We start from the raw sequence: 44,206 nt of genomic DNA, 5'->3' as shown, positions 1-44,206 counted from the left end.
CTCTCTGCCAGCTCTCTGCCAGCTCTCTGCCAGCTCTCTGCCAGCTCTCTGCCAGCTCTCTGCCAGCTCTCTGCCAGCTCTCTGCCAGCTCTCTGCCAGCTCTCTGCCAGCTCTCTGCCAGCTTGAGCAGCTTGAGGGTTTCCAGGTTTTCAGGACATGGCAGGGCCGCTTTTCGCGGCCTAGAAGTCGTCCGGGAAATGGAGCCGCAGGAAGGCGATGCAGGCCTCGTGCCCGCGCTTGCGCATTTCCGCCATCGTCCCGCCGCCCAGCGTGCTTTCGATCCACAGGCCCGAGATTAGGGCGTTCAGCGACATGGCCACCTGTGCCGCGTCGACCTTCAGGCCCCGGTCATCTGCCAACTGCTTCAGGTCTTCTTCCACCATTTGGTTGAAGTGGTCGCGCAGCACGGCACAGCGGTCGCGATAGGATGGCACGCGCACCGCTTCGGCCCAGAAGGCCAGCCACAGAGCGATCAGTGTGCGCCCCCCCGCTTTGCCGCTGAAATCGACGTCGATCATGCTGCGCACCCGGTCGGCCGGGCCGGCCGCTGTCAGGCGCAGTTGGTCCAGATAGGTCTCGTATTCCGCGGCCGCATGATCCAGCGCAGCGAAAATGATCCCTTCCTTCGACTGGAAGTGGAACGACACCACGCCGAAGGAACAGTTCGCCTCGCGCGCGATGGAATTCACCGTGACCCCGGTCAGCCCCTTTTCCGCGATAACCTTGACCGCCGCCTCCAGCAGCGACCGGCGGCGTTCGATCACCTGATCCTCGCGCCGGGCCGGCTTGCGGGCGGTCTTCTGCTGGGTGTCCGGGCCGGTAATCGAAGGATCCTTTCGGGCGCAAGTGCGGGGCGGAGTGTGTGAAAGACGGGACCCGCTGTCAACGAGGATCGAGGGAGAATTTGATTGATCGAACAATCAGAATTCTGCTACCCAGGGAACAGGACAGGCCATCTGACCCGAAGGGCGCCGCGTGAAGGGTGCGCGCCCGGGTCCGCGTGGCCGGAAAGCCGACCACAGACGGAGACGAGTGAGATGGTGGAAAAAGCAGCCACAAGCGTCCGGGACGCGATGCGGGATCACGTGGTGGTGCCCTCGCAGGACATGACGAACCTGGGGCGGACCGCGCAGCCGGTGCTGACCCACGCCGAAGGAATCTACGTCCACACCGAGGACGGGCGGAAGCTGATCGATGGACCCGCGGGCATGTGGTGCGCGCAGGTGGGTTACGGGCGCAAGGAAATTGCCGAGGCGATGGCCGAACAGGCGATGACGCTTCCTTACGTGTCGCCCTGGTACTGGGCCGCGAGCCCCGCGGCGCGGCTGGCGCAGAAGATTGCCGGCATGACGCCCGGCGACCTGAACCGGATCTTCTTCACCACCGGCGGGTCGACTGCCGTGGACACGGCGGTGCGGTTCACGGAATTCTTCAACAATGTGCTGGGCCGGCCGGAAAAGAAGAAGATCATCGCCCGGATCGACGGCTATCATGGGTCCACGTCGCTGTCGGCGGCGCTGACGGGGCGGCGGGACAACTGGTCGAACTTCGATGTGGCGACGGACCGGGTGTCGTTCCTGTCCAGTCCCAATCCGCGCCATGCCGGGAACCGGACCCAAGCCGAGTTCCTGGACGATCTGGTGAAGGAATTCGAGGACCGGATCGCGACGCTGGGCGCCGATACCATCGCGGCTTTCATCGCCGAACCGATCCTGGCCTCGGGCGGGGTGATCATCCCGCCGGAAGGCTATCACGCGCGGTTCAAGGCGATCTGCGAGAAGCACGACATCCTCTATATCTCGGACGAGGTGGTGACGGGCTTCGGCCGCTGCGGGGAATGGTTTGCGTCGGAAAAGGTCTTTGGCGTGGTGCCGGACATCATCACCTTCGCGAAGGGCGTGACATCCGGCTATGTCCCCTTGGGCGGCGTTGCGATTTCCGAGGCGGTTCTGGCGCGGGTTTCGGGCGAGAACGCCAAGGACAGCTGGTTCAACAACGGCTACACCTATTCGAACCAGCCGGTGGCCTGCGCCGCGGCACTGGCGAATATCGACATCATGGAGCGCGAAGGCATCGTCGACCACGCGCGCGAGATGGCGGGGCATTTCGCCGCCGGCCTGCAATCGCTGGCGGACCTGCCGGGGGTGGCCGACGTGCGGTCCGTCGGTCTGGTAGGCTGTGTCCAGTGCCAGCTGAACGCCGACCGGGTCGATGCCACGGCCGAGGACAAGGCCTTTGCCCGGCTGGTCGACGAGCGCTGTTTCCAGCTGGGCCTGATCGTGCGGCCGATGGGGACCCTCTGCGTGATTTCCCCGCCGCTGGTGATCACGAAAGAGCAGATTGACGAGATCGTGGCGATCCTGCGTCAGGCGATCACCGATGCCGGAGCGAAATACGGCCTGAGCAGGGTGGCCGAACCGGTCGAGGGCTAGAGGCCCTTTGGCCCGCCCCCGACGACAGGGGCGGGCCGAAATTCAGCTGCGGAACACGCGATAGATCGCGGGGATCACCAGCACGGTCAGCAGCGTCGAACTCAAGAGCCCGAACAGAAGCGAGATCGCGAGACCCTGGAAAATCGGGTCGGCCAGGATCACGACGGCACCGATCATGGCTGCGACGGCGGTCAGCAGGATCGGCTTGAACCGGATCGACCCGGCCTCGATCAGGATGTCGGTCATGGACCGGCCATCGGCATCCGCATGGCGGATAAAGTCCACCAGCAGGATCGAGTTGCGGACGATGATCCCTGCCAAGGCGATGAAGCCGATCATCGAGGGGGCAGAGAAGGGGGCCGAGAACAGCCAGTGCCCGATCATGATCCCAAGGAAGGTCAGCGGCACCGGTGTCAGGATCACCAGCGGCAGGCGGAACGATCCGAACTGCGCCACCACCAGGATGTAGATCCCCAGCAGCGCCACCGCGAAGGCCGCGCCCATGTCGCGGAAGGTGACCACCGTCACCTCCCATTCGCCGTCCCACAGGAGCGAGACGTCGCGCTCGTCCTCGGGTTGGCCCATCATGCGGATTTCGGGCCCGCCGTCGGGCCAGTCCATTGCGTCGATCTGGTCGGCCACGGCCAGCATACCGTAAAGCGGCGCCTCGTAATCGCCGGCCAGTTCGGCCATCACCATTTCGACCGCGTGGCCATTGTGGCGGAAGATCGGGAAGGAAGACGTCTCCTCCAGGATTTCCACCACGTCGCCCAGCTCCACGACTCCCCGGGCGCCGGGCAGCACATTGGCGGGGATCGGCGTCGACAGGAACCGTTCGTCGACGACCCGGTCGGACTTGTCCCGTTCCACCACGATCGGGATCGGATAGCGCCCGTCGCCGCGGTGGGAATAGCCCACGGTCCGGCCCCGGTTCAGGATGTCCAGCGTGGCGAAGACGTCCGATTCCTGCACGCCGTGGAATTCCAGCTGGTCCGAGGAGATGGTGGCCCGCAGCCGCCGCGCCTCTGTCCCGAAGCCGTTGTCCACATCGACGACGTAAGGCACGGCCTCGAACGCCTGCTGGATCTTCTCCGCCGCTTCCCGCCGGGTGGCGGCGTCGGGTCCATAGACCTCGGCCAGCAGTGTCGCGATCACGGGCGGCCCGGGGGGCGGTTCGACGGTCTTCAGGCTGGTGCCGTCGGGGCGTGGCAGGTCGGCCAGGCGCTGGCGGATCTCCAGCGCGATCTCGTGGCTGGTCCGGTCCCGCTCGCCCTTGGGCGACAGGTTCACCTGCACGTCGCCAAGGTTCGGTTCTGCCCGCAGGTAATAGTGGCGCACCAGCCCGTTGAAGTTGAAGGGCGCGGCATCGCCGGCATGTGTCTGGACCGACATCACCTCCGGAATGTCCAGCACCAGGCGGGCCACGTCCTGCGCCAGGGCATCTGTGTCCTCGGTCGAGGCGCCTTCGGGCAGGTCGATCACGACCGCCAGTTCCGACTTGTTGTCGAAGGGCAGGAGTTTCACCGTCACGTCGCGGGTATAGAGCATCCCCAGCGAGCCGAAGGACAGGACCACCGTGACGACCAGAAACAGCAGGCTGGTCCCCTTGCTGGACAGGATCGGCCGGGCGACAGCGGCGTAGACGCGGCCCAGGGCACCGCCCGCGGCGCCGTGTGCATCATGGTGGACCGGGGCGCGGCCGGCGACCTTGGCCATCATCCAGGGCGTGATGATCACGGCCACGAAGAAGGAAAACAGCATCGCGGCAGAGGCGATGGCGGGAATGGGGCTCATGTAGGGCCCCATCAGCCCGGATACGAAAAGCATCGGCAGCAGCGCCGCGACCACGGTCAGGGTGGCGACGATGGTGGGGTTGCCGACCTCTGCCACAGCGCGGATCGCCTTGGCGACGCGGGACGCATCGTCGGGCATGGCCCAGTGGCGGGCGATGTTTTCGATCACCACGATGGCGTCGTCGACCAGGATCCCGATGGAGAAGATCAGCGCGAAGAGCGACACCCGGTTCAGCGTGTAGCCCATGATCCACGCGGCAAAGAGCGTCAGCAGGATCGTCACCGGGATGACCACCGCAACGACGATGCTTTCCCGCCAGCCGATGGCCAAGAGCACCAGCCCGACGATGGACAGGGTCGCAAGGCCCAGGTGGAACAGCAGTTCGTTGGCCTTTTCGTCCGCGGTTTCGCCATAGTCGCGGGTGACCACGACCTGCACCGCCTCGGGTATCAGTTGGCCTTCCAGTGCGTGGGTCCGGTGCAGGACCTGTTCGGCCACCGTCACCGCGTTGGCACCTGCGCGTTTGGCAATGGCCAGCGTCACGGCCGGACGGCGGTCGATGCCGTCGTCCCCGCGTTCCAGGTGCGAGACGATGTTGTCTGCCGTGTTGGGAACATAGGATATCCCGGCCACGTCGCGGACATAGACCGGGCGGCCGTCGCGGGTGGTCAGAAGCAGGTTGCCGATTTCGTCAGGGGTGCCCAGCGTCTGGCCGGCGACAAGCGCGATTTCTTGTCCCCCGTCGCGGACCAGACCGGTGGAAAACGCCTTGTTCGCACCTTCGACCTTGCCCGCCAGTTGCTGCAGCGTCACGCCGTAAAGCGCCAGCTTTTCGGGGTCGGGTGCGATGCGGATCGCGTCCTGCGCCTCGCCCACGATATAGGTCAGGCCGACATCGTCGATCTTGGACAGTTCGACCTGCAATTCGCGGGCGATCCGGGTCAGGTCGCCGGCGCTGATGTCGCCGGCTTCGGGTTTCGGCGTCAGCGTCAGGGCCACGATGGCCACGTCGTCGATGCCGCGGCCCACGATCAGGGGTTCGGCGATCCCTACCGGGATCCGGTCCATGTTGGCGCGGACCTTGTCGTGGACCCGCAGGATGGCCAGGTCGGCCTCTGTCCCCACAAGGAAGCGGGCGGTGACCATGGCATAGTCGTCGCGGGTCTGCGAATAGACATGTTCGACCCCGTTGATGCCCTTGACGATGGTCTCCATCGGTTCGGTCACCAGCTTCACCGCGTCCTCGGCCCGAAGGCCCGGCGCCTGGATGTGGATGTCGACCAGCGGGACCGAGATCTGGGGCTCTTCCTCGCGCGGAAGGCTGATCAGGGCGACAAGGCCCATGGCCAGGGCGGCCAGGATCATCAGCGGGGTCAGTGCCGATGTGATGAAGGTGCGGGTCAGCCGGCCTGCGATGCCAAGGCTTTGGTCTGCGGGATCACTCATGACGGCCTGCCAGGACCATGCCGGCTGTCAGACCGGTCAGAACCTCGACCATGGCGGTGCCGTCGATATCATGGGACTGGCCCAGCACGACGACGCGGTCCACCGGTGCGCCGTCCGCACCTTGGACGGTCACGAAGTCGAGCCCCATCCGCGTTTCGACCGCCGCCGCCGGGATCACCAGCGCCTGCGTCTGCCCGACAGGCAGGCGCACGGGCACGCGGGCGTCGACGAAATCGGTGGGCAGGCCGTCGACCTCGACATCCGCGATCACGCGGCCGCTTTCGATCTGCGGATAGATCTTGACCAGTTTGCCCGACCGTTCACCTTCCGCCTCGACCAGCCGGATCTCTCCGCCTTCGGTCAGGGCTGCGGCGTGTCGTTCCGGGATCGCCAGCCGCAGGAAGAAGCCGCCGCCGCCGATCTGGGCGATCTGTTCGCCCTGCAGCACGACCGACCCGGTGGTCACGGGCACCGACAGGACCGTGCCCGCGATGGGCGCGATCACGGCGCCTTCGGCCTGGCGCTGGATCAGCACGTCGCGGTCCGCCACGGTGGCGTCGCGGCGGCCCTGCAGGACACGCAGTTCGGTCCGCAACTGGTCCAGCGCCTGGGTCGTGGTCACGCCGCGCTGCAACAGGTTTTCGCCCCGCGCCAGTTCGGTTTCCGCGTTCTCCAGCTGCGAGTCCAGCGCCCTCAGCTGTGCGTCGACAGCGTGCAGTTGCAGGTCCAGCTTCTCGTCGGTGACATGGGCGATCTGCTGACCCGCCGTCACGCGCGAGCCTTCGGTGACCGTCACCTCGTCCAGCGTGCCGCCGATCCGGGCGCGGGCCGGATACAGGTCGCGCGTCTCGATCTGGCCGAAGACCGATTTCCAGACGGTCAGCGGCACGGATTGCACTGTTTCCTGCGCCAGGGCGGGGGACAGGAAAAGCCCGGTGCCCCACAGCGTGGCGACGAAGGCAAGGCGAAGGGTCGACGGTTTCACGGGCACTGTCCTCATGGCATCGTCCAGACGGTCGGGTGCCGTCTTGGTGGGCGGGTTGCCCTTTCATATACAATTATGTGAATGTATGTGAAGGGGCAAACCGGATTCTACCCTGCATGGTGCGGCGAAGAAGTCCGCATTGCCAGTGGTTGAGGGTCGCAGGGCGTCAAATACGGCCCAGTCGGTTTTCGTCGTCGATAACCGATAGCGCTCCGTCCCAGCGCCAAAGCACCAGGTTCAGGTTCCGGCCGGTCGTGCCATGGGCAAAGCTGCGGACCAACAGGCCGGCATAGCCTTCGGCGATCAGGGCCGTGGCCAGGCCCTGGGTCGGCACCGGGCGCCCGTCCAGCATCGCGGATCGCCATCCGGGATCGGCGAGTGTCGCGGGCGTCAGCCCCCGCGCCGCCAGCGCCCGGAAGTCACGGCTGTCGAAGAGGGGGCCCAGGTCGGCCCGGTAGGACACCAGCACCGTGGGCTGCAGGTCGCCGACCTGGTTGGCCTCCCGCAAGGCGGTCGCGGGATCCAGCGCAGTATAAAGCGTTTCGATACCCTTCGGATTGAACCGCCCGCCATAGCGCGCGGCCCCTGCGCCCGACAGGGGCGTCCGGGCATAGACCGGGTTCAGCGCGCGATAAAGGGGGCCGCGATAGTGCCCGTCGGCCAGCGGCATCAGGCGTAGACGCCGGCATCCAACGCGTCGATATAGTCCAGCACCTGCTGCGCCTTGCCGTCCTGGACCAGCGTCATCGCCGTGCGCCCGTCGAAGCCTGCCAGCGGTTCCGACCGGAACCAGGCATAGGCCATCAGGTCGGATCCGAAGCGCGGCTGGACCTTGTTCAGCACCTCGACCAGTTCCCGCAGGCGCCGCTGGGTCTTGTCCGAGCGGATCCGTGCCCTGCGCTGCACGGCGTCCTTGCCAAGGCCCACCGTCATCGCGACCTCTTCGGAGGAGGTGCGCAGAACGGCCGCGATCTTGCGCGGCTCGAAAAGTCCGTCTTCGGCGAATTGTGCAATGGGCATGCGTGTGCTCCGGTGATGCTGACGTAACATGGCGTCAATCTGGCCGGAATTCAAGGGTGGCAGGGCCCGCAAGGGCCGCTCACACACGGGTCACAAAGGGATCACACGGCGATCAGACAGCGATGTCCGTGCCTTGAAGCTTGGCGATTTCGGCGAACATCGGCTCTCCCGCTTCCAGGATTTCCTTGCGGATGGCCTGCTCGGCCGCGTCGGCATCGCCCCGGGCCACGGCATCGATGATCACGTGATGTTCGTCGCCCCGGGTCCTGCCATTGCCCGACCGGTAATAGGCCGCGATCAGCGGGCCCATCTGCAGCCACAGCCGTTGCAGGGTGGCACGCAGCAGCTCCATCCCGCCGATCTCGGCCAGCGAGAAATGGAACTGCTGGTTCAGCAGCACCGCGCGGGACCAGTCGTCGGCGTCGATGGCGCGGTGCATCTCGTGATCGATCTGCCGCATCCGGGTCACGTCGGCGGGCCCGGCCCGCAGCGCGCATTCCCGCGCCGCCAGTCCTTCCAGCCTGACCCGCATCGCCCGGATTTCCTCGTATCGGGAAACCGACAGGATCGGCACCCGCACGTCGCGGGGCGAACGTTGTTCCAGCGCACCGTCCTGGATCAACCGCAGAAGCGCGTCGCGCACCGGGGTTACGCTGGTTCCCAGCGAGTCCGCCAGGTCGCGAATCGTCAGCCGGTGGTCCGGCGGAAACCGTCCCTGGATCAGCGCCTCGGACAGCCGGGCATAGACGCCGTCGCCCAGATTTTCGCGTTTCATGGTCCCAAGACCGAACTTCTCGCCCATCGGTCGAGGTGCCTCGTTGACAACAAATGACATGATGCATCATGCAACATACATCTCATTTGGAAAGGCGCGAATTTGCGACGCGCCGGACCGGCAGGAAGGAAACCCGATGAACGTCATCCCGAACTCGATCGAAGGCCGCGACGCGCGCTTTCACATGCACCCCTACACCAACGCCCGCGACCTGCAGGAAAAAGGCGCCCTGATCATGGAGCGGGGCGACGGGATCCACGTCTACGACGGGACCGGCAAGGAATACATCGAGGCGATGGCTGGCCTGTGGTGCACCGCTCTGGGCTTTTCCGAACAGCGTCTGGTCGACGCGGCCATCAAGCAGATGCAGCAGCTGCCCTACTACCACACCTTCTCGGGTCGCGGTCACGGACCGGCGGGCGAGCTGGCGGAAAAGCTGGTGGGCATGGCGCCGGTGCCGATGTCCAAGGCTTTCTTCACCAACTCGGGGTCGGAAGCAAACGACACCATCGTCAAGATGCTGTGGTATCGCGCGAACGCGATGGGCCAGCCGGAACGCAAGAAGATCATCAGCCGCCTGCGCGGCTATCACGGGATCACCACGGTTGCGGCCAGCATGACCGGCCTGCCGATGAACCACAATTCCTTCAGCCTGCCGCTGCCGGGCTTCCTGCACACCGGCAGCCCGCACTACTGGCGCGATTGCCAGGAGGGCGAGACCGAGGAGGCCTTTGTCGCCCGCCGCGCGGCCGAGCTGGAAGAGATGATCCTGGCCGAAGGCCCGGAAACCATCGCGGCCTTCATCGGCGAGCCGGTGCTGGGTGCCGGCGGTGTCGTCGTGCCGCCCAAGGGCTATTGGCAGGCGATCCAGGCCGTTCTGGACAAGTACGAGATCCTGCTGATCGCGGACGAGGTCATCTGCGGCTTCGGCCGGACCGGCAAGATGTTCGGCACCGAAACCTTCGGCATGCGCCCCGACATCATGACGCTGTCGAAGCAGATCACCTCGGCCTACCAGCCGTTCTCCGCCATCCTGATCAATGACCGCGTGTTCGAGCCGATCGCCGACGAATCCAACCGTCTGGGCGCCTTCGGGCATGGTTTCACCGGCGGCGGTCATCCGGTCGGCGCGGCCGTGGCGCTGGAAAACCTGCGCATCATCGAGGAAGAGGGCCTGGTCGAGCACGCGGCCAAGGTCGGTGCCTACATGCAGGCGGGCCTGGCCAAGCTGACCTCGCACCCGCTGGTCGGCGAACATCGCGGTGTGGGCCTGATCGCAGGCCTGGAACTGGTCACCGACAAGGCGGCCAAGAAGGCACTGGACAAGCCCGGCGCCCTGGGTGCCGCGGCCTCGACCAACCTGCTGGAACTGGGCGTCGTGTCCCGGGCAATGGGCGACACGCTGGGCTTCTGCCCGCCGCTGATCATCACCGAGGCACAGGTCGACACGCTGCTGGGCCGCGTGGCCACCGCGCTGGACCAGACGCAGAAGCAACTGGGCCTGTAGGCCCCGTCCGGAAAATGGCCGTGCCGCGGGTGTTCCGCGGCCGGCCGGACCGGCGGCACCTCAGGCGCCGCTGGTCGCGTTGACCCGGGCGATCAGCTTTTCGCCGGTTTCCTTCCGTTCGGAATAGCGATCCGTCAGATGCTCGCGGATGTCGCGGGTCAGCAGGGTGAACTTCACCAGCTCCTCCATCACGTCGACGATCCGGTCATAGAAGGACGAGGGTTTCATCCGTCCGTCCTCGTCGAACTGCTGGAAGGCCTTCGGGATGGAAGACTGGTTCGGGATCGTCAGGCAGCGCATCCAGCGGCCCAGAAGGCGCAGCTGGTTCACCGCGTTGAAGGATTGCGATCCGCCGCAGACCTGCATTACCGCCAGCGTCTTGCCTTGGGTCGGCCGCACTGCGCCCAGCGACAGCGGGATCCAGTCGATCTGCGCCTTCATGATGCCGGTCATCGACCCGTGCCGTTCCGGCGTCGACCAGACCATCCCGTCGCACCATCGCACCAGGTCACGCAGGTCCGCCACCTTGGGGTGATCGGCGGTCGCATCGTCGGGCAGGGGTAGGCCCGACGGGTTGAAGATCCGCGTCTCGGCCCCCAGCCGCTGCAGGATCCGCGCGGCCTCTTCCGCGGCGAAGCGCGAAAAGCTGCGTTCGCGGAGCGAGCCGTAAAGCAGAAGGATCTTAGGCGGATCGGTGCGCCGTTCGGCGGGGAACAGGGCCGACAGGTCCGGCTGGCGGAAATGGTCGTCGTCCAGGGCGGGCATCGTGGGCAGGTCGGTCACTCGCAGCATTCCTTGTTGTCGTTCATCAGGTCGGCCAGCAGCGGCGCGCAGAGTTCGGCGCGCCCGCCACAGCATTTTTCCAGCAGGAAGGACAGCATGCCCTGCATCCCTTCCATGTCGGCGAAGTAGCGGACCGTCCGGCCTTCGCGGACGTTCCGGACCAGCCCCGCATGCAGCAGCACCGACAGGTTGGCGGACATCGTGTTTTGGCGGACCCCCAGCGCCTCGGCGATCTCTCCCGCGGGCAGGCCTTCGGGCCCGGCGGCGACCAGCAGGCGGAAGACGTCGATCCGGGTGTCCTGCGCCAGCGCGGACAGAGCCGATATGGTCTGTAATTTATCCATAGTTCTTGATCTATTGATTTATTGGCCCGTGTCAATCCGGTCCGGCGTTTTCCGCTGGACGCTGCCACGCCACCCGGTCCAATGTTTTCGAACGCATGTTAGATAAATGGACGGAACCCCAATGGACGCGGTGGACCAGGAAACCTTCGAACAGATTCGCGATGCGGTCAGGCGCTTCACCCAGGAACGCCTGATCCCGGCCGAGCGCGAGGTCGAGGAGACGGACACCGTGCCCGACGCCATCGTGGCCGAAATGAAGGAACTGGGCCTGTTCGGCCTGTCGGTGCCGCAGGACTACGGCGGCATGGGCCTGACCCTGTCCCAGGAATTCGAGGTCATTGCCGAGGTCGGCCAGGCCGCGCTGGCCTTCCGGTCGGTCTTCGGCACCAATGTCGGCATCGGCAGCCAGGGCATCGTCATCGACGGGACCGAGGCGCAGAAGGCGGAATGGCTGCCCGGACTGGCTTCGGGAGAGGTGGTTGCGTCTTTCGCCCTGACCGAACCGGATGCGGGTTCGGATGCGGGCGGCCTGCGGACCAGGGCTGTCCGCGACGGAGATGACTTCGTCATCAACGGGTCCAAGCGGTACATCACCAATGCCAACCGGGCGACGATCCTGTCGCTGATGGCGCGGACGGATCCGGACGCGAAGGGGCCGCGCGGGATTTCCGCCTTCATCGTGCCGACCGAGACGCCCGGCATCACTATCGGCAAGCACGACCACAAGATGGGCCAGCGCGGCACCCGCACCTGCGACATCACCTTCGAAGACGTGCGCATCCCCGCCGCCAACATGATCGGCGGCGAGGCCATGCTGAACCAGGGCTTCAAGACTGCGATGAAGGTGCTGGACCGTGGCCGGATCCACATGGCGGCCCTGGGCGTGGGCCAGTCCCGGCGGCTGATCAACGAGGCGGTGGGCTATGCCCTGGAACGCAAGCAGTTCGGTCAACCGATTGCCGACTTCCAGTTGATGCAGGCGCTTCTGGCGGACAGCCAGGCGGAACTCTATGCCTCGGAATGCCTGTCCCGCGACGCGGCGGCCAGGTTCGACGCCGGTCAGCGCATCACGCTGGAGGCGGCCTGTGCCAAGATGACCGCGACTGAAACGGCGGGCAAGATCGCCGACCGCGCGGTGCAGATCTTCGGCGGCGCCGGCTACATGACCGAATACCCGGTGGAACGGATCTATCGCGACGTGCGGCTGATGCGGATCTACGAAGGCACGACCCAGATCCAGCAGCTGATCATCGCGCGCAACATGCTGGACCGGCACCGGAACGGCACGCGGCTGTAAGGTATCCCGGCGCCGGGCCGATTATGGCCCGGCCCCGTCACCCCGTCCGTCGGAGGAACGCGATTGCCTGTCCGTACAGGGAAGACCGGAAACGGGGCGGCGGCCGGAAAGGTGGAGACCTGAAAGATGGGCGCAGGCAAGACCGTGACGGGGAAAACGGTCGCTTCCCCGGCGCGCGATCCCGACCGCAAGGTCAAGTCCGACGTCACCCGCCAGAAGGTGCTGACGGCGGCGGCGCGCCTGTTTTCCGAACGGGGTTTTGCCGGGGCCACGATGCGCGACATCGCGGCGGCGGCCGACATGCGGGCGGGCTCGCTCTATTACCACTTCCCATCCAAGACCGACCTGATCGAGGTCGTGCTGGATCACGGCGTGCTTCACGTCTCGACGGCGGTAGAGCAGGCCATGGCTGCGCTTCCGCCGTCGACGTCCTGCCGGGCGCGGATCCGGGTGGCGATCGCGGCGCACCTTGACAGTATCTTGCAGAACGGCGCTTTCGCGTCGCTGTCGCGCCACCTTCAGGCGCAGGTCCCGGACGAGATCCGCCGCCGCCATGTCGAACGCCGCGACGCCTATTCCGCCTTCTGGCTGGACCTGCTGCAGGCGGCCGTCGATGCCGGAGAGATCCGCGCGGATCTGGACATCCGCCTGACCCGGACCTTCCTGCTGGGCGCGCTGAACGCGGCGCTGGACTGGTATCGCCCGGACGGCAAGCCGGTCGAGACCCTGGCCGAGGAGTTCACGGCCATCTTGGGCGAGGGGATGTTCGTGCCGGTTCCGCCAGCCCGCTGACCCGACTGCCGCCCTGAAACGCAAAAGCGGCTGTTCGGTTGGCCCGTCATCGCCCCGCGCCACCGGTCCCTGCGCCGGTCCCTGCACGGGGCCGGGCGCCTCAGCCCACCAGCCAGAGCACCAGCCCCAGTCCGGTGACCGACACGAAGATCCAGGCGCCGAGGCCCAGCATCAGCGGCCGCAGCCCCCGCCGCGCCAGCGCCCGGATGTCGGTCCCCAGCCCCATCGCGGCCAGCGCCACTGTCATCAGCGCGGTGGACCCGGTACCCAGCGTCGCGACCGCAACTTCGGGCAGGGGAAGCAGGCTGTTCACGACCATCAGCCCCGCGAACATCAGCACGTAAGGGGGTACGCCGATCTTCACCGGGCCGGTTTCGGCCTGCGTCGACGTCTCGCTTCGCCGTCGCAGGATCAGCGCGAACAGCACCGCGACCAGAAGAGACACACGCAACAGCTTTGCCACCGTGCCGGCGTGGCCCGCCGCCTCGCCCGCCTGAAAGGCGGTGGCGGTGACCTGACCCACCTCGTGGATCGTGGCCCCGGCCCAAAGCCCGAAGGGCAGGGGCTGCAGCCCCAGCGCCCCGCCGATGAAGGGGTAGAGCAGCATCGACAGGGTCCCGAACAGGGTGACTGTGGCCAGCCCATAGGCCACGTCCTCCTCGTCCGCGCGGGCCAGGGGAGCGGCGGCCATGATGGCCGAGGCGCCACAGACCGATGTTCCGGCCGCGATGACCTCGGTCACCGGGCGGGGCAGGCCCAGCAGGCGCCCCATACCCAGCACCGCGCCGAAAGTCAGGGCCATCGTTCCCACCGTCACGCCGATGGCGGTCGGACCAAGGTCCAGCACCTCGCCCAGCGTGATCCGCACCCCCAGAAGGACGATCCCTGCCCGCAGAAGCCCTTTCAGCGCCAGCGCCATTCCCGGCCGGAACAGTGCCGGTGGGCGCCAAAGGTTGCCGATGGCCATGCCGACGAGGATTGCGCCCACCATTGGGCTGACCGCCGCCAGCCCCGTGACCTGCCGCAGGACCAGAGCAAGCCCCGCCACGCCTGCGCAGAGTGCCAGCCCGGGCGCCAGATCGGCCAGCAGGGACGGCAGCCGGGCGGGCGAGGCATCGGTCAGAACGCGGGAGGGGGCAGAGTGGGGCATGGGAGGGGAACCTATCCTGAACCCCTGCTGCATAGGTCGGTCGATCAAACAGGAATATCGAATAATATTTGTCGTTCTGATCTGGTTTGTCTATCGATTGACCATGACGCTCGACCAGCTTCGCATCTTTCTGACCGTCGCCCGGCTTCAGCACGTGACGGGTGCCGCGCGGCTTCTGAACCGCACCCAGTCCGCGGTCAGCGCGGCCATCGCGGCGCTGGAGCGGCGCCATGACGTCGTGCTTTTCAACCGTATCGGGCGCGAGATCGAACTGACCGAGGATGGCCGCCGCTTTGTCCCCGCCGCCCGGGCCGTGGTGGAGGAGGCGGACCGGGCCGAGGCGCTTCTGGCCGATTTCGCCGGCACGCCCGCGGGCCCGCTTCGGATCGTGGCCAGCCAGACCGTCGCGACCTACTGGCTGCCGGCCCGGATCCTGGCCTTCCGGCAGGCCCATCCCGCGGTCGATCCCGAACTGGTCACCCTGAACACCGCCAGCGCTGTGGACCGCGTCGTCGGGGGTCAGGCCGAGGTCGGCGTGATCGAAGGCGTGGTGGACGGCATGATCGGGGCGCAGGTGCTCGACAGCCATGTCGTGGGCGGCGACCGGCTGGCGGTGATTGTCGCACCGTCGCATCCCTGGGCCGACGGGCATCCGCTGACGGCCGCGGACCTTGCCCGCGCGCAATGGGTGATGCGCGAACCGGGCTCTGGCACCCGTGCTGCGTTCGAGGTTGCGCTGGCCGGACATGGCGCCGATCCGGCGATGCTCAAGGACGCCTTGATTCTGCCCTCGAACGAGGCCTGCCTGGCCGCGCTGGCCCCGGGGCGGGCGGCGACGGTCGTGTCGATCCTGTCGGCCGACGCCCATATCGCCAGCGGTCGTTTATGCGTGGCGGGTTTCCCTCTGCCCGACCGCAGCTTCAGCGCCATCGCCCATGCCGGCCGCCATCCCAGTCGGGCCGCGCGGGCCTTCCTGGAGGCCCTGGGCGCCGCTTCGTAAGGGCGCAACAGGTCCCAGCACGACTGCCCCCTTGAATGATCGACTGCGCACCGGCCTGTGGCCGGACGCGATCTCGACTGCCGGCGGGGGTGGCCTGGACCGTCTTCGTGCTCGTGGCCGATTGTTTCTTGGTGGCGGTGACGGCCCACCGGCCGCATTTTGCGCGATGGGGGCGGCAAAATCCATGTGCTGCGCCCCTAGCACCGGCGGGGCCACGTTCTTCGACGGCATATGCGACGGGACAGGTCAAAGTGGCGATGCTCAAAATCGATCCGAGAATAAAGTGCGGAAGGGTATCGTGTGGGGCGTAAGCCAATTTCGAACTTGCCAAGGCAAGGTAGTCCTGCATTCGGCAAGTGGCGCTTTCTTGTTCTGGAATCAGTCTTATGTTGAATGAATGCGGGATCGCTCCTGATCGCGCTTGCCGTCTTGACCCTCAGGTGAGTTTGCGCCGAAAATCTGACCTCTTGTAACCTAGTCTGCGCCCAGGTCCGGCAAGCCGGGCACGGCGCCTTGAGTTACGTGGTCTTCAGGCGGACCTGCCACCGTCCGGACGGGCCGCAAGACTCTTGGCCCCGGCCGCAACATCGTCGGTCGGAACATGGCGGCGTCCTGTCGGTTCAGGCCGATCTGGCGTGCCGCGCGGCGGGATCCGAACCCGGTCGAAGGCGGCCACCCCGTGTTCATGACGCCGAAGCGCGGCCACGGGATCTGGATGGGTCGGCCGACGGCAGGAATGGCTGTCTCAATCAGCTGCAAGACCGGGGCGCGGTCGACCCATGTTCAACGCGTCAGATGACATCCTTCCGGCAGGAATGGACACGTCCCGCCGCCTCTTCGTCGGCGGACAACAGGCAGAACGCCTCAGCTCTCCTCGACCACGCCCTGCTTGGCCAGGGTCTCGTGGTCGACCATGCTGCGCATGTACATGACGTTGCCCATGAACTCGACGCCCGTGGCCATCGAATCGAGGATCACGCTCACCGTCTCCTCGACTCCCACGGCATTGCCGTCCAGCGGGATTTCATCGGGCAGCTCGATCACGCCCAGCGTCGTCATGGTCTTGTGCGCCTGCCTCAGGTGCGAACAGGACCAGTCCATGGTCATGGTCAGCGGGCACTTGATGTAGAGGTTCGGCTTGGTGTGCCACAGCTTCAGCCCGTTCTCGTCGTTCAGGGCAAAGCTCATGTTCACTTCGGCGTTCAGACGGAATTCCTTCTGGAAGATCTCGCGCGCCAGCTCCTCGCAGGCGGTGATCAGGGTATTCAGATCGGTCGCCTGAATGGTCTTGCGCACCTCGTCCGGGTCGCCCTTGCCTTCATAGCGCACCACGATTTCATGTGCCCCGCCGGGCAACTTGTCTACGGTGGTGCTGAGGATGTTCAGGGTATAATTCGCGACATTCATCGAAGCCTCGCTCCCCGGTTTGGTCCGGTGCCTTCCCTGCTACAGTAGTGCGTACGGCGGCGACAGGCAAACCGGCATCTACGTCATTTGGCACAGACTGGCCGTTGAAGGTGGCTTTGCGCCCGGATGCCTGCAAAGGCGGCGGGTCCAGTCAGTCCAGCCGTGCAGCGGCGCCTGCAATGGCCCGGGTAAAGGCGTCCTTGGTCACGGCAATGTCATCGTCGGTATGGGCGGCCGACAGGTACATCAGCCCGCGAGAGATCGCCTGGACCCCGTTCACCAGCAGATCGCCTGTGAAAGCCATCGTTGCGTCACGGTCGATCCGGGGCAGATCCGACAGGCCGGTCAGTTCCCGCAGGCCCATGAAGATCTGAAGCGCCGATCCCGTCCGCGCGACCGACAGGGGCAGGTCGGCAGCATCGGCCGTCGCCCGGATATGGGCCGCAAGATCCGCCGCCTGGGTGTCCATCCCCGGATAGATCGTGGTGGCATTGTCCCGCAGGTGCGCGATGCAGGCGCAGGCGGCGCCGACGCTGACCGGGTTGCCGTTGAAGGTGCCCCGATGAAGAAGACGGCCCGAAGAGACGGGCTCCATCGCGGCCTGCGTACCCGCGACGGCGCTGATCGGAAAGCCTGCGCCCATGGCCTTGCCGATGACGGTCAGGTCCGGGGTCACACCGGCCAGCCGCTGCGCACCGCCAAGGTCCAGACGATAGCCGGTGATGACCTCGTCGAAGATCAGGACGATGCCCAGTTTTCGGGTCAGGTCGCGGACGCCCTGCAGGAAGCCTTCGGGCGGCATGAAACAGCCGCCGTTCACGGCGACGGGCTCCAGGATGACGGCGGCGAAATCGGTGGTCAGCTCCGCCTCCAGCGCGGCCAGATCGCCCCAGTCCATCGGCACGACCGACGCGGCCGCGCCCGGGTCCTGCCCGATGGCATCCGCCCCGTCGTTCCCGGGCGTGCCCGCGACCTGGATATTGTCGAACCAGCCGTGATAATTGCCGCGGAACTTCACGACCTTCGTCCGTCCCGTCGAGGCGCGCGCGATGCGCAGCGCCAGCTGGATCGCCTCGGACCCCGAGGACACGAAGGCGCTGAGCTCTGCCGAAGGCAGCGTATCGGCGATCAACTCGCCCAGCTCGGCTTCTCCCTTGTGGACCGTCGCGGTGCGCAGGCCGCGGTCCAGTTCGGCCCGGACGCGGGCCAGGACCGGCGCAGGCGTGTGGCCCAGGATCAGCGGGCCATAGCCCAGGGCGTAGTCCACGAAGCGACTGCCCGAGATATCCCAGACATGAGCGCCTTCGGCCCGGTCAACCACCACGGGGGCGGGCAATTGCCGGCCGCGGGGGGTGGAGGAGACGCCGAATGCCACGGATTTCAAGGCCCGCGCGCGATAGTCCAGCGCGGGGGCGACGAAGGGGGCTTGGGTGGTCGTCATCGGGTCAACCTTCAACTGGGTATGCTTCATCGGGCGGGTCCGTCGGGCGCGAAGGCCAGCGCATTGGCGATGCGCCAGCGAATTGTCAGGGTCTGGCCGATCTCGGGGTGCAGCTCTGCCTCGGCATGGGCGAAGGTCGCGGTGACCTGGCCCAGGCCCGCGATTTCCAGCACGATGCGCAGGTGGTCGCCGTGATAGATCTTGTCGGCGACCGTGGCCTCGAAACTGTCGAACCCGTCCGCCGGAAGCCCGCCCAGCGAGATCTGTTCCGGCCGGACCAGCACCTGCGCCCCCTGCCCAATGGCCAGATCGTCGACCGCAGTGCCGTGCAGGTCGCGTCCCGCGGCCGTCCGCAGGGTGATCACGTCGCCGTCACGGGCGGTGACGGTGCCTTCGACCGCGTTGTTTTCGCCCATGAACTTGGCCACGAAGGCGTTCCGGGGGCGGTCGTAAACCTCGGACGGGGCGTCGATGTGCTGGATTTCCCCGTCGTTGAAGATGGCGACGCGGTCCGACATGGTCAGCGCCTCGGACTGGTCGTGCGTGACGTAAAGCATCGTCAGGCCCAGCTTTTCGTGCAGTGCGCGGATTTCCAGCTGCATGTGCTCCCGCAGCTGCTTGTCGAGCGCTCCCAGCGGTTCGTCCATCAGCACCATCTTTGGCTCGAACACCAACGCGCGGGCCAGCGCGACGCGCTGCTGCTGGCCGCCCGACAGCTGGGTCGGATGGCGGTCGGCGATCCGGTGCAGCTGCACCATGTCCAGCGCCCGGGTCACGCGTTCCGCCTGTTCGGATTTCGGGAAACGGTGCATCCGCAGGGGGAAGGCCACGTTTTCCGCCACCGTCATGTGGGGGAACAGCGCATAGTTCTGGAACACCATTCCGAAGTTGCGCTTGTAAGTCGGCATGTCGTTGATGACCTGGCCGTCGAACAGGATCTTTCCTGCGGTCGGCTTTTCGAACCCTGCCAGCATCATCAGTGTGGTGGTCTTGCCCGACCCCGACGGGCCCAGCAGGGTCAGGAACTCGCCTTCCCGGATCGACAGGTTCAGGTCCCGCACGACCTGCACGGTGCCATCATAGCTCTTCCGTACCCCTTCGAAGCGGACGAACTGTTCCTTGGGCGGGTTTTCAGAGGACATCGGTCGGTTCCTATTCCCCGGCGGCGCGCTGCTTCAGGCGCTCGCCCCGGGTTCTTGCGTATTCGGTGATCAGAAGAAGCACGACCGAGAAGCCGATCATGACGACCGCCGCGGCGGCGATGGTGGGCGACAGCATCTCGCGCAGGCCGGCGAACATCTGGCGCGGCAGGGTGAACTGTTCGGGGCCTGTCAGGAAGATGGCGATCACCAGCTCGTCGAAGGATGTGGCGAAGGCAAAGACCGCGCCCGCGACGATTCCGGGCATGATCATGGGCATCACGACCTCGATGAAGGCCCGAACCGGGTTCGCGCCCAGCGACAGGGCCGCGCGCATCAGGGTCATGTCGAAGGTCTGGACGGCGGCCAGCACGGTGATGACGACGTAAGGTGCCGCGATGATCGTGTGGGCGATGACAAGGCCGGTCAGCGAATTGGTCAGGCCCACGACGGAAAAGGCCACGTACATGGACGATGCGGTGACGATCACCGGCACGACCATGGGCAGGGAGAGCACGGCCATCACCACCTTCTTGCCGCGAAAGTCGGACAGGTAGAGGCCGAAGGCCGCCAGCGTTCCCAGCACGGTGGCCACCACCATGGTCGCCAGTCCCACGATGACGCTGTGCTTTGTCGCCAACAGCCAGCGTTCGTTCAGGAAGAAGTCCTGGAACCAGCGCAGCGACCAGCCGGGGGTGGGAAGCGTCAGGACCTCTCCGGACGAAAAGGACAGCGGAAAGATCACCAGGATGGGCGAGACCAGGAAGATCAGGACCAGGACGGCAAAGATCCGGACGGCGCGCATCATGACCTTGCCCCCTGCTTGCCGCCCATGCCGGGCATCAGCTTGCCCGCGACGGCGACCAGCACGCCGGTCATGACCAGCAGAAGCAGCGACAGCGCGGCCGCCATCCCCAGGTTGATCGTCGTGTTGGTGAAATAGGCGATGTAGTAGCTGACCATTTGGTCGCGCAGCCCGCCCACCAGCGCCGGCGTGACGTAAAAGCCCACGGACAGCATGAAGACCATCAGCGCCCCGGCGGCGACGCCGGGCATGGTCATCGGCAGGTAGACCAGCAGGAACTGCTGCCAGGGCCGTGCGCCCAGCGAGGCGGCGGCACGCACGTAATCCGCCCGGATCCGCTTCATCACCGACAGAAGCGGCAGGATGAAGAACGGCAGCAGCACATGGACCATGGCGATATAGACCGCAGGCCGGGTGAAGATGATCGCCTGCGGTTCGCCGATCAGGCCCGCGAACTGCAGGGCCGCGTTGATCGGGCCTTCGCGTTGCAGGATGATGAACCAGGCGGTCGACCGTACCAGGATGGAAATCCAGAACGGCACCAGCACGCACAGCAGCGCCAGGCTTTCCATCCGGCCCTTCAGCGTCGAAAGCACATAGGCGGTGGGATAGCCCAGCAGCACGGCGATCACTGTAACCCAGATCGAGATGGCGAAGGTCCGGATGAACAGGTCGACGAAGATCGCCTGTTCCGGTTCCACCTTCACGATGGTCCCGTCGGGCTCCATCCGCAGATCCAGCGACCGCAGCACGTAGCTGGCGGTATAGGGGTTGGAATGGGTTTTCAGCATCTGCCAGGTCTCGATCCGGCCCCATTCGGGATCGACTTCGGCCAGGGCCTGCGCATAGGGGCGTTCCAGCCCGGGCGCCGCGCGGCGGGCCTTGAAGAACAGGGACCGCATCCCCGATTCCTCGAAATTCAGGCGGCGGGTCATCTGGCCGAATGCACGGTTGCCCATCGCGTCCTGCAGGTCGGCCACGAAGGCGTCGGGCACCGCGTCGGGCAGAGGTGCTGCGCCGTCCCACTGGCCCAGGGCCACCGTGGTGCGGGGAAGGGCTGCCGAAACCTCCGGATTGTCGAAGGCCTTCAGCGCGGTCGATGCAATGGGAAGGACGAAGCCGGCGAGGATCAGCACCAACAGCGGGGCGATCAGGGCCAGGCCTGCCTTGGAATTCCGGGTCATGCGGCGTCCATGATTGGGTACGAAGGGCGCTTGTCCGGCGTCGTCCGGGGTGCGGGGCAACCCATGGGGCCGCCCCGCAACAGGGATGCGATTACTGCGCTGCCCACGAGGCGAAACGCGCGTTCAGGTCGTCGCCGTGTTCGATCCAGAACTCGGTGTCGATGAACAGGCCTTCATCAGAGTGGTTCAGCACAGCGCCGGAGTTCTTTTCGGCCATCTCGGGATCCGCGATGAACTCCTTCACGGCGGGAGAGATGGCCCAGACCGCAGCCTGGTTCTTCAGTTGGTCCATGTCGGTGATGAAGTCGATCATCTTCATCGCCTCGCCTTCGTATTCCGACCCGGCGATCACGGTCCAGTAGTCGATGGAATAAAGCAGCGTGTCCCAGTGCAGGCTGTAGGGCAGGCCCTCGGTATTGGCCGCCTTCAGCACCCGGCCGGTATAGGCCAGCGCATAGTCGACTTCGCCCGACCCCACGAATTGCAGGGGCTGCGCGCCAGAGGTCCACCAGACGATGTCGTCCTTGATCTCGTCCAGCTTGGCGAAGGCGCGGTCGACGCCTTCGGGCGTGGACAGCACGTCATAGACTTCGGCCGCTGGAACGCCATCGGCCATGATCGCGGCTTCCAGCGTCATCTTGGGGCCCGACCGCAGCGACCGCTTGCCCGGGAACTTCTCGGTGTCCCAGAAGTCCGCGAAGGTTTGCGGACCGTCCGGGTGCTTGTCGTTGTTGTAGAACATCGCCGCACCCCAGCCGGTGCCGCCCACGCCGCAGGTCGCGATGGCCGAGGGAATGAATTTCGACTTCTCGATCACGTCATAGTCGATCTGCGCCAGAACGCCGTCCTCGCAGGCACGCACCATTTCCGGCGCCTCGATCATGACGATGTCGTAGGTGACGTTCCCGCTGTCGACCATGGCATAGATCTTGGCCATCTCGCCGTTGTAGACGTCGTCGCTGACCGGCGTGCCGGTGGCCTTTTCGTAGGCCTCGAACAGGTGCTCGCGCGCCGAATCCTGATAGCCGCCGCCGAAGCCCACGATCGTCAGATCGCGTGCCTGGCCGGCCGTCGCAAGGCCCAGGGCCAGCGGAAGCGCCAGCAGGGTGGGTGTCGTGAAACCGCGAATCGCCATGTCGAGCGTCTCTCCTTGTTGTGGCCGCCCGGGGCAGGCCTGCTGTTGTAATTCTTCCCGTCCCTGCTTCGAACCATCAAGCCCGGAAGCTCCGGAGCGGCACGGCTGCGCAAAGATCGTATAGTAGTATGTTTAATACATTTGAAGCCGATGCAAGATTTATCAGGCCTCCGCGGTGCAACATATCGGTGGGGCGGAATGCAAAACGGCAGAACTGCCCGGAAATTGGGCAGTCCTTCGGGGCGTACAAGCCCGACGTGTGCGGTGAGGGGGCGTTCGGGGGGACTCAGGTCCGCCAGTAGAAGAAGTCGGCCGGCGCGCGGCCCAGCAATTGGCGCGCCAGGTCTTCGCCCATCTCGGCGGCATTGCTCAGGCAGGTCTCGCCCTCGGTCGCCAGAACCTCGGTCCCGTCGGGGCGCAGGATCTCGCCCCGCAGGTGCAGACGGTCGCCCCGAATCTGGGCATAGCCCGCGATGGGGGTCTGGCAGGACCCTTCCAGCGTGGCCAGGAAGCTGCGTTCTGCGGCCATCTGGCGTTCGGTTTCCGGGTGGTGCAGCGTCTCGATCAATGTGGCGGCATAGTCGTCGTTGCTGCGACGCTGGACCGCAAGCGCCCCCTGCCCCACGGCAGGTGTCATCACGTCCAGAGGAATCGGGTTCCGGCTCAGCGACTGCATGCCCAGCCGGTTCAGCCCCGCCATCGCCAGCAAAGTGGCCGAGGCGACACCGTCTTCCAGTTTCTGCAGCCGCGTCTGGATGCTGCCGCGGAAGTTCACCATCTGCAGGTCCGGCCGCAGATTCAGCATCTGCGCCCGGCGCCGAAGCGACGCACTGCCCACCACCGCACCTTGCGGCAGGTCGTCCAGGCTTTCGACTTCGGCCCCGATAAAGGCGTCACGCGGGTCTTCGCGCTTCATGAAGCATTCGGTGATCAGCCCGTCGGGCTCGGCCACCGCCATGTCCTTGACGCAATGGACCGCGATGTCGATCCGGTTGTCGAGAAGCGCCTCCTCGATTTCCTTGGTGAACAGGCCCTTGCCGCCGATTTCCTTCAGCAGTCGGTCCTGTACCCTGTCGGCGGTGGTCTTGATCGTCACGATCTCGAAGCCGTCGAGGGGAATTCCATGGGCGTGGGACAGCAGATGGCGCGTCTCATGCGCTTGCGCAACGGCAAGCGGCGACCCGCGGGTCCCGATTCTGAACGGTTTGCTGGCGTCAAGCTCTGGCATTCTGACCGCATACAATCATGGCCCGTGACGGGCAATGCCGTTTCAACAGTGCCGCCTTTGCGGGCGACTCACGAAACCGCGACAAATGTATCTTGTATGAGACATAAAACTATTGCAGACATTGAACACACCAAAGACGAGCAGGACGTGGAGATAGGCGTGACGAAAAAGGCCCAGGTAATCATCGTCGGTGCAGGCCCCGTAGGACTGTCCGCTGCGGTCTTTCTGGTGCGGAACGGCGTTTCCGTTCTGGTCTTGGAAAAACGCGATGCACTGGGAACGGCATCCAAGGCATCGACCTTCCATCCCCCGACGCTGGAGATGCTGGCCGAATTCGGCATCATCCAGCCGATGCTGGACCAGGGCCGGATTGCCGACCGGATCCAGTACCGTGCGACCGACGGCCGCGTGCTGGCGGAATTCGACCATGCCCTGCTGGGCGATGCCACCCCCTATCCGTTCCGGCTTCACCTGGAACAGCACGTCGTCAGCCGCCTGCTTCTGGAAGAACTGAAAAAATCCCCCCTGGCCACCCTGCGTTTCGGGGCCGAAGCGGTGACCGTCGGCAGCGACGACACCGCCGCCTGGGTCGACACATTCGACACAGCCCGGGGCGCCGAACGGTTCGAGGCCGACTATGTCATAGGCTCGGACGGGGCCCACAGCGCGGTGCGCGAGGGGCTGGGGATCGGCATGACCGGCACCGATTATCCCGGCAAAGTCCTGCGTCTGGTCGTGACCGACCGGATGGAAGAGTACCTGCCCGACCTAGGCCAAATCAGCTATGTCTTCGACACGGACGGATCGTCGCTCAGCTTCCTGCAGATGCCGGATTGCTGGCGGGTAATCATCCGGCTGGGCGCCGATTTCGACCCGGATCAGGTGGTGAAGCCGGAATGGTACATGCCGGTCGTCCACCGCTATGTCCCGGACGCGCCCGAACGGCTGACCCTGCGGACGCTGGACATCTATGGCGCACGGAAAATGCTGGCTGACAGCAATTGCGCGGGCCGCGTCTTTATCATCGGCGACGCGCTGCACCTGACCAATACCCGCGGCGGCATGAACATGAATTGCGGGATCCACGACGCCTATGAACTGGGCCATGGCATCCTTGCCGCGCTGACGGCCGGCGACCCTGCCCCGGCGCAGGCGGCCGCCCGGCATCGATGGCAGGTCGCAAAGGACGAATTGCTGCCCCGTACGGACCGCAATGTCACCGGCAGCGACAACTGGCTGGACCACGTGACCGCCACTGCGGCCGATCCCGCGACGGCGCGGCAAATGCTGCTGCGGACCACGATGCTCGACATGGCGCCGCCGCGGGACGGTGCGACGACAAAAGCGAAGGCAAGCGCATGACCCTGTCCGAAGACCTGCTGAACCCGACCGCCCGTGTCGGCGTTCTGGTGCCGCCCGCCAACCCGACGGTAGAGCTGGAGCTGCGGTTCCTGCTGTCCGAAACCATCGCCCTTCATGCCGCGCGCTTTCCGGTGATGCCCAACACGACGCTGGACGAACGCAACCAGGCTTACCTCGACCATTACGAACCCTGTCTTGGGGCCTTCGGTGCGATCAGGCTGGCCGCCACGATCGTCGGCCTGACCGGACCGTCCTATCGCCTGCTGCCCCAGGGCGACGTCGAACAATGCCGGCGCCTGACCGCCGCCAAGGGCGCCCCGGTCGCCACTGCCAGCCTTGCGATCCTGGACGCACTGTCCGCGCTGAAGGCAAAGCGGATCGCGCTGGTGTCCCCCTACCCCGAATGGCTGACGTCGAAAGCCGCCGCCTTCTGGGAGGCCGCGGGCTACAAGGTCGCGCAGGTCGTCACGATTTCGGAAGAATTCCGGGCCTATGAGCTGACCACGTCCGAGGTGGTTTCGGCCCTTTCGCGGGTCAATCCGGACATCGACGCCGTGGTGATGAGCGGTACGGGCATGCTGAGCGTCCCCGCCGGGCTGGAGGCGGCGAAGACGTCGGACCTGCCGTTCCTGTCGTCGAACCTGTGTTCGGCCTGGTGGCTGCAGCGGGAAACCGGGATCCCGGCCTCCGAAAATCTGACCCGCTGTGCGCCCCGGCTGGCCGCCTGCCTGGGTTGATGGACGCGGTTCTGCCGCTGGTCTATAGTCTTCACAACAAGACTTTAGACAGGCGGGGACATCGCATTGGCCGGGCAAGGCAAGGGCATCCAGAATGTCATCCCGCTTTATTTCCGCATCTTCCTGACCCTTGAACAGAAGATCCGCGCCGGGCACTGGCCCGTGGGCGTGGTGCTGCCAAGCGAACAGGAACTGGCCGCGGAATTCGGCGTATCGCGCGTGACCATCCGGAACACGATGGCACTGTTGGAAGCCGCGGACATGATCACGCGGCACCGCGGGCGGGGGACCTTTGTCAACCCGGACCTGCAGTTCGGGCCCGGCGACGACAATATCGCCGGCCTAAAGAAGAACACGCTGGAATTCCAGGAAACGACCGAGGTCGAACTGCACGAATTCGCCGAGGTGGACGTCCCTGCCGAGGCGAAGGAACAGGCCGCCCATCCGCTGGCGGACCGCGCCCTGCGCATCCGCCGCAGCCGCCGGCGGCCGGGACAGAAGCCGTTTTCGCATTCTGTCGCCTATGTCCTGCCGCCGGAATCGCTGACCCTGTCTGCGGGAACGCTGGGCAACCGGACGGTTCTGGCCGCGCTGGAGGAACAGGGCTTCGATTTCGCCCGTGCCGAACAGCGGGTCACGGCCATGGCCGCGCCGGACGACATCGCGGCCTATCTGCAGGTCGCGCCGGGAAGCCCCGTCACCAGCCTGCGCCGCTGGGTCTTCGACGCCCATGACCGGCTGGTCGAGTTCCTGCAGATCCACTACGATCCCGACATGTACGAATACCGGATGGGCCTGTCGAAGGATACGCAGCTGTCCAGCCCGCCAGAATGGGTGCCGCGGACCTAAAGGATGCGATCAATCGGGTGTCTCGCCAGGCCGCAGGCCGGGCAGCGGCCGATCTGCCCCCCTGGGGCGGCCGCTGCCCTTCCAGCTCCAACGTCAGATTCCCGGAATTCCGTCCACTTGGTCGAGTTTTTCAGCCGGTCCTTAGCGCCGGATGAACGGGTTCGGGATATCCACTGCGGTCGACAGCCACACGCTTTTCAGTTCCAGATACTCCATGATGCCGGTGATTCCGCCCTCGCGGCCGATGCCGGAATGGCCAAAGCCCCCGAAGGGCGAGGTGATCGAGGTCGAGCGATAGTTGTTCACCCAGACCGTCCCGGCCCGCACCCGTTCCGCCATTCGCACGCCCCGGCCCAGGTTCTGGGTCCAGACCCCCGCCGCCAGTCCGAAGATCGTGTCGTTGGCGATGCGGACGGCATCGTCCTCGTCGTCGAAGGGGATGATCGACAGGACGGGGCCAAAGACTTCCTCCTGCGCGATGCGCATGTCGTTGGTGACGTCGGTAAAGATCGTGGGCTCGTAGAACAGGCCGTTCGGATAGCCTTCGACGGACGCCCGGCAGCCGCCGCGCACCAGCTTTGCCCCTTCGCCCTTCGCGATCGCGACATATTCTTCGATCTTCGCCATCTGCGGCGCGGTCGAGATCGGGGCGATCTGGGTTCCCGGGTCGGACGGGTGACCGAAGGTCACATCGCCCAGGAAGTCGATCAGCCGCTGGACGAACTGGTCATGGATCGACCGCTGCAGCAGCAGGCGGGACCCGGCAACGCAGGTCTGGCCCGAAGCCGCGAAGATCCCGGCCACTGCACCCTTGATGGCCTGATCCAGATCCGCGTCGTCGAAGATGATGTTGGGCGACTTGCCCCCCAGTTCCAGCGTTACGCGCTTCATCGACCGTGCTGCGGCCTCGTTGATCTTCTGGCCAGCGACGGGCCCGCCGGTGAAGGCGATGCGCTCGACCTTCGGATGGCTGACCAGGGCATCCCCCATCTCGTGCCCATAGCCCGTGACGACGTTGATCACGCCTTTGGGGAACCCTGCCAGTTCGGCCAGCTTCACGAATTCCAGTGTCGAGGCCGAGGTGAACTCCGACGGTTTCAGCACCACCGTGTTGCCGGCCGCCAGCGCCGGGGCCAGCTTGAAAGACATTAGTGGCAGGGGCGAGTTCCACGGCATGATACAGGCGACGACGCCCAGCGGTTCATAGCGGGTGTAGTTGAAGACCCCGGGCTTGTCGGACGGGATCGTCGCCCCCTGAACCTTGTCCGCCAGGCCGCCATAGTAATAATAATAGTTCGGCAGGTATTTCATCTGGACGTTCAGTTCCGCCAGAAGCTTGCCATTGTCCTTCATTTCGACATGGGCCAGCCAGTCGCCGTTCTGGGCCACCAGATCCGCCAGCTTGCGCAGCAGCGCCCCCCGGGCCGAGGCCGACAGGCCCCGCCATTCCGGGTTGTGAAAAGCCCGGTGCGCGGCCATGACGGCGCGATCGACATCTTCGGGCTGGCCCCGGGGGATGGTCGCCCAGACCTCTCCCGTCACCGGATCGGTCGACTCGATCACGCCGCCACCGGCAGCGGGCACGATAGCGCCGTCGATGGACATGCCATAGACCATCCGTCCGTCCGCGACCGGCGTGGGCACGACCGGCGAGACAGGGGAAACATCGGCGGGGAACGGGGAATGAAGGGTCATGCGTGGCCTATAAATGTATCATCATTGCTACTTTACGGCATTTGCGGGAAAGCTGGCAAGCCACATGACTGCGCGCAAGCACAGGAACACCCTGCCCGTGGAGGATTGCCACAGGTTTCGGCACCAGCCGGACGAACGGTGCCGCGGCGTGGGCGTTCAGGTGACTTCCGGCCGCAAAGGCCCCCGCTCAGGGCGCGGGGGTTTCCAGCAGGCGCGCCTGCGCGCAGGCAGTCTGCCACAGGGCCTCGGCACGACCCGCGCCTGTGTGGATCCGGAACCTGTCCCCGGCCAGCCGGCAGATCATGACCTCGAACCCGTGCCACAGCCGCAGGACCGAGGCAGAGGGTTCGGACAGCGCGATTTCGGTGCCGGTGGCCAGCAGGGTCATGGCGGCAGGGCCCGTCACCTCGAACACGGCCAGTCCGCAGGTCACGTCGGAGACCGCCAGACCCAAATCCGCGCACCAGCCCGCCGTCATGGCGGGGCCGTCGATCACCAGGATGCGGTCCCGGCGCAGGGACAGGGCATGGGGCGGATCCCCTGCCTCTTCCGGCCAGCCGGCCGCGCGGGGCAGGTCGACCAGGGTCAGGGCGGCGGTGCGTTCACCGCTGACCAGCACCTGCCGTGCAGGCACCACGCGGCGAAGCGAGACGGCCTTGCCATTCAGCACCATCGCATCGGCGGGGCTCGGGGCGGGCCAGCGGTCGGCATCGTCACGCATTCATTCGCCCTCCCTCCGGGTCGATGGCACAGGCGGGCACGACCCGGGCCGTGCGCAGCTCTCCCATGTGCCAGACCGTCACCGCCTCGCCCATGCGCGTGTGCCCCCGGGCCAGCAGCGCCAGCGCAATGGGGCGCAGCAGGGTCGGGCTGTCATAGCTCGACGTCACATAGCCTTCGGACACAGGCCGGCCCGAGGCCGCGCCCCGCACCAGATGCGCGCCACGGGCCAGTTTCGGGGCATGATCCAGGACCTGCAGGCCCACCAGTTGCAGGCGGTCCGGGTCGCGCGCGACCTCCATCTGCAGCCCGTGGTCGCCGACATAGGGCTCCGTCTTGCGGTCGCGCGGCCCGGCAAAGCCCAGATCGTGGGGCATCGTGTCACCGGTCGTATCCTGGCCTATGATGACAAATCCCTTCTCGGCCCGCAGGATCGACAGTGCCTCCATCCCCAGCGGCCCCGACCCCATCGGTGCCCCGACGGCCAGCGCCGCGGACCACAGGATCCTGGCCCGGTCCAGCGGCACCGAGATCTCGAAGCTCAGCTCTCCGGTAAAGCTGACCCGTGAGACGCGCGCGGGCGCGCTGCGGAACCGGCCTTCTCGGATCGCCATGTGGGGGAAGGCACAGGCCCTCAGGTCGACGCCCACACCCAGGTCGCTGACGATGTCCCGCGCACGGGGTCCGGTGACGGTCACCGTTGCCCAGGCCTGCGTCGCGTCGTGAACATGGATCCGGTCCGGATCGTGGCCGTCCTGCCGCCACGCCTCCAGGTGCTGCATGACGCCCACGACATGGCTGGACGAACACGACACGACAAAATGGTCCGGACCCAGCCGCGCCAGCACACCGTCGTCATAGACCGCGCCCCGCTCCGTCAGCATGAAGCCGTACCGCACCCGTCCCGGCTCCAACGTGGCCATGGTGTTGTAATAGACGAAGTTCAGGAAGGCCCCGGCATCGGGGCCCATCACCTCGATCTTGCCCAGGGGCGAGGCATCCAGGATCCCGGCCACCTGCCGCGTGCGCAGGACCTCGCGTGCCACCGCCTCGTCCGCGCGGCCGGCATGTTCGGTGCGCGCATACCAGGCCGGCCGCAGCCAGCCGCCGTATTCGCCAAGCGCCGCGTCCAGCGCGCGGTGCTGCGGTTCCAGCACCAGCCGTTTCGGCGCATGGTTCAGGGCGCCCGTCCGGGTGCCGCCGTAAAGCTCCAGCGGGACGGGGACGTAGGGCGGGCGGAATTTCGTGGTGCCGACCTCCGGCACGGTCCGGCCCAGGTGCTGCGCCATCAGGGCCAGCCCGTTCACATTGGAATTACGCCCCTGGTCGGTGCCCATGCCCAGCGTGGTATAGCGCTTCAGATGCTCGACCGAGGTGAAATTTTCCCGCGCCGCCAGCGCGATGTCGTCGGTGGTGACATCGTTCTGGAGGTCGACCCAGGCCCGACCGCGCAGGGGGTTCGGCAGAAGGCCACTGGCCGGCCGGCCGCGCGGTGGCAGGGCTGCGCCCAATGCCGCCTGCCGGGCCTCCTCTCGAATCGCATCGTCGTCCGACGTGCCCCGCGCGGCGCCGATGACGGACAGGCCTTCCGGCCCCTCACCCGGCACGAACGACGCTTCAACCCAGTCCAGCTTGCCCCCGGCATGACACCAGAGGTTCACCAGAGGCGTCGACCCGGCCGCGGCCAGGATCGTATCGCAACCGTGCCGGCACCCGGCAACGCAAAGCCCGGTGACGGCCTTCCGGCCCTTCACCCGAAGACGCTCTGCCGCCGGATCGTGGATCGAAACACTGGCCCCTGCCGCTTCCAGCCGGGCCGCGACGGGTTCGGGCTGTGGATGCAGAAGGGCGATCCGGCTGCCTACCAGAACCGCCTGCCGCCCCAGCAGGTCCAGCGCGGCGAAGGGGGACATCACCCCGGGCCGGTCGTTGCCGTCGAAGACCAGCGGCCGGTCCACGGCCCCCGTGGCCAGCACGATGCGGTCCGCCCGCATCCGGCACAGCCGGGGCGCCTGCGCAAAGGGTGCCGCGGTGACGAGTGTCACCAACCTGTGGTCGTAGATCCCCGTCGCTGTCGTGGCGCACATCACCCGGCCACCTGCGGCGCGGATCGCCGCGATCTGGGCCGCGGCCCACTCTGCGCCCGTCAAACCGTCGACCGTACCGCCAAAGCCGTGCAGCGCGCCGCCGGCCACAGGATGGTCCTCGACCAGGACGACGTCCTGCCCGGCCTCGGCCGCGGCGCGGGCCGCCGTCAGGCCGGCCAGACCGCCCCCCACGACCAGAAGATCGCAACGGTCGTGACGGTTCAGCGCTGGTGTGCCCGGTTCCCCCGGTTCCACCCGGCCCATGCCGGCCATCCGGCGGATCGACGGTTCGAAAAGGTGCCAGTCGGGCCACATGAAAGCCTTGTAATAGAAGCCTGCCGGCAGGAAGCGGTGGAACAGGTCTAGCCCTGCCTTCAGATCCCGCCGAACCGAAGGCCAGGCGTTCACCGACCGCAGCTCCATCCCGTCTTCCAGCACCGTGGTGGCCCCATGGACATTGGGCCGCGTCACCCCGTCCAGCGCCACGTCGAACAGCGCATTCGGATCCTCGGCCCAGTTCGCCCAAAGCCCGCGGGGCCGATGATACTTGAAACTTCGCGCAACCACGCCCACGCCCGATGCGACAAGGGCCGAGGCCAGCGTGTCGCCGGCGAACCCCTGAATTTCCCGCCCGTCGAACCGGAACGACAGGGGCCGGCCCCTGTCGATCAGGCCGCCTTTGCCAAGACGCCGGCCGGTCATGACGGGTCCCTTCGCAGCGGCACTGTTTCGAGGACCTCCATCGTCACCGTGTCGCGGATCATGCGGAAATATTCCTGGCACGGCGTATGCACCCAGATCTCGTCCGTCCGCCCCCGCGGGTTCGTGCCGGTGAAAAGGTAGGCGGACCAGTCCGCGTCCGAAACCTCTGCCGCGGTGTCTGGCCGGGTCTTCCCGGACTCTCCGGCAAAGGAAAATTCGCGTTCGTCGCGAAGGCCGCAGAAGGGACAGGTAAAGCGTTGCATGGTCCGTTCCCTAATGCGCGATGCCGGCGGCCGCGCCTTCGTCGATCAGGCGTCCGGTGACGAAACGGTCCAGGTCGAAGGGCCGGCTGATGTCGTGATGCGCACCTTCGGCCAGGATATGGGCAAACAGGTAACCCCCCGCCGGGATCGCCTTGAACCCGCCCGTCCCCCAGCCGCAGTTCAGGAACAGCCCGGGCAGGCCGCTGGCACCAAGGATGGGAGAGCTGTCGGGCGTCACGTCGACGATGCCCGCCCAGTGCCGCAAGAGCTTCGTCCTGGCCAGGATCGGCGCAAAGTCCACCAGGCCGCCCAGCACCTCGTCATGCAGCGGCGTGTTGCCCCGCTGGCCATAGGACGGCACCCGGTCCAGCCCGCCACCGATCACCAGCCCGCCCCGGTCGGATTGCGAGAAATAAGCGCCATAGGCCGGCGAAAACGCCACCTGGTCGATGATCGGCTTCACCGGTTCGGTCACGAAGGCCTGGAGCGCATAGGACTGGATCGGCAAGGCGATCCCCGCCCTGGTCCCCAAGGCCGAGGAATGACCGGCAACCGCCATTCCCACGCGGCCTGCCCGGATCGTGCCGCGCGTGGTCTCGACCCCCTTGCAGGTGCCGCCTTCGACGACAAAGCCCGTGACCTCGCAATTCTGGATGATGTCGACGCCAAGCGAATCTGCCGCACGGGCATAGCCCCAGGCCACCGCATCGTGACGCGCCGTGCCAGCCCGGCCCTGCCAGATCGCGCCGTGGATCGGATAGCGCGCGTCAGGGGAGAAGTTCAGGATCGGCGCAAGCGCGCGCACCTGGGCCGTGCCCAGCAGGTCGGCGTCGGTGCCGTTCAGCCGGATCGCGTTGACGGTACGGGCGCCCATCTCCATCTCCGCCTCGGAATGGCAGGTCACCAGCATGCCCCGCTGCGAGAACATGATGTTGTAGTTCAGCTCGCGCGACAGCCCCTCGTACAGCTGTACCGACAGATCATAGAGCGCTGTGCTTTCGGGGAAGAAGTAGTTCGACCGGATCACGGTGGTGTTGCGCCCGGTATTGCCGCCACCCAGCCAGCCCTTTTCAACGACAGCGACGCGGAGCGGCCCGTGCCGCTTGGCCAGATAATAGGCCGTGGCCAGCCCGTGGCCGCCCCCGCCGACGATCACGATGTCGTATTCGGCCGCCGGATCGGGGGACCGCCATGCCTGCGTCCAGCCGCGCTGGCCACGAAGCCCTTCGCGAAACAATCTGAATGCAGAATAGGTCATGCTACGCGACATCCTCTTGCAGATCGCCCGGCACAGTTTTGTATCTTTTTCGTTTCAGTCGGATGACAAGGCTGTGCGCAGCCGCGGCCGCATCGTCGAAAACACCCAGATCGGCCCGAACGCGCCGGACGTGCGTGACACGTTTCCGGACCGCGCTGACCGCCCATGCTGCGGTGCCCGCGTCTGTCCGCAGCGGATGACACGGCAAAACCCGGACGATCCGTGCCGAGACACAGTCGAACACTCCATCGAAACCCATCACCGTCTTCCCCACAAAGAGTCCGCCCCACAGACCGCCCGGGGCGCCGGCTTTCAACTGGACTAAATTTACGAATTGGCATAATAAAAAGTTATGTCGACGCTGCGCCGCAACCTGGGATCCCTGACCGCGCTGCTGACGTTCGAGGCAGCGGCCCGCCACGGCAGTTTCACCGACGCCGCGGACGAACTCGGGGTGAGCCAGGCAGCCGTCAGCAAGCAGATCTCGGCGCTGGAAGCTGCGGTCGGCCGCCCCCTGTTCGAACGCTTGCACCGCGGCGTTCGACTGAATTCCGACGGCACGGCCCTGGCCGAAGTGGCCGGCCAAAGCTTCGGCGCACTGGCGGAGGCGCTGCAGGCCCTCCGCCGTCAGGGGGCCGCGCGAGAGGTCTCGATCCATGCGACAATGACCATTACCCAACTTTGGGTCATGCCCCGGCTGCCGGCCTTCACGACCGCGCACCCAGAAATCACGGTGCGCATCATCTCGCAGGACGAACTCTTGCGGCTGGACCGGACCGATATCTCGATGGCGATCCGCTATGGCAACGGCAACTGGACGGACGGACGGGTGATTCACCTGTTCGACGCGCGCATCTATCCGGTCGCCGCCCCGTCTTTCCTGGCCCGCCACCCCGGGCTGACGGTCGAACAGGTGGTGCGCGAGGGGCTGATCATTGACTATGGCAAACCCACGGACACTTTCATCGACTGGCCGGAATGGCTGGCAGCGGTCGGACTTCCGCCGATCCGGCCGGCGGCCTTGCTGCACTTTACGCAGCCGGTCGACGCCGCGCAGGCGGCCCGATTCGGGCAGGGTGTTGCCCTGGCATGGAGCGGCCTGTCCGGCGGGATGGAAGAAAACAACGACGTCGTCCGCCTGGACGACCGGGAAATGCGGGCGCCCGATAGCTTCTGGCTGGTTCTGCGCGACGAGAGCCCCGAAGCGCTCGCCGTGGCCGACTGGATCATGACCCAGGCGGACCGGACCCGGCAGTTGTTTTTCTGAACACGCAGGCACTGCGCTGTCGTAACCCGGCAGCGTTGACACACGGCGCCCGGGATGCCCGCCAATCAGGCAGAAAACAGTCCCGCACGGGGGCGAATGCCCTTACCTGCCCCGAGGTAAACTGTTACTGATTCTTGTTCCAAATTGTACTGGTTTTAACGAGTATTAACGAGACTCGAGTCAACCAAAAATTGAGATCGCCATGATTGCCGATTCCCTCAGCGTGACCGCCGCACCGGTCGACACCGACGAAGCCATCTTCCTGGCCACCGGCGGACCGGAACGCCAGGGCACAGTCACCCATATCGGTGGCGGATTGTTCATCGGGCACAATCACGGCCGAAACGGCACCTACACCAACAAGCAGAAGCTGCTGACCTTCGGTCTGGGACTGGATGGCGAACAGCAGGTCACACGGACCGCGCACTACCATTTCACTCAGGAAGGCCACCTGGACAATCCCGGGGTTTCCGGCGGGGGCGAGGATATCGCGCTCTACGTTGCCGACGAACCGAATGACGAGATCCCGGCGATTCCGATCCTTGTGATGTCGGACACCGACGACCTGATCGGCGAACGGTCCATCATCACCCGCATGGCGACGCCCGGCACGACGCGGGACGGCATCGTCCACTATTCCACCGGCACGATCACGGGCGCGACCGACGAAACCTACTTCTTTTCGAACCAGGTTGTCGGCGGGATGAGCGGGTCGGGCATCTTCGTCCAGATCGATACCGACGGCGATGGCCAGACCGAAGACTACACCGTCGGCGTGGTGACCGCCTATGGCAGCGGCACTGCCTGGGACACGGGCACCTATACCGACCTGGCCGACACGCTGGAGACGATCGAATTCGATCCCGACACCCTGCCCCGCTATACACTGATGTCGGGCGTCGACCGGGTTTCCTCGTCGCATCAGGTGAACGGCACCTACCTGAACGAAAACATCATCGGCGGCTCGTGGCACGACACGCTGATCAGCGGCGGCGGCGACGACATTATGACCGGGGGCGACGGCAAGGACACCTTCGTGCTGTCGTCAAAGCCGGGCGACGTCGTGATCACCGATTTCAACGTCAACCTGGACATCCTCGATCTCAGCAATGTCACGCTGCCCGACTGGGACTTCAACCAGATCGGGGCGGATGTGCTGGTCACCTATGGCGGCGGCGAAAACAGCATCCTGTTCCAGGACATGCTGTTGGCCGATATCCAGGACGAATTCCCCGTCTACAACATCCTGCGGGGCAGCGGCAGCGGCACCGAGAACTTCTATGGCACCCCGGCCAACGACCTGATCTACGGCAATTCCTTCAAGAGCATCTTCAATGCCGGGCTGGACCAGGGATCGGATGTCTATGTTGGTGGTACAGGCGTCAACCATGTCTGGTACAAGGCCGCGGTCGCGGGCGTCATCCTGGACCTGGAAAACAATGTCGGCCATGGCGGCGTGGCCGAAGGCGACCACTGGTTCAACATGCAATCGATCCAGGCGTCGAACATGGACGATATCGTCTATGGCAGTTCCCATGACGACACTGTCTGGCTGCATGACGGCAACGACCAGTTCTTCGGCGGAAAGGGCGACGATGTGGTCCGCCTGACCCTGGGCACCGATTACGTCGACGGCGGCGACGGCTACGACACCGTCACCTTCAAGGCCGGCGACGGACACGTGATCGACGTCTACGCGGTGGGCGACGCCCGCAAGACCGCGGCGATGAACACCTATATCTCGGTCGAGCAGATCGCGGCCCACAAGTTCGACGACGTGATCACCATCGGCCACGGCACCGGCGTTCAGGTGCTGGACGCTAATGGCGGCGACGACGTCCTGACCATCATGGCGCACGAGGGCACGTTCCTTGGCGGAAGCGGCGCCGATACCTTTGTCATCAACCCGGACAACGTGTGGGGAACCGCCTCGGACCTGGTGATCGGCGACTTCGACGCCTCCGTCGACAGCCTGTCCATCCTGGGAGAGGCGATCGACCTGACAGGCCCGATCTCCCTGCCGGACGGCATGAGTCTCTCCAGCGATGCCGATGGCGATCTGGTCATTCAGTTCGGAAGCGACGATATGGTCACCTTCACCGGGATCGACGCAGGCCTGTTCTTCTAGGCCTGCTTCCGGGTCCGGGCCTCTTCGTCCGGACCTAGGACCCGATGCGGATCTGCCCCGCGTCCTCGACCACCGGCACGGCGTCCAACTCGCATGGGGCGCCTGCCAGCACCGCGCCCGTGTCCGCGTCAAAACTGGCGCCATGCGCCGTGCACAGAAGCTTGGTCCCGCAGGCCGACAGCAACTGGTCGCCGCGATAGTTCAGCGGCAGGTATTGATGCGGGCAGGCATTGACATAGGCGCGCAGGCCCACCGGGCGACGCACCAGGATCAGCGGGAAGGATCCCTTTTCGCTGTCCACGTCAACAGCGACGACCGCAGAGGTCACCGCCCCGCTGTCGCACACGAATGTCCCCGCGGGCGGGGTGGATCGGTAATCGGTCCAGGCCATCTTTCTTCCCTGCATATCCCGGGGGCCAGTAGACCAGCCCCCGGGCGCAGTGTCACTCTGCCGGTTCGGCCTTCAGGACGCCGCGGCGGATCTGGTCTTCCTCGATCGACTCGAACAGCGCGCGGAAGTTGCCTTCGCCGAAGCCGTCGTCGCCCTTGCGCTGGATGAATTCGAAGAAGATCGGCCCGATCACGGTTTTCGAGAAGATCTGCAGCAGGATCCGGGTCATCCCCCCGTTCACCACGCCTTCGCCATCGATCAGGATGCCGCGGCCCTCCATACGGTCCAGCGGTTCCGTATGGCCCGGGACGCGCTTGTGCGACATCTCGTAATAGGTCGACGGGGGCGCCGGCATGAACTCCATGCCCGCATCCGCGATCAGGTCTGTGCTGTCATAGATGTTTTCCGACGCCACCGCGATGTGCTGGATGCCCTCGCCCTTGTATTCGCGCAGATATTCCTCGATCTGGCTGTGCTCGTCCGTGCTTTCGTTGATCGGGATCCGGATCTTGCCATCGGGCGAGGTCAGCGCCCGCGACACCAGGCCGGTCTGCTTGCCCTTGATGTCGAAGTACTTGATTTCGCGGAAATTGAACGTCTCGCTATAGAACTTGTACCAGGTGTCCATGTTCCCGCGGATCACGTTGTGGGTCAGGTGATCCAGGTAGTAGAAACCAAAGCCTTCGGGCCGCGGATCGACATCGCCCAGCCAGTCGAATTCGGCCGAATAGCAGCTGTCGTCGGCGCCGTAGGTATCGACGAAATACAGAAGCGAGCCCCCGATGCCGATCACCGCCGGCACGTCCAGCGACTTGCCGGGGCCGGTGTATTCGGTGGCGCCCAGATCCAGCGCGCGCTTCAGCGCGGCCTGCGCATCGACCACCCGCCACGCCATGGCCGGGGCACAGGGCCCGTGCGCCGCCACGAATTCCGACGCGTGGCTTTGGCTTTCGGCGTTCAGCAGGTAGTTGATGTCGCCCTGACGATAGAGCGTGATGTCCTTCGCCTTGTGCTTCGCAACGGGTGCGAACCCCATCTGGCGAAAGATCATGTCCAGATGCGCGGGATCGGGATGCGCGAATTCGACGAATTCAAAGCCGTCGGTGCCGGCGGGGTTCTCGTCGCTGATGACAGCCTTGGGGGCGTTATGGGGGAAGGGACCCATGCTTGCGTTCCTCTCTCTGCGCGTTTGCAACAGAGTGCCGGATTCCCCATGCAAAGTCCGCGTGTTATGCAAGGTGCCAACCCGCTAATATGCATGACACATGCGCCAATGACGGATAGGATGCACGGAATGCGCATGGATCAATTCGATATCGCCATCCTGACGGCACTTCAGGCCGACGGCGCGATGACCAACGCCGCCCTGTCAGAGCGGGTGAACCTGTCCGCCAGTCAGGTGTCGCGCCGCCGCCAGGCGCTGCAGGATGCGGGCGTCATCGAAGGCTATACCGTGCGTCTGAACCCGCAGAAGATGGGCTTAGGGATGCGCGCCGTGACGCGCGTCAACCTCCGCCACCACGGGCAGGAGCGCGACGACCAGTTCGCCCAGTTCATCAAGGAAAGGCCCGAGATTTCGGTGGCCTTCTCCGTCTCGGGCGATGCGGATTACGTGCTGGACGTCCGCGTCGCCGACCTGGAGGCCTTTGCCGACTTTATCCACAACCACCTGCTGCCCCATCCGCAGGTGTCACAGGTGCGGTCCGAGATCGTGCTGAGGACGATGAAGGACCCGCATGGCGGAGCGGTTTGAGGGGGGCGTATTTAGCAGATTCATCTTTGCCTCCAGCTGTCAAGTCAGCAGAAAACCTTGGGTGGTGGGCGCTGTAACTCATCCTCCAAGATGAGCAGCTGACCGAATCCATCGCCTCCAACTGCTTCGCATTGCGAGAACGTCCACCGTATAGATCCGAAGAGCAGACAGACTTCGTCTGCGCTTGCTTTCTGTCAATTTTCTGCCAGCATTCAGATGGCGAAGATTAAGAGGTTCGTACTATTTTGGGACGCCCGCCGAAGGTCGATCACGTAAAACAAGCATTTCTCGCTTCAGTGGCAAGTTCCACACTGCTAGTGCAGGCAGTGCTGAATTTGCCATCGTCTGTGAGAGTGACGAACCCGCCTAGCCTCCACCCAAAATACACCCGGAAAATAGTGGGCTTGGCATTTATGGGCCTTGTCGCCTCTTGGGAAGAGTTCCTTGAACGAAGTTTGGTGAGATATTTGGCTGGTGCCACAACAGATTCTGGTTACCAGCCAGCGCTAAAGCACGGTCAAGCTGACAGCATTGAACACGCCTACAAGGTGCTGTCGCTGGATCCTAGCTATCAGTCGGCTAACTCCTACTTAAAGGTATCTGATCCGGCTTGGGTTCGGAGCAGAGCGGACTTTTTCTTCAAACGGCATTCATTCGGCGGCCTTCAGAACTCCGCAGACTTGCTTAAGCACGCCAGCAAAATTCGCAATCGTGTCGCGCACGAATCTTCGAAGTGCAAGTCTGACTTCAAATCTACTGCAATTTTCTTTCTGCAACCGGCGAATAACCAACTTTCCCAAGGCTATTCTTCGGGAGATTTGCTGCTTTCGCCGGTTTTCAGACACTTCGGTCAGAATGTTGTGCAGCTGCAACTAAATCACTTTCAAGCATATGCAGAGCGTTATTCTGTTTTGGCCAATCAAATTGTACCCTGAACACGACGCTTGGGACGTGAAACTTCTCGCCCCTAAAGATTTGATGTTCAGGCTACTGTTTTCTGTAGCAGTGGTCTCACCCAAACGATCAAACCGATACTTGACCGAGCGTGCACTGCCACAAACCCACCCCTTCAAAATATCCGTATCCGCTGCGCCATTCGCTTCCACTCCCGCATCCGCTCGTCCATGTCCCGGCCCGGCACCGTCGACGCGGAATGGACCAGAAGGCTGGCCGCCGCGTTCAGGCCCAGGATCGATTCCAGGAACAGGCCCGTCTTGGACGGCGTGTTGATCACCGCGTCGGTCACGTCATGGGCCCAGTGGCAGTATTCGTCCGTCACCACGATCACCGACCGCCCCTGTTCGCGGGCCAGCCGGGCCAGTGCCTCGCATTCGGATGCATAGGGGATCACGTCGATGATCAGCAGGCAACTGGCCCCCGGCGCCGGCGGGTCCAGCCATTCCGACAACATGCTGTCGTGCCCTGACAGGAACCGCACCCGGGGGCGGGCCAGGGCCAGACGGCGGGCGGTGTCCTCGGCCAGACCACGCACGGTCTGAAACCCGGTGACATAGACCTGATCCGCTTCGCGCAGGTATCGTTCCGCCGCCTGAAACGCCGGCGTCCCGATCTTGGCATAGACGGTGCGGACCGCGCGCAGTTCGGCCGCCATCTGGTCCTGCCAGTCCGCAGGCGCCTCGGCGCTGTCATCCGCCAGCGTGTGGCCGCTGACGGAATAGCGCTGCCGCAGCATCGCCTTGAACTCCTTCATGCCTGCGCAGCCGAAGCGGCGCAGCATCCGGCCGACGGTAATTTCCGCGACTCCGGCCTTCTGCGCGATGGATTTTCCCGTCTCGAAAGAGATCGAGGCGAGATTCAGCAGGAAATACTGTGCAACCTTCGCCTCTTGCCTGGGCAGATTTGGCAGCCCTGCCTCCATCTTGATCACCAGATCGTCAATCGGCGCCTCGGCATAGGATGCGAACCCGTGGGACATGATGAACTTCCGTATGACAGAAAAATATCATTTGACGGAAATGACATTACGCAATCATTTCTGCCGCTCAAGGAAAAACCGCGCCCAACAGACCTGACCGGGAGACATTCAAGCGATGACACGGAAAAGCCTTGCCCTGACCACGACCCTTCTGCTGCTGCCGCTGACAGCGCAGGCAGAGGGGACTCTGTCGCTCTACAACTGGGGCGACTACATCAACCCGGCGGTGCTGGAGAAATTCACCGAGGAAACCGGGATCGAGGTGACGCTCGACTCCTACGGTTCCAACGAAGAGATGCTGGCCAAGATCCAGGCCGGCGCAACGGGATACGACATCGTCTTTCCATCGGTCCACATGCACGACATCCTGTACCAGTTGGGCCTTCTGGCGAAAACCGATATCGGATCCAAGCCGGGGTTCGAAAACATCGACCCGCAATTCGTGCGCGCCAAGACCGATCCGGACGCCGCATACTGCCTGCCCTACGCCTGGGGCAATGTGGGCATCGTCTACAACAAGGCGCTGGCCGGCGACATCGAAGGCTGGGAAGACTTCTTTGCCCTGGGCAAGGCGGGCCAGAAGATCACCCTGCTGGACGACCTGCGCGAAACCATCGGCATCGGCCTGATCATGGACGGCAAGTCGGTGAACAGCACCGACCCGGCCGAGGTCGAGGCGGCGGCGGATTACATCATCTCGAACCTCGATGGCGTGGCGGCGTTCACCTACGATTCCGTGCCCCAGGTGATCTCGGGCGACGTGGCCGCGGCGCACTGGTACGTAGGTGCGAACCTCTACGTGTCGGAAAATCCGGACACCATCGGCTATGTCATCCCCAAGGAAGGCGCGACCATGTACCAGGAGGACATCTGCGTCCTGGCATCCGCGCCCAACAAGGAAAACGCCGTGAAGTTCATGGAGTTCTACCTGAAGCCGGAAATCGCCGCGCTGAACGTGGAACAGCAGATGAACGGCACGCCCAATATCCCCGCGCAAAAGCTGATCCCGGTCGAAATCGCGGATAACGCCACGATCTACCCGGACCAGGCGGTGATGGACAAACTTCAGATCTTCGAGGATCTGGGCCGCGACCTGCAACTTTACAACTCCGAATGGACGCGGATCAAGACCGCCCAGTAAGCGCCGCGGCGGGGCCCCGGCCCCGCCATTTCCCGGGCCGCGACCGGCCCGGCTACAGGACCCAATTCCATGCCCGCACATCTTGAAGTCGTCGCTGCCCGAAAGGCCTTTCGCACCCCCGAAGGCGGGGTGATGACGGCCCTGGACGGTATCTCGGTGAAGCTGGCCTCGGCAGAGTTCGTGACGCTTCTGGGCCCGTCCGGTTGCGGCAAGACCACCCTTCTGCGCTGCATCAGCGGGTTCGAGACGCTGGACAGCGGCGACATCGTCATCGACGGATCCGCCGTGACCCAGATGCCCGCGCACCGGCGGCCGGTGAACACGGTGTTCCAGCGCTACGCGCTGTTCAACCACATGAGCGTTGCGCGGAATGTTGGCTATGCGCTGGAGATCGCGGGCAAGGACAAGCGCGAGATCCGCACCCGCGTGGGCGAGATGCTGGACCTTGTGGGCCTGGCGGGCCTTGGCAAGCGATCGGTGTCCCAGCTGTCGGGCGGGCAGCAGCAACGCGTCGCGCTGGCCCGGGCGCTGGCAGGCAAACCGAAACTTCTGTTGCTGGACGAACCGCTCTCGGCACTCGACAAGAACCTGCGCCAGAAGATGCAGCAGGAACTGAAGGCGATACAGCGAGAGCTGGGGATCGGCTTCGTCTTCGTCACCCACGACCAGGAAGAGGCGCTGACCATGTCGGACCGGATCGCCGTCCTGGCCCATGGAAGGATCCAGCAGATCGACGCGCCGTCGGTCCTGTACCAGCGCCCGGCGAACCTCTTTACCGCGGACTTCCTGGGCGAAAGCAACCTGTTGCCGGTGACGCTGGGCGGCACGACCGCAACGTTGGCCGATGGCCAGACCTTCGCCACACCGCACCCCGCCGGCCGGGCCACCCTGCTGCTGCGGCCCGAGGCGCTTGGCTTCGCCCTGCCCGACGGCCCGGCCCTGTCCTTCACCGGACGCATCGCCGAGACCTATTATTCCGGCAAGGACCACCAGATCACGCTGCAGACCCCGGCCCACGGCAGCATCCGCGCCGTGATCCGCGCAGGCGGCCAAAGCCCGGAAATTGGCGCCGACCTGACGCTGCACGCCCCTGCCATCGGCCTGCACCTGATCGACGAGGTCGCAGGATGAACCTGGCGCGACGCAAGGTCCTGCAGCTGATCGGCCTTCTGGGTGCGCCGACCGCGTTCCTGCTGGTGTTCTTCTTCGGGCCACTGCTGATCATGCTGGTCTACAGCTTCCTGACGCCGGGCATCTATGGCGGGGTGGACTGGGTCTTTTCCCACCTGAACTATGGCCGGATCCTGGGCTGGGCCGACACGCGGTACGAAAAGTTCGATCCCGTGTTCCTGTCGATCTTCCTGCGGTCCCTGCGTCTTGCCGCGCTGACGGTGGTGACCAGCCTGCTGGTCAGCTATCCCGCTGCCTTCTGGATCAGCCGCATGTCCCCCGGCCGCCGCGACTTCGCGATCTTCCTTGTGACGCTGCCCTTCTTTGTCAGCCTGATCGTCCGCCTGTTCGCCTGGGTCCTGATCCTGCGCCCCACCGGTTTCCTGAACCAGGGCCTGATGGGGACCGGCCTGACCTCGGAACCCATCGAGTTCCTCTATACCGATTTCGCCGTCGTGCTGGGGATGACCTATGTCTTCATCCCCTTCATGTTCCTGCCGCTCTATGGCTCGATCGAGAAGCTGGACATGGCCCAGCTCGAAGCCTCGGCCGATCTGGGCGCGACGCGTATCCAGACCTTTCGCAAGGTGATACTGCCGGCGACGCTGCCCGGGATCATCGGCGGGTCGATTATCACCTTCATTCCGGCGCTTGGGAATTTCATAGTACCGTCCGTGTTGGGCGGGGCCAAGGTCCTGATGATCGGCAACCTGATCGAACAGCAATTCCTGTCCGCCCGCAACTGGCCCTTCGGATCGGCGCTGGCGATGATGGTCATGACGGCCGTGCTGGTCTTGCTGGTGGTCCAGCTGCGCCTGGCCCGCAGGGGGGGCGCCTGATGCTGCGCCGCCTTCTTTCCCTCTACGGGCTCTTGTTCTTCGTCTTCATCTACGCCCCGATCCTGCTGGTCGTGGTCTATTCCTTCAACGCCAACACCATGAACATGATGGTGTGGAGCGGCTTCACCTTCGACTGGTATCGCCAGATCTTCGGGCTGCCGACGTCGATCACCGACAGCACAACCTATGTCGACAGTTCCGCCCAACTGTATGCAGCAATCCGGACCAGCCTGACGGTGGCGTT

At 65.1% G+C, this 44,206-nt stretch carries 41 protein-coding genes (1 of these 41 only partly in view); 17 read left to right on the top strand and 24 right to left on the bottom strand.

Translation table 11 applies throughout. The features are described from left to right. Positions 1-179: 179 nt before the first annotated feature. On the bottom strand, positions 180-764 hold the full coding sequence (locus tag FQK05_RS21070) for a TetR family transcriptional regulator C-terminal domain-containing protein (RefSeq protein WP_233270615.1): 585 nt from the start codon (positions 762-764) through the stop codon (positions 180-182). Positions 765-1,037: 273 nt separating this feature from the next. Here FQK05_RS21070 and FQK05_RS21065 point away from each other — a divergent pair, with 273 nt between their 5' ends. After that, the gene (locus tag FQK05_RS21065) at positions 1,038-2,432 is read left to right on the top strand and encodes an aminotransferase (protein WP_158970613.1); all 1,395 of its coding nucleotides are present in this window, start codon (positions 1,038-1,040) and stop codon (positions 2,430-2,432) included. Positions 2,433-2,474: 42 nt separating this feature from the next. Here FQK05_RS21065 and FQK05_RS21060 read toward each other — a convergent pair whose 3' ends face one another. The 5 genes from FQK05_RS21060 to FQK05_RS21040 form a co-directional block, all read right to left on the bottom strand. Beyond that, positions 2,475-5,672 carry an efflux RND transporter permease subunit gene (locus FQK05_RS21060; protein WP_158970611.1) on the bottom strand — a complete coding sequence of 1,066 codons (3,198 nt, stop codon included), beginning with the start codon at positions 5,670-5,672 and terminating at the stop codon, positions 2,475-2,477. Next, positions 5,665-6,618, bottom strand: a complete 954-nt coding sequence (locus tag FQK05_RS21055; protein WP_407644514.1) for an efflux RND transporter periplasmic adaptor subunit — start codon at positions 6,616-6,618, stop codon at positions 5,665-5,667. Before FQK05_RS21055 ends, FQK05_RS21060 begins: the two co-directional genes overlap by 8 nt. Positions 6,619-6,823: 205 nt before the next feature. Then, on the bottom strand, positions 6,824-7,327 hold the full coding sequence (locus tag FQK05_RS21050) for an RES family NAD+ phosphorylase (protein ID WP_158970607.1): 504 nt from the start codon (positions 7,325-7,327) through the stop codon (positions 6,824-6,826). Further along, positions 7,327-7,677: an MbcA/ParS/Xre antitoxin family protein gene (locus FQK05_RS21045; RefSeq protein ID WP_158970605.1), complete on the bottom strand. Its 351-nt coding sequence runs from the start codon at positions 7,675-7,677 to the stop codon at positions 7,327-7,329. The genes FQK05_RS21050 and FQK05_RS21045 overlap by 1 nt, the downstream gene beginning before the upstream one ends. Before the next feature lie 112 nt (positions 7,678-7,789). Further along, complete coding sequence (locus FQK05_RS21040; protein WP_199252730.1) at positions 7,790-8,512, bottom strand: GntR family transcriptional regulator; 723 nt, start codon at positions 8,510-8,512, stop codon at positions 7,790-7,792. 76 nt (positions 8,513-8,588) lie between these two features. Between FQK05_RS21040 and FQK05_RS21035 the strand changes: the two genes are divergently transcribed. Next, positions 8,589-9,959: an aspartate aminotransferase family protein gene (locus tag FQK05_RS21035; RefSeq protein ID WP_158970603.1), complete on the top strand. Its 1,371-nt coding sequence runs from the start codon at positions 8,589-8,591 to the stop codon at positions 9,957-9,959. 60 nt (positions 9,960-10,019) lie between these two features. Here FQK05_RS21035 and arsH read toward each other — a convergent pair whose 3' ends face one another. Both arsH and FQK05_RS21025 read right to left on the bottom strand, forming a co-directional pair. Then, positions 10,020-10,724 (bottom strand): arsenical resistance protein ArsH, encoded by a 705-nt coding sequence (gene arsH, locus FQK05_RS21030; protein WP_158970624.1) that lies wholly within the window; start codon positions 10,722-10,724, stop codon positions 10,020-10,022. A gap of 14 nt (positions 10,725-10,738) precedes the next feature. Beyond that, positions 10,739-11,086: an ArsR/SmtB family transcription factor gene (locus tag FQK05_RS21025; protein ID WP_158970601.1), complete on the bottom strand. Its 348-nt coding sequence runs from the start codon at positions 11,084-11,086 to the stop codon at positions 10,739-10,741. Positions 11,087-11,192: 106 nt separating this feature from the next. Between FQK05_RS21025 and FQK05_RS21020 the strand changes: the two genes are divergently transcribed. Both FQK05_RS21020 and FQK05_RS21015 read left to right on the top strand, forming a co-directional pair. Next, entirely contained in the window at positions 11,193-12,383 is a 1,191-nt protein-coding gene (locus tag FQK05_RS21020) for an acyl-CoA dehydrogenase family protein (RefSeq protein ID WP_233270612.1), read from the top strand. Between the two features lie 126 nt (positions 12,384-12,509). Continuing rightward, complete coding sequence (locus FQK05_RS21015; protein WP_158970597.1) at positions 12,510-13,175, top strand: TetR/AcrR family transcriptional regulator; 666 nt, start codon at positions 12,510-12,512, stop codon at positions 13,173-13,175. Positions 13,176-13,275: 100 nt separating this feature from the next. On the opposite strand, the gene FQK05_RS21010 is transcribed toward FQK05_RS21015, so the two are convergent. Next, positions 13,276-14,325 carry a YeiH family protein gene (locus tag FQK05_RS21010; protein WP_158970595.1) on the bottom strand — a complete coding sequence of 350 codons (1,050 nt, stop codon included), beginning with the start codon at positions 14,323-14,325 and terminating at the stop codon, positions 13,276-13,278. Between the two features lie 103 nt (positions 14,326-14,428). On the opposite strand from FQK05_RS21010, the gene FQK05_RS21005 reads away from it, so the two are divergent. After that, positions 14,429-15,325, top strand: coding sequence for a LysR family transcriptional regulator (locus FQK05_RS21005; RefSeq protein WP_158970593.1), 897 nt, complete (start codon positions 14,429-14,431; stop codon positions 15,323-15,325). An 864-nt stretch (positions 15,326-16,189) separates the two neighbouring features. Here FQK05_RS21005 and FQK05_RS21000 read toward each other — a convergent pair. The 7 genes from FQK05_RS21000 to hemC all read right to left on the bottom strand — a co-directional run bounded on the left by FQK05_RS21000 (position 16,190) and on the right by hemC (position 23,664). After that, the gene (locus tag FQK05_RS21000) at positions 16,190-16,732 is read right to left on the bottom strand and encodes a type 2 periplasmic-binding domain-containing protein (protein ID WP_158970584.1); all 543 of its coding nucleotides are present in this window, start codon (positions 16,730-16,732) and stop codon (positions 16,190-16,192) included. 151 nt (positions 16,733-16,883) lie between these two features. Continuing rightward, a complete protein-coding gene (locus FQK05_RS20995; RefSeq protein ID WP_158970582.1) occupies positions 16,884-18,173 on the bottom strand; it encodes an aspartate aminotransferase family protein in 1,290 nt (429 codons plus the stop codon). 26 nt (positions 18,174-18,199) lie between these two features. Further along, positions 18,200-19,315 (bottom strand): ABC transporter ATP-binding protein, encoded by a 1,116-nt coding sequence (locus FQK05_RS20990; protein ID WP_158970580.1) that lies wholly within the window; start codon positions 19,313-19,315, stop codon positions 18,200-18,202. Positions 19,316-19,325: 10 nt separating this feature from the next. Continuing rightward, positions 19,326-20,120, bottom strand: a complete 795-nt coding sequence (locus FQK05_RS20985) for an ABC transporter permease (protein WP_158970578.1) — start codon at positions 20,118-20,120, stop codon at positions 19,326-19,328. After that, a complete protein-coding gene (locus FQK05_RS20980; RefSeq protein ID WP_158970576.1) occupies positions 20,117-21,301 on the bottom strand; it encodes an ABC transporter permease in 1,185 nt (394 codons plus the stop codon). Before FQK05_RS20980 ends, FQK05_RS20985 begins: the two co-directional genes overlap by 4 nt. A gap of 91 nt (positions 21,302-21,392) precedes the next feature. Continuing rightward, positions 21,393-22,436 carry an ABC transporter substrate-binding protein gene (locus tag FQK05_RS20975; RefSeq protein ID WP_158970574.1) on the bottom strand — a complete coding sequence of 348 codons (1,044 nt, stop codon included), beginning with the start codon at positions 22,434-22,436 and terminating at the stop codon, positions 21,393-21,395. 286 nt (positions 22,437-22,722) lie between these two features. Beyond that, entirely contained in the window at positions 22,723-23,664 is a 942-nt protein-coding gene (hemC, locus tag FQK05_RS20970; protein WP_158970572.1) for a hydroxymethylbilane synthase, read from the bottom strand. Positions 23,665-23,823: 159 nt separating this feature from the next. On the opposite strand from hemC, the gene FQK05_RS20965 reads away from it, so the two are divergent. From FQK05_RS20965 to FQK05_RS20955, 3 genes are all read left to right on the top strand, one after another. Further along, the gene (locus tag FQK05_RS20965; RefSeq protein WP_158970570.1) at positions 23,824-25,026 is read left to right on the top strand and encodes an FAD-dependent oxidoreductase; all 1,203 of its coding nucleotides are present in this window, start codon (positions 23,824-23,826) and stop codon (positions 25,024-25,026) included. Then, entirely contained in the window at positions 25,023-25,763 is a 741-nt protein-coding gene (locus FQK05_RS20960; protein ID WP_158970568.1) for a maleate cis-trans isomerase family protein, read from the top strand. The genes FQK05_RS20965 and FQK05_RS20960 overlap by 4 nt, the downstream gene beginning before the upstream one ends. A 66-nt stretch (positions 25,764-25,829) precedes the next feature. Continuing rightward, on the top strand, positions 25,830-26,612 hold the full coding sequence (locus FQK05_RS20955) for a GntR family transcriptional regulator (RefSeq protein WP_158970566.1): 783 nt from the start codon (positions 25,830-25,832) through the stop codon (positions 26,610-26,612). A gap of 141 nt (positions 26,613-26,753) precedes the next feature. Here the strand turns inward: FQK05_RS20955 and FQK05_RS20950 are convergent, their stop codons facing one another. From FQK05_RS20950 to FQK05_RS20930, 5 genes are all read right to left on the bottom strand, one after another. Beyond that, positions 26,754-28,307 carry an aldehyde dehydrogenase gene (locus FQK05_RS20950; RefSeq protein ID WP_233270611.1) on the bottom strand — a complete coding sequence of 518 codons (1,554 nt, stop codon included), beginning with the start codon at positions 28,305-28,307 and terminating at the stop codon, positions 26,754-26,756. A gap of 187 nt (positions 28,308-28,494) precedes the next feature. Further along, a complete protein-coding gene (locus FQK05_RS20945; protein ID WP_158970564.1) occupies positions 28,495-29,028 on the bottom strand; it encodes an aminomethyltransferase family protein in 534 nt (177 codons plus the stop codon). Next, entirely contained in the window at positions 29,021-31,816 is a 2,796-nt protein-coding gene (locus FQK05_RS20940) for a 2Fe-2S iron-sulfur cluster-binding protein (RefSeq protein ID WP_158970562.1), read from the bottom strand. The genes FQK05_RS20945 and FQK05_RS20940 overlap by 8 nt, the downstream gene beginning before the upstream one ends. Then, positions 31,813-32,079, bottom strand: a complete 267-nt coding sequence (locus FQK05_RS20935) for a sarcosine oxidase subunit delta (RefSeq protein ID WP_158970560.1) — start codon at positions 32,077-32,079, stop codon at positions 31,813-31,815. Before FQK05_RS20935 ends, FQK05_RS20940 begins: the two co-directional genes overlap by 4 nt. A 10-nt stretch (positions 32,080-32,089) precedes the next feature. After that, the gene (locus tag FQK05_RS20930; protein ID WP_158970558.1) at positions 32,090-33,337 is read right to left on the bottom strand and encodes a sarcosine oxidase subunit beta family protein; all 1,248 of its coding nucleotides are present in this window, start codon (positions 33,335-33,337) and stop codon (positions 32,090-32,092) included. On the opposite strand from FQK05_RS20930, the gene FQK05_RS20925 reads away from it, so the two are divergent. From FQK05_RS20925 to FQK05_RS20915, 3 genes are all read left to right on the top strand, one after another. Beyond that, a complete protein-coding gene (locus FQK05_RS20925; RefSeq protein WP_158970556.1) occupies positions 33,336-33,662 on the top strand; it encodes a hypothetical protein in 327 nt (108 codons plus the stop codon). The two genes, FQK05_RS20930 and FQK05_RS20925, sit on opposite strands and share 2 nt — an antisense overlap. Positions 33,663-33,689: 27 nt before the next feature. Then, complete coding sequence (locus FQK05_RS20920; RefSeq protein ID WP_158970554.1) at positions 33,690-34,604, top strand: LysR substrate-binding domain-containing protein; 915 nt, start codon at positions 33,690-33,692, stop codon at positions 34,602-34,604. Between the two features lie 202 nt (positions 34,605-34,806). After that, entirely contained in the window at positions 34,807-36,732 is a 1,926-nt protein-coding gene (locus FQK05_RS20915; RefSeq protein ID WP_158970552.1) for a calcium-binding protein, read from the top strand. 34 nt (positions 36,733-36,766) lie between these two features. Here FQK05_RS20915 and FQK05_RS20910 read toward each other — a convergent pair whose 3' ends face one another. Then, positions 36,767-37,123, bottom strand: a complete 357-nt coding sequence (locus FQK05_RS20910; protein WP_158970550.1) for a Rieske (2Fe-2S) protein — start codon at positions 37,121-37,123, stop codon at positions 36,767-36,769. A 52-nt stretch (positions 37,124-37,175) separates the two neighbouring features. Beyond that, entirely contained in the window at positions 37,176-38,288 is a 1,113-nt protein-coding gene (gene hppD, locus FQK05_RS20905; protein WP_158970548.1) for a 4-hydroxyphenylpyruvate dioxygenase, read from the bottom strand. A 129-nt stretch (positions 38,289-38,417) separates the two neighbouring features. Here hppD and FQK05_RS20900 point away from each other — a divergent pair, with 129 nt between their 5' ends. Then, a complete protein-coding gene (locus FQK05_RS20900) occupies positions 38,418-38,876 on the top strand; it encodes an Lrp/AsnC family transcriptional regulator (protein ID WP_233270610.1) in 459 nt (152 codons plus the stop codon). 404 nt (positions 38,877-39,280) lie between these two features. After that, the gene (locus FQK05_RS20895; RefSeq protein WP_158970544.1) at positions 39,281-39,811 is read left to right on the top strand and encodes a hypothetical protein; all 531 of its coding nucleotides are present in this window, start codon (positions 39,281-39,283) and stop codon (positions 39,809-39,811) included. A gap of 134 nt (positions 39,812-39,945) precedes the next feature. Here the strand turns inward: FQK05_RS20895 and FQK05_RS20890 are convergent, their stop codons facing one another. Further along, positions 39,946-40,812, bottom strand: coding sequence for a MurR/RpiR family transcriptional regulator (locus FQK05_RS20890; protein ID WP_158970542.1), 867 nt, complete (start codon positions 40,810-40,812; stop codon positions 39,946-39,948). Between the two features lie 115 nt (positions 40,813-40,927). Here FQK05_RS20890 and FQK05_RS20885 point away from each other — a divergent pair, with 115 nt between their 5' ends. From FQK05_RS20885 to FQK05_RS20870, 4 genes are all read left to right on the top strand, one after another. Next, positions 40,928-41,953, top strand: a complete 1,026-nt coding sequence (locus tag FQK05_RS20885) for an ABC transporter substrate-binding protein (protein WP_158970540.1) — start codon at positions 40,928-40,930, stop codon at positions 41,951-41,953. A 69-nt stretch (positions 41,954-42,022) separates the two neighbouring features. Further along, a complete protein-coding gene (locus FQK05_RS20880) occupies positions 42,023-43,084 on the top strand; it encodes an ABC transporter ATP-binding protein (RefSeq protein WP_158970538.1) in 1,062 nt (353 codons plus the stop codon). Beyond that, on the top strand, positions 43,081-43,962 hold the full coding sequence (locus tag FQK05_RS20875) for an ABC transporter permease (RefSeq protein WP_158970536.1): 882 nt from the start codon (positions 43,081-43,083) through the stop codon (positions 43,960-43,962). Before FQK05_RS20880 ends, FQK05_RS20875 begins: the two co-directional genes overlap by 4 nt. After that, a protein-coding gene (locus FQK05_RS20870; protein WP_158970534.1) for an ABC transporter permease crosses the window boundary here: on the top strand, positions 43,962-44,206 show its 5' end (the start). 571 nt of this gene lie beyond the right edge of the window; the window shows 245 of its 816 coding nt (coding positions 1-245); it begins with the start codon at positions 43,962-43,964; the stop codon falls past the right edge of the window. Before FQK05_RS20875 ends, FQK05_RS20870 begins: the two co-directional genes overlap by 1 nt.

Origin of the sequence: Chachezhania sediminis (genome assembly GCF_009765275.1) — a bacterium.
Lineage (GTDB): Bacteria > Pseudomonadota > Alphaproteobacteria > Rhodobacterales > Rhodobacteraceae > Chachezhania > Chachezhania sediminis.
The sequence above is the reverse complement of the archived record's forward strand: the minus strand, read 5'-3'. Positions and strand labels throughout refer to the sequence as shown.

Bases quoted from the DNA above. Each gene is read 5' to 3' on its own strand.
- FQK05_RS21065 (WP_158970613.1), top strand. From the start codon at position 1,038: ATGGTGGAAAAAGCAGCCACAAGCGTCCGGGACGCGATGCGGGATCAC.
- FQK05_RS21060 (WP_158970611.1), bottom strand. From the start codon at position 5,672: ATGAGTGATCCCGCAGACCAAAGCCTTGGCATCGCAGGCCGGCTGACC.
- FQK05_RS21050 (WP_158970607.1), bottom strand. From the start codon at position 7,327: ATGCCGCTGGCCGACGGGCACTATCGCGGCCCCCTTTATCGCGCGCTG.
- FQK05_RS21045 (WP_158970605.1), bottom strand. From the start codon at position 7,677: ATGCCCATTGCACAATTCGCCGAAGACGGACTTTTCGAGCCGCGCAAG.
- FQK05_RS21040 (WP_199252730.1), bottom strand. From the start codon at position 8,512: ATGTCATTTGTTGTCAACGAGGCACCTCGACCGATGGGCGAGAAGTTC.
- FQK05_RS21035 (WP_158970603.1), top strand. From the start codon at position 8,589: ATGAACGTCATCCCGAACTCGATCGAAGGCCGCGACGCGCGCTTTCAC.
- arsH (WP_158970624.1), bottom strand. From the start codon at position 10,724: ATGCCCGCCCTGGACGACGACCATTTCCGCCAGCCGGACCTGTCGGCC.
- FQK05_RS21025 (WP_158970601.1), bottom strand. From the start codon at position 11,086: ATGGATAAATTACAGACCATATCGGCTCTGTCCGCGCTGGCGCAGGAC.
- FQK05_RS21020 (WP_233270612.1), top strand. From the start codon at position 11,193: ATGGACGGAACCCCAATGGACGCGGTGGACCAGGAAACCTTCGAACAG.
- FQK05_RS21015 (WP_158970597.1), top strand. From the start codon at position 12,510: ATGGGCGCAGGCAAGACCGTGACGGGGAAAACGGTCGCTTCCCCGGCG.
- FQK05_RS21010 (WP_158970595.1), bottom strand. From the start codon at position 14,325: ATGCCCCACTCTGCCCCCTCCCGCGTTCTGACCGATGCCTCGCCCGCC.
- FQK05_RS21005 (WP_158970593.1), top strand. From the start codon at position 14,429: ATGACGCTCGACCAGCTTCGCATCTTTCTGACCGTCGCCCGGCTTCAG.
- FQK05_RS21000 (WP_158970584.1), bottom strand. From the start codon at position 16,732: ATGAATGTCGCGAATTATACCCTGAACATCCTCAGCACCACCGTAGAC.
- FQK05_RS20995 (WP_158970582.1), bottom strand. From the start codon at position 18,173: ATGACGACCACCCAAGCCCCCTTCGTCGCCCCCGCGCTGGACTATCGC.
- FQK05_RS20990 (WP_158970580.1), bottom strand. From the start codon at position 19,315: ATGTCCTCTGAAAACCCGCCCAAGGAACAGTTCGTCCGCTTCGAAGGG.
- FQK05_RS20985 (WP_158970578.1), bottom strand. From the start codon at position 20,120: ATGATGCGCGCCGTCCGGATCTTTGCCGTCCTGGTCCTGATCTTCCTG.
- FQK05_RS20980 (WP_158970576.1), bottom strand. From the start codon at position 21,301: ATGACCCGGAATTCCAAGGCAGGCCTGGCCCTGATCGCCCCGCTGTTG.
- FQK05_RS20975 (WP_158970574.1), bottom strand. From the start codon at position 22,436: ATGGCGATTCGCGGTTTCACGACACCCACCCTGCTGGCGCTTCCGCTG.
- hemC (WP_158970572.1), bottom strand. From the start codon at position 23,664: ATGCCAGAGCTTGACGCCAGCAAACCGTTCAGAATCGGGACCCGCGGG.
- FQK05_RS20960 (WP_158970568.1), top strand. From the start codon at position 25,023: ATGACCCTGTCCGAAGACCTGCTGAACCCGACCGCCCGTGTCGGCGTT.
- FQK05_RS20950 (WP_233270611.1), bottom strand. From the start codon at position 28,307: ATGACCCTTCATTCCCCGTTCCCCGCCGATGTTTCCCCTGTCTCGCCG.
- FQK05_RS20945 (WP_158970564.1), bottom strand. From the start codon at position 29,028: ATGCGTGACGATGCCGACCGCTGGCCCGCCCCGAGCCCCGCCGATGCG.
- FQK05_RS20940 (WP_158970562.1), bottom strand. From the start codon at position 31,816: ATGACCGGCCGGCGTCTTGGCAAAGGCGGCCTGATCGACAGGGGCCGG.
- FQK05_RS20935 (WP_158970560.1), bottom strand. From the start codon at position 32,079: ATGCAACGCTTTACCTGTCCCTTCTGCGGCCTTCGCGACGAACGCGAA.
- FQK05_RS20925 (WP_158970556.1), top strand. From the start codon at position 33,336: ATGCTACGCGACATCCTCTTGCAGATCGCCCGGCACAGTTTTGTATCT.
- FQK05_RS20930 (WP_158970558.1), bottom strand. From the start codon at position 33,337: ATGACCTATTCTGCATTCAGATTGTTTCGCGAAGGGCTTCGTGGCCAG.
- FQK05_RS20920 (WP_158970554.1), top strand. From the start codon at position 33,690: ATGTCGACGCTGCGCCGCAACCTGGGATCCCTGACCGCGCTGCTGACG.
- FQK05_RS20915 (WP_158970552.1), top strand. From the start codon at position 34,807: ATGATTGCCGATTCCCTCAGCGTGACCGCCGCACCGGTCGACACCGAC.
- FQK05_RS20910 (WP_158970550.1), bottom strand. From the start codon at position 37,123: ATGGCCTGGACCGATTACCGATCCACCCCGCCCGCGGGGACATTCGTG.
- hppD (WP_158970548.1), bottom strand. From the start codon at position 38,288: ATGGGTCCCTTCCCCCATAACGCCCCCAAGGCTGTCATCAGCGACGAG.
- FQK05_RS20900 (WP_233270610.1), top strand. From the start codon at position 38,418: ATGCGCATGGATCAATTCGATATCGCCATCCTGACGGCACTTCAGGCC.
- FQK05_RS20890 (WP_158970542.1), bottom strand. From the start codon at position 40,812: ATGTCCCACGGGTTCGCATCCTATGCCGAGGCGCCGATTGACGATCTG.
- FQK05_RS20885 (WP_158970540.1), top strand. From the start codon at position 40,928: ATGACACGGAAAAGCCTTGCCCTGACCACGACCCTTCTGCTGCTGCCG.
- FQK05_RS20880 (WP_158970538.1), top strand. From the start codon at position 42,023: ATGCCCGCACATCTTGAAGTCGTCGCTGCCCGAAAGGCCTTTCGCACC.
- FQK05_RS20875 (WP_158970536.1), top strand. From the start codon at position 43,081: ATGAACCTGGCGCGACGCAAGGTCCTGCAGCTGATCGGCCTTCTGGGT.